Origin of the sequence: Endozoicomonas sp. ALB115 (assembly GCF_049310245.1) — a bacterium.
Classification (GTDB): domain Bacteria; phylum Pseudomonadota; class Gammaproteobacteria; order Pseudomonadales; family Endozoicomonadaceae; genus Endozoicomonas.
The window spans coordinates 1-57,671 of sequence record NZ_JBLYZG010000012.1; the positions used below are offsets into that span (position 1 = coordinate 1).

Sequence of the window (57,671 nt, forward strand, 5' to 3'; positions counted from 1 at the left end):
TGGATTCAGAAACACGGAAAGAATGGAATGAAGCCAGCGAGAAAAGGAGAAGAGACCCACTTGGGCTTGATGAAATAGTGGAATGGGATTTGGATTCATTGGCGACATTGGATTCATTGGCGACAGAGTCAAAACTGGTCAACAACGATGACTGGATGGAAGAGTTCCTACAAGGGCTATGTTGTGTTTAAGGGTTGAAAGTGATTAAAGGCAGTTCCTCAGCATGCCGGTTTAGCCGTATCTTCGCTTTCCAGGAACTCCTCGGCATCAGAACGCGGGTCAATCTGCGCAACAATGGGTGTTGTTCGGGGTACTGGAATAAAGTGCTGCTCTTCGCTGGTGTAGATCGCAGGACGGTAAGCCATCCGAATCAGGAAGAAAAGACCGGTAACGCCCATCACCGTGATGAAATACAGCATCAGGCCTTCAGGAATATGGCTCATAAACAGTGAAGCGAAGATCGGGCCGATACACGAACCAAGGCTGTAGGCCAGCAGAAGTCCCTGGGTGCCGGCAACAATATCATCCGGGTGCATATGATCACAGCCGTGGCTGATGGCCAGTGGATAGAGCGTGAAGGTAGCGCCGCCAAACAGAAACAGTGCTGGATAATACAGCCAGCTCTCGTGGGAACTGAGGATCAGGGCAAAGCAAATAGCACAGCCAGCCAGGGCAACCAGAACCAACATTTTACGCCGATCAATAATATCGGACAGGTAGCCTACTGGAAATTGCAGTGCCATGCCGCCAATCATGGTGATGGCCAGAAAGAGCGCTACGGTGTGATCATCACTGCCGCTGAGATCGGCCAGGTAGATGGGCAGCATTGAATACAAACCACCCAGTACCAGGCCACCGGCAAAACAGCCGAGTACTCCGGAGGGTGTCAGTTCAAACAGCTTTCTGAATCCCAGGGTAGAAGCCTCTTCAATTTCCGGTGTCGGGATTCGGGTCATGGCTGGTGGGAAGATCGATAATGACAGCAGAATCCCGATCAGGATAAACGGCATCAGACTACTGCTATCCAGGAAGCCGACAAATAGCTGTCCGATAGCGTTGGCACCATAGAGTGACACCATGTAGAAAGACAGCACTCTGCCCCGGTTGGCGCTGTCGCTTTCACAGAGCAGCCATGACTCAACCACAACAAATATGCCCGCCACCGCCATGCCATTAAGGAAGCGCAGTACCAGCCAGCTGGTGGTATTCTCCGACAGTGCCAGGCTCAGTACGGTGGCACAGAGCAACGCCATAAAGCAGGCAAACGAGCGAATATGACCTACCCGGCAAACAATACTTTCTGAGCGAAATGACCCGGCCAGTAATCCCAGATAGTAGGCGGTACCCATAAGGCCGGCCAGAAAGTCATTGCCATCTGTCGCATTGATTCTCAGGGGAATCAGAGTCGTCAGGTATCCGCTGGCCAAAGCGAAAATAAACATGCCTGACAGTGGCGCAACAAAACTTATCATAGTTTGTAGCCCGATAACGGTGTTAACCAAATGAGCGATCTATTCCGGGTTTTATCGGCCTGACAGGAAAGCGGAATAGAGCAGCTCGACGGGATTGCAGATGTTCTCAGAAACAAACGGGTTAAGATAATACTATGGTTCAGAATCCGTTATTTTGAGGAACTCTGCAACTGATCAAAGCACTGTACATGCCCACCCCGCTGGTGCATTCTCATGGGCGCCAGGCTTCAATATCTTCTTTGGCACCAGCATTGGCCATTCTTTCAGGCGGCCATTGTCGGTGAAGTAGGGGCGCTTCTCGCCGACCACGGTGATACCACGTTTCTTCAGTACTTTCCGGGCTTCCTCCGAAGCCAGCGTTTCCTGCGTCAAGGTGCCCGGATTCATCCGTATACCTTCACTCTTCAGCCGCTGCACCTCTTGCGCCAGTGCCTGTTGCGTTGCCGGGCTTAGCAGTGATGGGTCATGTTCGTACTGCATCTTTTCCAGCAGCGTCATTCCCGCCGGAATCGCCACCTGCCGCAGATCATACCAGCTGTTATGAATACCATAAGTGACCCCTTTGTGCTGATCAGCCTTGCAGGCCCGGTGGCTGGGGTCTGAACAGACAATAATGCCAGCCTCGCGGGCTATTTTGCGCCGAACATTGTCATTAATAATCTGGTTCATTCTCTGCATTGGCTCAGTTGTCAATTCAAAGTTTTCAGAGATCCCGGAGCCGCCATGGTCATTCAGACCATAGACTTTGGTGTAGTCTTTTTTGCGATGATCCTGAAGTCGCGTGGTTATCCGCGCCAGATCAGCCGCACCGTGCATGGCGGCTTCCAGGTGACGTTGGAACTCACTCTTGTTGTCAGGCCCGGAGCTAAACTCTTCAGTCAGCTTCGCTGGTAAATCAAGACGTGCAGCATCAAAGCCCGGGGGCTCAGTCACCGTGAATCCGGGAAAATCAGCCCCGACCCCAAAACAACGGATAATGTCCAGTCGATCCGCAAAGCGTAATATACGCAGATACCAGCGCACAGGGTCAGGCAGGTTCTGCTCGTCTTTACCCCTGGTATCGTTTTCCTTGCTGACCATCGCCTGGGCCATATTACCCAGCAGCGGTTCAGGGTAGTGCCCGGTCAGGTCCCGTATGAAATAGCCCGCAGACCTTGTTTCTTCCGCTGATTTGTCGACATCTTCGGCAGCGGCATCATGGTAGATAATCGCCAGTGCCAGAAGTTCTTTTTCTATTTTTTCCAGGCGACGCAGCTGAAATTTTTCCAGCAATTCCATATACCAGAGCCCATTATTCCTGGCCCGCAGAACATGACTGCAGCTGTGCAGCGGTTTCCACACGGTTGGCATGGTCTGTCTGCCAAGGCTCTTGATCACCCGTTCCGGTCCCGGGCGGCGGTAATAATGCTGCAACACCGTCAGGATGGTTTTTTCATTATCACCGACATGATCAGGCAGGACCGGCGGTTCGCTGAAAGCGTTCACCACAAACTGTAACGCTGTGGGTGTCTCAGCTGCCAATGATGTTGGCGATGCGCCGGAATTGTTCTGATGGAGCGATTGTTTCAGGCTTGCATTTTCACGCCGAGCCCTCTGGACATACGTTGGCCAATTCCGGTACAGAGGATATGTTTCCCGTTGCTCCCATAGATTATCAAGCCATTTGATAAAATCATTTGGAGAAAAATCATCAACAATCATGCTCTCTTCACGATACTGCCTCTGCATATTGGATGTTAAAGATTTCATGAAGTTTTTGTTCAGGGAAGCTCCTGAGTAAAACAGGGCCAGTAAGTGAGACCGGATGGTGTCGAGAGCCGGGAACCTGCAATCTCTCACATATTGTTGCACTGTTTTTTCCAGAGCGTCCTGCCGTTGCTGTTGACTAAGCCCCTGGCAAATGCGGTCAAATTCAACAACGGCACCCGGACAGAAGGTCAAAGGTATCTGTCTGAGATGGAGCAGAGTCAGGAAGTCAAATGGACTAAAGGCAGCCAGCATGCAATTCATTATGTCCAGAGGCATTGTGTTACTGTCAAAACGGTCCATCCAGTACATGAATGACACGCACCACTCTTTCGGCAGACTTGCCCCACTGTGCAAAAGCAGCTGAAACATCCGGTAAGCTTCTTCCTCCTGTTTCTTGATGTGCTTCTGCTTGGGATGTGAGTATCTGCACATTTCGGAATCCAGGAGCATTTCGAGCAAAGATTCAAAACTTCCTTTATGAAAAAAAGGCTGGTGGATTGGCAAACCACTCTGTTTTAATCCCAGAAGTTTCTCGTAACTGTAAACACGGGGATCACTCACCAGCTGGATGGCCTGTTGCAATTTGTGCTCAACATCTGGTGAGACGGTTAATTCCGAGCTCAGTGCCTGTGTCCGCAAAGACATTGGCAGCAGATTTAACATGGCTCTGAAATTTTCTGGGGGTATGCCCTGTGAAATCGCAAAATAATCCAGAGAATCCTCATTCGTGGCCAGGTGTTTACTGTCCAGCTCCCCATCAAAATAGACCTGAACAGAACCTGTTCGGTGGCAATAAACAACCAGAGGCAATGATTCAAGCTCCAATGCCTCCTCACACTGACGCTTGTGCCGCAGGGTATCGGCAATATTTATCTGTGCATCAAGGTATACAACGAAGCATTTGATGTCTTCTTTGCCGTATTTGGTGAGCACCAGTTCCGGGTAATCCAGTTCAGGGGTGTCATTGCCGGGTTTCAATTTTGGTAAACTGAACGTTCCATCTTTTTGCAGGTGTCCCGAGGTGAAACGATGAGGATAAGCTCTCCAGGTGACTTGTTCGCCATGCTCTCGACGTCTATGAAACATTGTTGGCAGATCAGGCAGTAGCTTTGCTCGCAGTTGTTCCGGAGTCAAGCCAGGCTCCAGCAGCAGACGTTGAGTAAAAGCATCACATTTATAGACATACAGGCATTGTGGATCAACAATGCCTACCATCCATTGGCAATACCTCTTTGGTATGGGCTTGGTGGGCATCATTCCCCCCGGCAGGACGAGGGAGAAGGGTCTTGGTGACCCCTTACCTGAAAAGTACTGTTTTTCTGTATTTAAATAAATTCGCCGAAACGCCAGACGCCCACTCCTGGCGGCCCACAGTAGCGCTTGTCGCTCAGGCTCCCTGGGATGAGGAGTTCGCCGCTTGCAGTTCGATTTGCTGGCACTCCATTGGCCAGAGGCTGTTACGGACTGGGTGTCAGACTTTGGTTGAGGGCACAGGCTTGCGTAAGTCCCTGTTCCGTAGTCAACATCCATGGCAATACTCCATTAAAACTTGTCCTTCATGAGAGTAATTGGTTGGTGAAAAGTTCCATCACGGCCCTAAGGATCCGGCTTCTCTATCTTTCCAACGGTGTCATAACCGATTGAATTGGCTGAACAGGCCAACGAGTTAAGGAATGGAGCGAGTGGTAATTATGCGACAACTTCTAACCACAGAATTGACAGCAAACAATCAGTCAGACATCCGTAGTTCAGTGATCTTCGCTGTGTTACCGCCATGGATGGTCAACACATGGCCATTGATGCTAAAGGTGGCTGATATGATTGCACTATGATGGGAAGTGGTGGCTTTTTCTTCCCATGATCCATCGCTGTTCAGACCATAAACTTTCACTGTTCCATCGAAACTGGCAGTGACCACATGGCGGCCATCGACGCTAAAGGTTGCTAATCTAATATCGTTACCATTGGAGATGACGGCTTTTTCTCTCCATGATCCATTGTTCGTCAGGCCATAGATTTTCACCGTGCGATCTATGCTGCAGGTGATGACATGACGGCTATCGGGGCTGAATGTGGCATAGTAGACACTTTTGTTATGGGTAATGATGTTTTTTTCTTCCCATGATCCATCGTCCTTCTTGCCATAGATTTTCGCTTTGCCATCCGAACTGGAGGTCACCACATGGCGGCTATCGGCGCTGAATTTGGCTGAGTAGACTGTCTTGTCATGGGAAATGATGGCTTTTGCTTTCCATGATCCGTCTTTATCCTGGCCAGAGATTATCACCTTGCCATCGTCACTGGAGGTCATTAAAAAACAGCGACTATCGGGGCTGAATGTGACTGAGTTAACCTTTCCATTGCGGGAAATGATGGCTTTTTTTTCCCATGATCCATCGGCATCCAGTCTATGGATTGTTGCACTGCCCTTTTTTCTGGTGATCACCACATGGCGACTATCAGAGCTGAAGGTGACCGAGACAAAATGGGAAATAATGGCTATTTCCAGCCATGACCCATCGTCCTTCCTGGCATGGATTTTCGCCTTGCTATCCATGCTGGCGGTCACCACATAGCGGCTATCGGGGCTGAAGCTGGCTGTGTAGAGAAGGTCATCATGTGGAATGATGGCTTCTTCTGCCCATGACCCATCGTCTGTCAGGCCATAGATTTTTGCCCTCTTATCCCAACTGATGGTTACTACATAGCGACTATCTTTGCTGAAGGTGGCAAAATCGACCGTATCATCATGGGAAATAGTGGCTTTTTCTTCCCATGATCGTTCGTCCTTCTTGCCATAGATTTTCGCTGTGCCGTCGTTACTGTAGGTCAACACATGGCGGCTATCGGGGCTGAAGGTGGCTGAGCGTACCCAGTGACTGTGGGAAATAGTGGCTTTTTCTTCCCATGTTTGTTCGTCCTTCTTGCCATAAATTTTCGCATTGCCATCCATACTTGCGGTCACTACATAGCGGCTATTGGCACTGAAGGTGATTGATCTGACTTGCTTATCATGGGAGATAGTGCTTTTTGCTACCCATGATTCATCGCTCTCCTGGCCATAGATTTTACAGGCTCCAGAGTCACAGGCGATCACCAGGTGGCGTCCATCGGCGCTGAAGGCAGCTAAGTCCTTTAAACTATGACAGGGGATGCTGGCTAAAGTCTCTAATTTAAATGCTTTACATTGACACATCAGTTTAGTGAGAGTGGAAAAGAACAGAGCAGGAAAATAAAAACACGCCTGGCGATCCATAATTGACTTGACTAATGCCTTATCCTTTGTAAAACGGCTCAACCAATTCTCGAGTTGACCTTTATTTTTTGCAGTGAGGATTGTTTCCGTAATGGCCAGGTGTGATGAGGCAATCTGGCGATACCACGCCCTTATCATTGATGCATCTTTTTTGAGCGTGTTGTAAATGCATGAATTCACCTGTGTTAAACGGGCAATATCACGAGTCTGCAAATAGGTATAAATTTTGGCTTGTATTTCAAAGGGTAAATCGAGCAATAACGAAAGCTCATCCTTGTCACGAACAATGGCGTCCCTACGCGTGCTGATACCACTTCGTGTCCCATATTGAGATTGAACTGGTGTTGATGAAAGTGCATGACCGGAACTACTTTTTATGCAATCCATAAATAGTCGACATTATTTGGCGGATGGTTTTCACGAAGATTTAGCGATAATAGCACAGTCCTCTTTCCCGTCCTGCGCATTGTTACTCTGGCCGTAAAAATTCACCAGTCTTTTTATCCGGTTGCGTCCCTGGGCCATTCGGTAGCGGTTGGTGTCTCTCAGGCTGTATACGCAACCGCAGTATTCTTGTTGATAGAACGCTTCCCGTTTGGACAGCTCAATCATTCTCTGGCTGCCCCCCTGTTTACGCCAGTTGTAAGTCCAGTAGGAAACACCGGGGTAGTGCCCGGCAGAGCGGATGCCGCAGTCATTGATCTGTTCCATGTTCTTCCAGCGTGAAATACCCAGTGTGCTGGAGATCACCGTAAAGTGGTGTTCATAAGCATAAAGGGCGGTTCGTTCAAAGCGCATATCAAAACAGACGGTGCAGCGTTTGCCCCGTTCCGGCTCATTTTCCAGGCCCCGGGTGCGGGCAAACCAGTTGTCGGTATCATAATCAGCATCAATAAACGGAATATTGAGTTTGTCACAGAACCGTTTGTTTTCATCCTTGCGAAGCCGGTACTCCTCAGCGGGGTGGATGTTCGGGTTGTAAAAGAATACGGTCTGCTCAATACCCGATGCCTGAATCGCTTCCATCACTTCACCGGCGCAGGGGGCACAGCAGGAATGCAGCAGGATTTTTTCAGCACCATCAGGAATATTCAGAACAGGACGTTGATAATTTTCCAGGGAGAGAGGGGTGTTTTTCATGGCAGCCATACCAGTCTGACAGGTAGAGTGTTTACACAACCGGTAAGCATAGCAAAATATTGTCGTAAACCTGCTATCCAGCAGCAGAACCGATGGTTTAATCGCTCCTATTGGTAAACAGCATTTGTAATGCCCCCTGATGAGCCTCAAATAATTGATGGTAGTTTTGACAAAAGGCGTCTTCATTCGGTTCCACCAGTACCTCAATGGAAGGCGCTATACCTTTTGCCCAACCGGGTAGGTAGTACCCTTTGGCAGCACACAGTGCATGAATGATCATTTCTACAGTACCACCGGGTCCTCTGGCCGTTGGTGCCAAGTGCACATACCACCAGTGAATGCGAGGGATTACCGAAAGGTCGCCAGCCATCGCCTGATCAATTAAACCCTGAACATGCTGTAACCCCGGATTCAGTTGATCAGGATCCGTATGGATAATTAAAGCAGAGCGCTTATTCTTGCCAACATAATGCAAATAACAGTCACCAAAAAAATATTCAATTCCATAATTCTTGATTCTGGGGCTGGTCACTATTTGGGTTAGATAAACCTTATTCTCTCCTGCATTACCCACAACCACGCCATAATGTATATGATCAATTTCAAGGGGGTTTAGTTTATATTTGTCAGAGATGTGCTTGATAAACCTTTCTCCTGCCTTGGTTATGTGATTGATAAAGGATTTATTATAGGTCAGTTCAACCGCACGTTGTTTAGCACAGGAATAAGTAGAGTCTAGTGGGGTGTGGGTACAAATGGGATAATTACTCACTAATTGCAGATTATTACGAAGAAGGCCAAATTCTTCAGCACAGTCATTATTTCTGGTAATCTCAATGTGTTTACGAGTATTAATTGCTTTCTTAATTAACTCTTCAGCAGTGATTGTTCTTTTAATAATACTGTCTTTTACCCGATCAACAAATAATCTGAATTCTGAGTTAAAAACATCTGGATCACCATATGGAAGCCAATTATCTCTTTTAACCAGATGATTGGAATTTTCCGGCGGAATCATCAAAGGTGACAGCAATTGTTCATTTTTTACTGGCAAAACCTCAGTTTCTGGCGTTTTTTCAGGGATCTTGCTGGACTGCAGAGGATGGTCCAGGGGATTTTCCAGCCTTTTATCAGCAGTTACTGCTATTTTCCTAAGTGCGCCATTATCGGCTTGAGTGCATTGTTCAGGGGAATTACCGGTGGCATGCTGGATATTGACCATTAAATTTCGATTCGATAACTGTTTTACCGGTATTTTCTGATGTTCAACCGATGATGGCTGAGGGGGCAATAAAGATGACTTTGTCTGACTTGCAATAGGGGGGGGATGATTAATTGTGTTCACAACTTTGAATCCTTTGTTTTAGTGGTTATAAAAAATTTTCTGGATTTCAAGTCATCTTCGGCTTAAAAAATTCTTTTAATGTAAGCTGTCAATCAATCAGTTTTAAATCACACGTATCCTCTGAAGACATTCAAACATTTTTTCTTTGTCGTCTTCGGACAGGTGCGTTGCATTTACTAACCTGACAAAGTCTTGCTGCATGTTATTATCAAACTTTCCTCCATTGTAAAGATATGCGCTGATTTGACTCACGATCTGTTTACCAAGCTCTATCAGCCTGGGCCTGACCTCAGAATCCAGGTCACGGTATTTTTTATTTGCTGGCCTGGCAGAAGACCATTGATCAATATACCCCTGTTGAATAGCCTTGGCCGCATTCATCTGTGCCTGAAAAAAATGTTTCATGGAATCCGGGTCTAAACCAGCATTTTCAGCATCACACATGGCCTTCTTAAGCACCATTTTTTCTCTGGTCAAATCTTCAACAGCCCGATTCTCCCTGACCTTGAATAAGGCTACATCTTTCATATAAGTCAGCCGCCGGTTGATTAACTCAAAGATTCCATGTAATTGCTGATTTTTGTCTGGCAAAACCTCGGTTACTGGTGTTGTTTCAGGGGGGGTATCGGGCTGTAGAGTAAAGCCTGTAGAATTTACCAGCCTGTTTTGTTCAGTTATTGCAACTTTTTGAAACGTGCCATCACTGGCTTGGGCACATTGTTTCGGAGAATGCTTGATATTTACCATTAAATCTGGATCTGTTAGCGGTTTTACCGGTTTTTTTTTATCTTCAACCGATGATGGCGGAGGATATTTGGAATTTGTCGGACTTATCGTAGTGGATGCTTGATTAACCGGGTTCACAGATTCGAGTCCTTTGTTTAAGGGATGTAATAATTTTCTTTGATTCAAACCATTTTCAGGCTATCAGCAATACAGCTTAACAGGAGCTATCAATCAACAAACTAACTATGTTGTCAGTAACTCTAACGGACTGTCATTTATGAGGCAGGTTTCGGCGCACATTCAGTGAGATAAGCAGAATGAGCAAGCAGCAGTGCACAAGGCAGGAAATGGCTGGATTTTCATCGGTGGGGCAGGAATATGGTATTCGAATCTATTGAGCAATTGGCCAGGCGGGTTCCTGTTCAGCCAGTGAATACCGGGTGGCTATATGAACTGGGCGTATCCCTGGATATTTTGCGCCTGGATCAACTTGACCCCGAGATCAGCGGTAACAAGTGGTACAAGCTGAAACACAATCTTATTGCCGCGCAGCAGGAGGGCAAATCGGCCATTCTCAGCTTTGGTGGTGCCTGGTCCAACCATATTCATGCACTGGCTGCGGCGGGTCATCGGTTTGGCATGCCAACCATTGGCGTTATCAGGGGGGAGCCGGGGGAATCTCTGTCAGCAACCTTGACCGATGCGGTTAACTGGGGAATGCAATTACACTACCTGTCCAGAAGTGATTATCGTCGAAAGAATGAAGCCGGCTTTGTTCACCATCTTTTGCATCAATCAGGTTTGTCAGCCCGGGATGTGCATGTTGTACCGGAAGGCGGGAGTAATGTGTCCGGTGTGCAGGGTTGCCGCGAAATTCTGGCAGCCGGGGGCATCACTGCGGGGAGCTATGATGAGATCTGGCTGGCTTGTGGCACGGGGGCCACGCTGTCAGGGGTGGCGCTGGCTGCGGCAACAGAGATGCCACAGACGCAGGTGACCGGTGTCGCCGTCCTTAAAGGAGGCGATTTTCTGCGCGGTGATATTCATCACTACACCGGGCAGGCATTGGCTAACTGGACACTGTTGACGGACTATCATCATGGCGGTTACGCTCGCACTACCGAGGCGTTGCTGTCGTTTATCAAATCCTTTGAGATGGAGACGGCAATCCCTCTGGATCCGGTATACACCGGCAAGGTCATGTTTGCCATTCGGCATTCACTGGCGGAAAACCTGAAGCAAGGCCTTCCCTGCCGGGGCAGACGGCTGTTAATGGTTCATACCGGAGGGCTTCAGGGGCGGCGCGGAATTGATATAAAAATATAAGAGCAATGGTGCAGTGATGAATACTTCAATAGCCCGACAGATTGCCAGAATTGTTCTTGAAGGGTTCAGTGACTATCGAACACGCTTTACTGACATCACCCTGGGTGCCCGGGACCGTTTTCTGAAGGCGGACTGGAGTGCTGCACAAAATGCTGCCTCAGACCGGATTAACCTTTACCATGTTGCCGTCACCGATGTGATGACAACCCTGGCATCCCGGATTGAAGCGTCCTATCTCAGCGACAGTAGCTGCTGGCAGGATGTGCATGACGCTTACCTGGATTTGATCTCTTACCGGACCGACCCGGAACTGGCGGAAACCTTTTATAACTCCATCTACCGCAAGTTGTTCAGGGGCGAAGCGGTGAACCCCCGTCACTGTTTTATTCAGTCGGAATTTGATGGTTTTAAGGTGCACAGCGCCAGGGGCATTTATCGATCCTATGCTTTTAATGATAAAAGTAATGACCAAAGCCAGCAGCAGGGGCTGGTCAGCCAGGTTGGCCAGATACTGGATGATTTTCAGTTTGAACTGCCCTGGGAGTACCGGCGCAGGGATATTCGCAATATTATCCATGCGTTGCAGAAAGCTCAGCCATCATGGGTTCGGCGCAGTAATGTTCGGGTGGATGTGCTGAAGTGGGTCTTTTATCGGAATAAAGCCGCTTACCTGGTGGGAAGGCTGGTGGCCGGTGACGACCTGCAACCGTTTGTGCTGGCGGTTCTGAATAATGAACAGGGTGCGCTCTACGTTGACGCCCTGCTCTGTGAAAACGACAGTGTTAGTGTGCTGTTCAGCTTTACCCGCTCTTATTTTCTGGTTGATGCCCGGATTCCCTCCGAGTGTATTGAGTTTTTGCACACGCTGGTGCCTGAAAAAAAACGTGCCGAGCTTTATAACTCCATCGGTTTCTTCAAGCATGGTAAAAGTGTCTTCTATCGGGATTTTCTCCAGCATTTGCACCATTCTGCTGATCAGTTTGTCATTGCACCGGGTGTCAAGGGCATGGTGATGTCGGTGTTTATGCTGCCTTCCCTGGATATGGTGTTTAAAGTCATAAAAGATCATTTCGCCCCGCCCAAAGATATCAGCAAGGCCATGGTTAAAGACCGGTACTATCTGGTAAAAACCCATGACCGTGTAGGGCGGATGGCCGATACTCAGGAGTACTCCAATCTGATATTGCCCCGTTCCCGGTTCAGTGATGAGTTGTTGCAGGAGTTGCGGCAGGTAGCGCCCTCTACCGTTCTTGTCTATGACGATAAGGTGCTGATTCGCCATCTATATACTGAGCGGCGAATGATGCCCATGAATATCTATGTTGAACAGTTGGTTGACCATGGCAACGAGCAGGCACTGGAAGCGGTGCTTGATGAGTATGGCCGGGCGATCAAGCAACTGGCCGCTGCTAATATCTTCCCGGGCGATATGCTGCTGAAAAATTTCGGGGTCACTCGCCATGGTCGTGTGGTTTTCTACGATTACGATGAAATTATCTATCTGACCGAGTGCAATTTTCGCGAGATACCGGAGGCGCTCTATCCAGAGCAGGAAATGTCCGCTGAGCCCTGGTATTCCGTTTCACCGGGGGATATTTTTCCGGAAGAGTTTCCGGTGTTTCTGTTTCCTGATCTGGCCATCCGCAAACGTTTTACCCGTCTTCATGGTGATCTTTTTACCGCCAGCTACTGGCGCAGTGTTCAGCAGCAGATTTCCCAGGGGCAGGTGATGGATGTATTGCCATACACGCCATCACTGCAACTGAAAAAACACCATGTTGACCGGGCTGCGTCCCGTCAAAAAACAGCGCCTGTGGTTTAACAGGCGCTACTTATGGTGTTCACGCTTTTTTCAGGTACTTGGTCAACAGAACAATTCGGACACCATTGACACGGCCTTCGATCTGTTCAGGATTACCGGTCAAAGAGATATTGCGTACAGCTGTGCCGCGCTTGGCAGTAAAGCCAGCACCTTTGACCGGCAGATCCTTGATCAGCGTGACTGTATCGCCCGCATTCAATACACTGCCGTTGCTATCCAGTGTGGGGGCTGCTGATTCTTCACTGCTTAATCCGGACTCTGCCCACTCACGGGTCTCATCATCCAGATACATCATATCCACCAGGTCCCGGGCCCAGCCTTCCGATGACAGACGGTTGAGCAGACGAAATGCCATGACCTGAACGGCGGGAACCTGGCTCCACATACTGTCATTCAGACAGCGCCAGTGATGAGTATCCATGGTATTTGACTGGTTGATCTGCCCAAGGCAGTTATCACAAACCAGAAGGCAGTGGTCCGGATGGGATGCATCGCTCTTTGGCGGCACAGGGTAAACGCTCAGGTCATTTTTTGAACTGCACAGTTCACATTGAGCGCCGCTGCGCTCCATCAGAGTTTGTTCGGTAGTCATAGAAGGGAATATTTGACCAAATGGAGGGAAGGCTAGTATGCCTGTAATTTCAGAAATCTCCAATCAGGGACTTATCAAGTACTGCTGTAGAAATTTGCAATTTTCCTTTGAGGTATGAGTAATAAATCAGGTCAGTTCGCCATTGATTGTCACTCATCGGTTTTAGCCACTTTCATCGCTCTCTCAGGCCAGTCATCAGGCACAATAAACAAATGCATCTGCTGTTGCAGCGCCTGATGGATTGCCCTGATATACACCGGTCGTTTTTGCGGTTGCAGCTGGCGTATCAGCGCATCCTGATCGAGCAACTCTGCAACAGGGTTCTGATTCAACCACTGCACTTTCTGAGGTATCTGGAAGCGGATATCCCTGCTGATGGACCGGGTACCCAGAAGGAAATGGCTTTGGGTTAACCAATAACCTTTCAGGTGATTCTGGTTGCAATACTCCGGTGGCGGGCATTGCGCTGTTATATGCTGTTCTGCCTGAGTTATCAGTTGGATGTCGTTCAGTTGCGGTATGGCTGTTTTATCTGTGCGGTACAGGGGATAAAAAAGCCTTCCCTGTATCAGGATCTCTTTAGCAACCGGCTGGACAATACCCAGCGTTAATAATGTTTCCTGCCCTTCATGGCTATCACTCAACAGGGCTTGATGATGGAGCAGGCGATCCATCTTGCGATCCAGCCGGTCCCTGAGTCCGGGACCGACCCAATGTTGCCATGAAGACCCCACGGCATTGTCAGCTTCACCAGGCATACCCAGATAAAATTTAACGGCCAGTTCCCGATGGATAAACCGGTTTTTCCGCTGGTAGATAAGGTCATATTCACCCAGTGTGGCAGGCTGACCATTTTTCTCGCCATTCACCTGCAGGTTAGCGACGATGGTCTGGCTATCAGGCAGCTGGCTCAGCAGGAATTGCCATAAGGTTTCGTTGAAAATGCCGAGCAGGGGATTGCCTTTTTGGTTAACCAGACTTTCCAAAAGGGCCAGTTGCTGTTGATCAAGAATCACCGGGGCTGTTCCGGCCGGTAAGGGGGAGTCCAGAAATAGAGGACTGGCCGTACTATTAAATAATGGCGGGCTGTTTTGTACCCATTCTACTGCCTGTTGTAGAGTGCGATGTATGCTTTGATGTGAAAATCTGTTCATACTGACGTTTATATACTATTACATGGTTTCAATGTAATTGATGGGTTCTTTTTATCAATGGCCTCCAAACTCTGTTCGTCCTGAGGAGCCGAAGGACGCTAAGAGTGAAAGGAGATTGTACACATCAAAATCATCGAAATAATGTACTATGGATAATATCAGTCAGAATCCACCTTGTTCATCTGCTGAAATACCTCAGAAGGATTCTCAATCTGTCAAGACAATCCTCACTGGATTTTCGCGAGCTGTTAAGTCTGTTGATCCAAAAAACATTCCCGGTGAAAAGAAAAGTAAGTCAGTAAATGTTCCCCAACATGTATCTCTGATTAGCCGTAAAGTCGAACAACTTAACCATCAGGGACGCACTTACCTGTTGCAGGTGGATAAGCCCCTGGATAGTGGCAATACAACCACAGAGTCTTCGGCCCTGCCTGTTAATACCTCCGGGATTTTGCAATACGTATCAAAGGGCGACATGAGAAGATTCAACGGCAGGGCGAACAGTCTCTTTGATCATAAACCGATTGCTTGCAGGCATTTGGCCTATGCGTTTGCTACAGGCAAGTTTGGCACGAAAGATGGTGGCAAATTCACGTCCATTGATCGGCTTGATAAAATTTCCCGTCACAGCGGTATTAAAATGGATCAGGCCCTGAATGACACCACGGCTCATGGATATAAAACTGCACAGGAAGGTTATTACTTTGACCGGGCTGGCTTAGGCCAGGCACTTTATGCGGCTTGTCAACAGCAGCTGGTCGATAGCGAACAAAATAAAACCTATCTGTTTTCGTCACCGAACCATTTGATGGCTCTAAAGATAAACTGGTCGCCTGAGCGACCGGAAATAAAACTGGCCTTTTATGATCCCAACGACACCCTGAGAGTCCGACGACTCATCGTCCCTGACCTGCAAACCCTTAAGGCAATTAAAATAGAGCACCTTTTCCCGGATTCTTATTCAATCAAATTATATTACCCCGAGCCTTCTTTGGGGGGATGTTTAACTACGACAACGGTTGAGAGCCGGGCCGGTAACTCGTTGGTCAGGATTCTGGCGGATATGAATTCGTCCATCCTGTTTTTAATGCTCAGGAATGGACATTTTTCTTCGAAAACGGTGGATCAATTCATGGGGCAACTGAACCGGCTTGATCCATATAATCAAAAGATTGCCCTGATGGCGAAATCCGACAGTGGTTTTTCCGGGCTCTACGTAGCACTGCAAAATGGCCATGGTGAGTGTGTGGTGAGTTACCTGGATCGGGTCCTGGCCAGCTCCCTGAGCGACGAGGTCAAACTGAATCTGCTGATGGCGAAGTCCCCCAAGGGTTTTTCCGGGTTCTGTGTGGCGTTGCAAAACGGCCATGGTGAGTGCGTCAGGATTTACTGGGATCGGGTGATGGCCAGCCCCTTCAGCGAGGAGGTCAAACAGGGCTTGCTGAGGGCGAAATCCGACTGGGGTTTCGCCGGGCTCTGCCTGGCATTGCAAAACGGCCACGGGGAGTGCGTGAGGAGTTACTGTGATCGGGTGATGGCCAGCCCATTCAGCGACGAGGTCAAACTGGATCTGCTGATGGCGAAATCCGACAGTGGTTTTTCCGGGCTCTACGTAGCACTGCAGAATGGCCATGGTGAGTGCGTCAGGATTTACTGGGATCGGGTGATGGCCAGCCCCTTCAGCGAGGAGGTCAAACAGGACCTGCTGATGGCGAAATCCGACAGGGGTTTTCCCGGGCTCTGCATAGCACTGCAAAACTGCCATGGTGAGTGCGTCAGGATTTACTGGGATCGGGTGATGGCCAGTCCCTTCAGTGACGAGGTCAAACTGGACCTGCTGATGGCGAAATCTGACAGGGGTTTCCCAGGGCTCTACGTAGCACTGGAAAAAGGCCATGGTGAGTGCGTCAGGATTTACTGGGATCGGGTGATGGCCAGCTCCTTTAGCGAGGAGGTCAAACAGGACCTGCTGATGGCGAAATCCGACTGTGGTTTTCCAGGGCTCTGCGTGGCACTTAAAACTGGCCACGGGGAGTGCGTGAAGAGTTACCTGGATCGAGTCCTGGCCAGCTCCTTCAGCGACGAAGTCAAACAGGGCTTGCTGCGGGCGAAATCCGGCAGTGGTTTTCCCGGGCTCTATGTAGCACTGGAAAGTGGCCATGGTGAGTGCGTCAGGATTTACTGGGATCGAGTGATGGCCAGCCCCTTCAGCGAGGAGTTCAAACAGGACTTGCTGAGGGCGAAATCCGACAGTGGTTTTCCCGGGCTCTCCATAGCACTGCAAAATGGCCATAGTGAGTGCGTCAGGATTTACTGGGATCGGCTGATGGCCAGCCCCTTTAGCGACGAGGTCAAACTGAATCTGCTGATAGGGAAATCCGACAAGGGTTTTCCGGGGTTGTTTAAGGCGCTGCTAAATGGCCATGAGGCGTGCGCCAGGGATTACCTGAGTCTGGTTATGGCCAGTCTCTTCAGCGATGAGGTCAAACAAAACCTGCTGATGGCGACCCGGGGCAATGGTATTTCCGGACTCTACGTGGTGTGGGAAAATGGCAAACGGGAATGCTTCAGGACCTATGTTACAGAGGTTATCTATAGCAGCTTCAGTAACCTTGTTCAGTCTTGATAATGGTTTCGAAGCTTTATTGTGGCTGTTCAGGATGAGTTCTGCACTGTAAATACTGCTTTATTGGCCTTAATGTCTACCCTGAGAGCCTATGTATAGTATCAGGCAGAATCCTCCTCGCTCATCTGCTGGAACACCACAGAAGGATTCTCAATCTGTCAATGAAGCGACAATCCTCAATGGATTTTCGCGAGCTATTAAGTCCGTTGATCCAAAAAACATTCCCGGTGAAAAGAAAAGCAAGTCTGCCAATGTTCCCCAACATGCATCTCTGATTAGCCGTAAAATTGAACAACTTAACCATCAGGGACGCACTTACCTGTTTCAGGTGGATAAGCCCCTGGATAGTGGCAATACACCCATAGAATCCTCGACAGAGGCCCTGGCTGTTAATCCCTCCGGGATTTTGCAATACCTGTCAAAGGGCGACCTGAGAAGGTTCAACGGCAGGGCGAACAATCTCTTTGATCATAAACCGATTACTTGCAGGCATTTGGCCTATGCGTTTGCTACAGGCAAGTTTGGCACGAAAGAGGTTGGCAAATTCACGTCCATTGATCGGCTTGATAAAATTTCCCGTCACAGCGGTATTAAAATGGATCAGGCCCTGAATGACACTGCGGCTGATGGCTATAAAACGGCACAGGAAGGTTATTACTTTGACCGGGCTGGCTTGGGCCAGGCACTTTATGCAGCTTGTCAACAGCAGCTGGTCGATAGCGAACAAAATAAAACCTATCTGTTTTCGTCAATGAACCATTTGATGGCTCTAAAGATAAACTGGTCGCCTGAGCGACCGGAAATAAAGCTGGCCTGTTATGATCCCAACGACACCCTGAGAGTCCAACGGCTTATCGTCCCTGACCTGCAAACCCTGAAGGCGATTAAAATAGAGCACCTGTTCCCGAATTCTCATTCAATCAAATTATATTTCCCCAAGCTTTCCTTTGGTGGATGTTTAACCACGACAACGGTTGAGAGCCGGGCCGGTAACTCGTTGGTCAGGATTCTGGCGGATATGAATTCGTCCATCCTGTTTTTAATGCTCAGGAATGGACATTTTTCGTCGCCAATGGTGGATCAATTCATGGGGCAACTGAACCGGCTTGATCCATATCATCAAAAAATTGTCCTGATGGCTAAAAATGACAATGGTGTGCCAGGGCTGAGCATGGCATCACACAGGGGGAATGTTGAGTGTGTCAGGAAATACCTGGATTGGGTCCTGGCCAGCGCCTTGAGCGACGAGGTCAAACAGGATCTGTTGATGGCGAAATCCGACAGTGGTTTTCCCTGGCTCTGCGTGGCAATGCAAAGTGGCCACGGGGAGTGTGTGAAGAGTTACCTGGATCGGGTGATGGCCAGCTCCCTGAGCAACGAGATCAAACAGAATCTGCTGATGGTGAAATCCCCCAAGGGTTATCCCGGGCTTTTCGGGGCGCTGCAAAACGGCCACGAAGAGTGTGTGAAGAGTTATCTGGATCGGGTGATGGCCAGCTCCCTGAGCGACGAGGTCAAACAGAATCTGCTGATGACGAAATCCCCCGGGGGGTATCCCGGGCTCTTCATGGCACTGGAAAATGGCCAGGCGGAGTGTGTGCAGAGTTACCTGGACCGGGTCCTGGCCAGCTCCTTAAGCGACGAGATCAAACAGAATCTGCTGATGGCGAAGTCTCCCAGGGGGTTTTCCGGGCTCTGTGTGGCGTTGCAAAACGGCCAGGGGGAGTGCGTCAGGATTTACTGGGATCGGGTGATGGCCAGCCCCTTCAGCGAGGAGGTCAAACAGAACCTGCTGATGGCGAAGTCCGACTGTGGTTTTCCCGGGCTCTACGTAGCACTGGCAAAAGGCCATAGTGAGTGCGTCCGGATTTACTGGGATCGGGTGATGGCCAGCCCCTTTAGCGAGGAGGTCAAGCAGAACCTGCTGATGGCGAAATCTGACTGTGGTTTTCCCGGGCTCTGCGCGGCACTTAAAAATGGCCACGGGGAGTGCGTGAAGAGTTACCTGGATCGAGTCCTGGCCAGCGCCTTCAGCAACGAGGTCAAACAGGACCTGCTGAGGGCGAAATCCGACAGTGGTTTTCCCGGGCTCTATGTAGCACTGGAAAATGGCCATGCTGAGTGCGTCAGGATTTACTGTGATCTGGTGATGGCCAGCCCCTTCAGCGAGGAGTTCAAACAGGACTTGCTGAGGGCGAAATCCGACAGTGGTTTTCCCGGGCTTTACATTGCACTGCAAAATGGCCATGGTGAGTGCGTCAGGATTTACCTGGATCGGGTGATGGCCAGCCCCTTCAGCGATGAGTTCAAACTGAATCTGCTAATGGCGACATCCGACACGGGATTTTCGGGGTTGTTCAAGGCGCTGAAAAATGGCCAGGAGGCGTGCGCCAGGGATTACCTGAGTCTGGTTATGGCCAGTCCCTTCTGCGATGAGGTCAAACAAAACCTGCTTATGGCGACCCTGGGCAACGGTATCTCCGGACTCTACGTGGTCTGGGAAAATGGCAAACGGGAATGCTTCAGGACCTATGTTACAGAGGTTATCTATAGCAGCTTCAGTAATGATTCAAAACAATCAATGATATCGTCGACTCAGGCTAACTGAATGACCTTGCCCCGGATTCTGATTGCTTCAAATTATATTATCCCGGGCCTTCTTTGGGTGGAGCACCACTCTACTTGTCTTTTGTAGAACCTGTTGAAGAGTATGATGTATGCTTTGATGTAAAAATCTGTTCATGACTAACGTATACTAACTCACATTCTAAGGCGACATCACTGAGTTTATGGAACACTTCAAAATTGTCGGAGTAACCGGCCGCCAGGGGCGTATTCAGGTGGAGGATACTCTGAGACATCTGGCAGACTTTCTGCAGCAGCGGGGGGTGACCGTAGTTCTGGATGAACAGCTGGACGGTCTTTTGCCAGGTCACTCCTTTTCCATGATCAGCCGTGAGCAAATGGGGCAGCAGTGTGACCTGGTGATCGTGGTGGGTGGTGATGGCAGTATGCTGGGCGCTGCCCGGACACTGGCGCTGTACGATATTCCCGTGATCGGTATCAACCGCGGGCGGTTGGGATTTTTGACCGATATCTCCCCGGATGAGCTGGATGACCAGCTGGCAGAAGTGCTTGAGGGACGCTACCTGGCCGAGAGTCGTTTTCTTCTTGAGGCCCGCGTTCGCCGCCAGGGCAAGGTGATCGGCCAGGGGGATGCGCTGAATGATGTAGTGCTGCACCCCGGTAAGTCGACCCGAATCATTGAGTTTGAACTGTATATCGATGGGCAGTTCGTCTATAAGCAGCGGGCTGATGGACTGATTATTGCCACGCCAACCGGTTCAACCGCCTACGCGCTGTCCGGCGGTGGTCCCATTATGCACCCGAGGCTGGATGCCATTGTTCTGGTGCCCATGTACCCCCACATGTTAACCAACCGTCCCCTGGTGGTGGATGGCGATAGCGAGCTGAAACTGGTGATTCGCCATGAAAACACCATATCCCCGCAGATCAGCTGTGATGGACAGATTCATATCACCTCGGCACCGGGGGATGAAATCACGATTCATAAGAAGTCTCAGCGTTTAAAGCTGCTGCACCCTCTGAACCATAATTTTTATGAGTCCTGTCGTTCCAAGTTGCGTTGGAACTACCAGGAAGAGCGTTGTTAATTCAAGGACTTTTTTCACATTATGCATAGGGCATTGGAACTCCCCGGAGACATCGACCTGAGCGACCTATCCTACTTTCTCTATGCCCGGGGGATTCCCCATAAGGTCACAGAAGAGTCAGGCAAACAGGTGATCTGGACTGAGAATGAGGAAAAGTCCCGTATTGTCACCAGCCTTTATCAGCAGTGGCAGTCCGGTGATTTACAAGTGCTGGCAGCGCCCCCCAGGGCCGGTGTGAATGTGGGTGCTTTGCTAAAGAGTATTCCCTGGCAGAGCGTACCGGTCACCTTGCTGTTTATGGTGGCCTGTATGGTGGTCGTGCTGATCACCCGGGCCGGTGCCAACTGGCAGGCAATAGCCTGGTTCTCCTTTATTCCCTTCGAGGTGGCTAATGGTTATCTCTACTTTGGCAGTTTTGGCATGGGGCTTGAGCGGGGGGAGTACTGGCGGTTGATCAGTCCGATCTTTCTTCATTTTGGCCTGAGCCATCTGGCGTTCAATATGCTGGCTCTGTATATTTTTGGCAGTCGGCTGGAGACTCGTCAGGGGGGCATTCATCTACTGGCCATCATCGTCTTTACTGCGGTGATTTCCAATGTTACCCAGTACTTCTGGGCTGGGGATGATACTATTTTTGGCGGCTTTTCCGGTGTGGTGTATGGCCTGATGGGGTATTGCATGACCCGGGAAAAGGTAGACCGGAACTGGCAGTTTGGACTCCCGCCGTTTTACTACGGCTTTATGCTGACCTGGCTGGTGGTGGGTTATACCGGCGTTCTGGGTACTATTGGTTTTGGTAATATGGCCAATGCCGCACATACCGGCGGCCTTGTGGCAGGTTGTCTGCTGGGTGCCATTGCCGGTTTGCTGTTTAAAGAAAGACGCTTTATAGAAAAGGATTGAAAAGGATTCGATACCATGCAGTTAGATGCTTTTCTGGAGAAGATGACGCCTGCTATCCATCAGGCATTGAAGCTGGCCCTGGAACTTGGTAAGTGGCCTGATGGACGGGCCATGACCGAAGAAGAACGGGATGTCAGCCTGCAGGCGGTGATTGTTTATGAACACGAACACCTGCCAGAGTCACAACGGGTCGGCTATATGCCCGGCAAGTGCAAATCCGGTGGTACATCTTCTAAAGAGGACAGCTCTGCTGAAGAGGCCACCATCCTTCGTTTCAGGAACTGAAGACTCTCTATTTATGTTGATGTCGCTCTGTTGGTTAATAACAGGGCCGTTCTTACCCTACACAAGAGTACAACTGTGTCCGAAAGTACCATCACCGGATCGCTCAGCAAAATGCATTCAGACCTGTTGACCGGGACTGACAACAGCAAGAGCCAGGTTACCTACCAACTGCCCGTTGGCGATCAATTGCTGCCATTGAATGAGCTGCTGGGACAAAAGTTGTCCATGCAGTACCAGGGGGAAATTCATTGCTGCCACTGTGGCCGGAAAACCAAAAAGAGTTTTAACCAGGGCTTCTGCTATCCCTGTTTTAAAAAGCTGCCCCAGTGTGACAGCTGCATTATGAGCCCGGAAAAGTGCCATTATCATCAGGGCACTTGCCGTGATCCCGCCTGGGGAGAAACATTCTGTATGACAGATCATGTCGTCTATCTGGCCAACTCATCCGGTTTGAAAGTTGGCATTACCCGGGCAACCCAGGTGCCAACCCGCTGGATTGACCAGGGTGCCACGCAGGCCATGCCATTTATTCGCGTGGCGACCCGTCAGCAATCGGGGCTGCTGGAAGTGATCTTCAAGGAATTTATCAATGACCGGACCAACTGGCGGGCTATGCTGAAGGGGCCCGCTGACCCTCTGGACCTGCAGGATACCGCCCGGGAACTGTTGGACATGAACCATAGTCGGATTACCGCATTGCAGGAGCAATTTGGCATTCAGGCGATACAACCTTTGGCAGGTGTCAAGTCAGTAGATATCGACTCTTCTGCCGTACTGAATATTGATTACCCGGTGATTGAATACCCCGCCAAAGTCACATCCCGATCCTTTGACAAGGAGCCGTTGATTGAAGGTACGCTATTGGGTATCAAGGGACAGTATCTGATTTTTGATAATGGTGTGGTCAATATTCGTAAACATGCCGCCTATGAGGTGAGCGTGGCTGTAAATTAATCACAGTCCCTGTGCAAACGCTTATGAAAAAGACAACAGGATGGACAAGATGAAAGACTCGCAACCAAAAGCGATTTACCTGAAAGATTATCAGGCACCTGACTACTGGATTGATCAGACCAACCTGACCTTTGATCTCTTTGAAGACCATGCGATGGTTACCTCAGTGCTGAGTATTCGTCGTAATCCTGATAATCCCTCAGCCAGCGCTGCAGAAAACGCTCGGGAGAACATGCTTCCTGAGCTGGTACTGGTGGGGGATGACCTTGAACTTCTTTCTCTTGAAATTGATGACCAGCCATTCACGGACTTCAGGGAAGAGGATGGTTTTCTCAGGATTGCCTCACCCACAGAAGCGTTCACTTTAAAAACCGTCTGCCGCATCAAGCCCCAGGAAAACACCTCCCTGGAAGGGCTCTATAAATCCAATGGTATGTTCTGTACCCAGTGTGAGGCAGAAGGTTTTCGCAAGATTACCTACTACCTGGACCGTCCTGATGTGATGTCCCGGTTTATCACCCGAATCACCGCCGACAAGGCAGCGTATCCGGTGCTTCTCTCCAATGGTAATGATATTGAACGTGGCGAACTGGACCATGGCAGGCACTTTGTCACCTGGGAAGACCCCTTCAAAAAACCAAGTTACCTGTTTGCTCTGGTCGCGGGTAATTTGCAGTATGTGGAAGATCACTTTACCACCATGAGTGGTCGTGAGGTGAAGCTGAGGCTGTTTACCGAAGCGCACAATATTGACCAGTGCGATCATGCCATGATCTCTCTGAAGAAATCCATGAAGTGGGATGAACAGGTCTATGGTCGTGAATACGATCTGGATATTTTCATGATCGTCGCCGTTGATCATTTCAATATGGGGGCCATGGAAAACAAAGGGCTGAATATCTTTAATTCAGCCTGTGTGCTGGCCAGCCCGGAAACGGCGACAGATGCCCGCTTTCAGCGGGTTGAAGCGATTGTTGCCCACGAGTATTTCCACAACTGGTCCGGTAACCGGGTGACCTGCCGGGATTGGTTTCAGCTGAGCCTGAAAGAAGGTTTTACCGTGTTCCGGGATTCGGAATTTTCCGCGGATATGAACTCCCGGGGGGTAAAACGCATTGAGGATGTCAATATTCTCCGTACCGCCCAGTTTGCCGAAGATGCCGGGCCAATGGCGCATCCGGTAAGACCTGAGTCGTTTATTGAGATTTCCAATTTCTACACCGTCACCGTTTATGAAAAAGGGGCGGAAGTCGTACGGATGATCCATGGTATTCTCGGGCCAGAGGATTTCCGCAAAGGGTCAGATCTTTACTTTGCCCGCCATGATGGTCAGGCCGTGACCTGCGAAGATTTTGTCAAAGCCATGGAAGATGCTTCTGGCCGCGACCTGGGGCAGTTCCGTCGCTGGTACAGCCAGGCAGGTACTCCAGTACTTAAGGTCAGTGATGAATACGATGAAGAGAACAGGCAGTACCGGCTGACCATTGAGCAATCCTGTCCCGCGACACCGGGGCAGAAGGAAAAGCTGCCGTTCCATATTCCGGTACGTATTGGCCTGCTGGACGGAGAAGGTGAGGATCTGCCGCTTAATAACGCCGGAGACACCGATCAGGTAGTGGATGTCAAACAGGAAAAGGAAACATTCACCTTTGAAAATATAGAAGAGCGCCCACTGCCTTCTATATTAAGAGGGTTCTCTGCGCCGGTGCGGGTCAGGTATGACTACTCCCGTGATGACCTGCTGTTCCTGATGGAAAACGACAGCGATCACTTTAACCGTTGGGATGCCAGCCAGCGTCTGGCCAGTGGTGTGATTGATGAAATGGTGGCGGCCCTGGAACAGGGCAGGGAGTGCAGCCCGGATGAAAGCCTGATCAAGGCGTTTGGGACGGTTATCACCGATGAGTCACTGGATCTGGCGGTAAAAGCTGAGATGTTGTCATTGCCATCGGAAGCGTCCCTGGCGGAACAGGCGATTGAGGTTTACCCGCAGTTTATCCATCAGGCACGCTTGACCGTCAAGAATGCGATTGCCTCTGCGCACCGTGAGTCGCTGGAAACTCTGTGGCGCTCTTTAAGCATCAATAAGCCTTACCGACCTGAAGCAGAAGATATTGCTGAACGCACGCTGAAAAATATCAGCCTGTCCTATCTGACCAGTCTGGATGATAAAGGCATGTTGGCGCTGGCGGAGCAACAGTATCACGGCGCGTCCAATATGACCGATCGTTTTGCGGCACTGGTCAGTATCGTTAATGCTGGCTGTCAGAATCGTGAGCTGATTGACGAAGTGCTGGCGGATTTCCTGGAACGTTATCAGGATGATACCAATGTTATGGACCAGTGGTTGTCGGTACAGGCCGCCAGCCCATCACTGGGAACCCTGGAACATATTCTGGCACTGATGCAGCATGAGATTTTTGATGCCACCAGTCCGAATAAACTGCGTTCTGTGCTGGGTGGTTTTGCCGGCAATATGAAGCAGTTTCACCGTGTGGATGGCCTGGGGTATGAGTTTCTGACGGATCAGCTGCTGGATCTTGATAAGAAAAACCCGCAGATTGCTGCACGGCTGATGACGCCTTTAACCCGCTGGCGTAAATTTGAGCCTGGCTGTCGTGAACGTATGCGTAAGGCATTGGAGAGAATTAAAGCAACGCCCGGCCTTTCTTCTGATGTTTATGAAGTAGTCACCAAGAGCCTCTGAGGTTTCGATTTAAGCCGGCTTCCTGAATAAGGTGCCGGCTTCCACAAGAATTCGCCCCATTCGTCCGGCGGCACAATAGCAGCGCTGGTTACATGACCCCAGCTTTTGGCATGTAAATCGATGGCAATGATTAAGCCGTGCGTTTCCACACCAGCTTATCGGCGAAGTCACCATCGGTGGCGCTGAGGGTTAGCAGGTCACCGTCAAACTCATACTTTCTTTCCAGAACAGTACCTGTCCACTGGGGTATCAGACTGTTTTTAATATGGTGTTGTACCATATCTCCGTTCACAGTAAATGGGCCACAATAGGCAACATAACCCATGCCGGAGCGGCAGAAGAGTTCTTTCAGTCGATCAAACTTCTGTTGTTTTTCAGCGGTCAATTCTGGTGCCTGGATACCTGCCGGGGGGGCGAGTTGCATACGAGCGGCAAACAGATGGCGACGATCCTGCGGTACGGGTGGACGATCTGTTTCCATCAGTGTGGCTGATACCCAACCGTTTTCAGTGTAGATAATATGGCCTTCGGAATTACCGTCAAATGGGTAGACAACATAGCCGGATGGTTTGTGGGTAACGGACCATTCCTCAAGAGCCCAGACGCCGACAAAGTCGTTAGTGTCAATCATTCTGTGTTCTCCTGCCAGGGGCTGTTGCCACCTTGGTGCCTTGATAGGACGAGCTGTTTATTATTCATGACAGGTGCCTTTTTTTATTGTTTTTTGCAAATATAAAACCGTTGGCTCGGCTAAAGCAGCCGTATACTAACACAAATTGCCGTTTATTATGCTCAACAGCCGCTGACAAAGCTGGTTGCTATCGGCAGCGATACCCTGCAATGAACACAACATGTTCAAGCGGGCAGATGGCTTTTTTTATCCACAATCGTTTTATTTTCACTATCTGCACCCGGATATACTTCGCTGTTCAATAATGTTTGTTTATACTCGTCTCACTAAAAAAATAATATAAAAAGAAGGGAAGTCGTATGCCTGTTGCCATTCTGTCTTTCGTATTACTGTCTGTTGCAATCTTGTCAGCCGAATCGGTGTATGCCTTACCTTCAAAGTCTCCTGTTGACCGCCCGGCGGTCCAGTCCATAAAGGCAGCCAACAGTCTTCTACTGGATGTGACCCGCACTGATGGTGGTGTAAGGCTGGTTTCTGTCGGTGAGCGTGGTCACATTGTCTACTCCGATGATCACGGGGTCAGCTGGCAGCAGGCCAGTGTGCCAACCATGCAAATGCTGACGGCGGTGCACTTTCCCTCAGAAACGATTGGCTATGCCGTCGGTCACGATGCCATAGTACTGAAGACAGAAGATGGTGGCGAAACCTGGCAACAGGTGTATGTTGATCGTGAGGCAACAGTACCACTGCTGGATGTATGGTTTAGCGACAGCCTTCACGGCTTTGCCGTGGGTGCGTACGGTTACATTATTGAAACGGTAGACGGCGGCAGGAGCTGGGAATTTATCGATGACCGTATCGCCAATGACGATGAGTTTCACTACAACGCTATTAACGACGATGGTCAGGGCAACCTGTTTCTGGCCGGTGAGGCCTGTATCCTCTTTCGCTCTTCTGACGCGGGCCATTCCTGGGTAACTTTGGAGAGCCCGTATGAAGGTTCCTGGTTTGGTGTAAGTGGCGGGCATGGTCGTGTTCTGGTTCATGGTTTGCGGGGGAATATTTATCAGAGTGCGGACCTCGGGGAGACCTGGCAACCACTCAGCTCCGGTACCGATCAAACCCTGTTTGGTTCCACCAAACTGACCGATGGCAGTATTGCGCTGGTTGGCAATTCCGGGGCGGTACTGACCGGGTCTGGCGCGGAGCTGGCTTCAGGTACCAACAGTGGTCTGTCGGTTTCACACCGGCCGGACCGGATGACACTGAGTGCACTGGCACCCAGCAGCGATGGGTTTATTGTGGTTGTTGGCCAGGGTGGTGCCTACCGGATGACCCTGGAAGGCAGGGTGTTGGAGTAAAAACAGCTTTAAACGGTTTTATATTGTACGACTGTGAACGTGTTTGAACCAGACCATAAAAATAATTAAAAAATCCGGGGCAGCCAGTTATGTCGTCTTTTCATCATTCATCCCAATCCTCTCTATCCAGAGAAGGCAGCGAACCAATAGTGGAACGGATGATTTTCAATAATCGTCTGCGGGTTTGCCTGTTGTTCCTGCTGGTATCACTGTTTCTCACCTGGCAGCTGGTGACCGGACTGCGGATGGATGCCAGTTTCCAGAAAATGGTGCCACTGGAACACCCTTTTATCCAGAATATGCTTCGTCACATGGAAGAGGGGGGCAACTCCGGAAATACCATTCGCATAGCGGTGGCTCCCCGGGATGGCGATATTTTTTCCGCTGAGTATATGGAGTTGCTCAAGCAGATTAATGATGAAGTGTTTTATCTTCCGGGGGTTGATCGAAGCAATCTGAAGTCCCTCTGGACGCCATCGGTTCGCTGGATTGAAGTAACGGAAGAAGGCTTTACCGGTGGGACGGTGATTCCTGACACCTATGACGGCAGTCGGGCCAGCCTGGACCAGCTTCGGGAAAATATTCTGAAATCCGGCCAGGTCGGAAGGATCATTGCCAACGATTTCCGCTCCAGTATCGTCAGTGCCCCGTTGTTTGAGAAACATCCGGAAACCGGCGAAAGCCTGGATTACCAGCACCTTTCTGCCCAGCTGGAAGTACTGCGCAGCAAATATGCGGCACAGGGTGTTGATCTGCATATTACCGGAATTGCCAAGATTTTTGGGGATCTGTTTGAGGGTGTGAAAGCCATTGTCTGGTTCTTTATTATCGCCCTTGGCGTTACCAGCCTCCTGTTATTCCTTTATTCCCGCTGTCTGAAAAGCACTTTTATTCCGCTGTTGACGTCCATCATAGCGGTGGTCTGGCAGATGGGTCTGTTGGCTACCCTTGGCTATGGTCTTGATCTTTACTCGGTCCTGGTGCCTTTTCTGGTGTTTGCCATTGGCGTGAGCCACGGTGTCCAGATCATTAACAGTATCAGTGCCGAAACGGCCCGGGGGGCAAACGCCCTGACCGCTGCCCGCCGGACATTCCGAACCCTGTATATTCCCGGTATGGTGGCACTGATTTCTGATGCCATCGGTTTCCTTACCCTGCTGGTGATTGATATTCAGGTGATTCAGGATCTGGCGATTACCGCCAGTATCGGGGTTGCGACCATCATTTTAACCAACCTGGTTCTGCTGCCTGTGCTGATGTCGTTTATCACAGTCAGCAAACGCTCCGTTGACCATGCCAGAAAGAGCCAGCAGAAGGAGTCCCGGGTCTGGCAAGTGGTCGCCAAACTGGCCAGCCCGAAGGTAATGCCGGTGTCTATCCTGATTGCCCTGCTGGGCTTTGCTGCGGGCGCTTACAAGGCAACTGACCTGAAAATTGGTGACCTTGACCCCGGTGCCCCGGAGTTTCATCCGGACTCCCGCTACAACCTGGATAACCTGTTTATTAATAGCCATTACGCCACCAGTGCCGATCTGTTCGTCACCTATCTGGAAACTCAGCCCGAAGGTTGTAGCCGTTATCCGGTGATGGATGCCATCGACCGATATATGTGGCATATGGAGAATGTGCCGGGGGTTCAGTCTGCGCTCTCGCTGGTCACCGTGTCCAAGCAGGTGATTAAAGGGCTGAATGAAGGAAGTTTGAAATGGCAAAGCCTCTCCCGTAATCCTTATGTGCTGAACAACTCGGTGGGGAATGCGGCTGCACTGTTTAATGCCGACTGTTCCAGTGCACCGATTATCCTGTTCCTGGATGATCACAAGGCCGAAACACTGGAGCGGGTGGTTCAGACAACTCAGGCGTTTGCTGCTATCAATAACACCGAAGAGTTCCAGTTTGTGATGGCCAGCGGTAATGCCGGAGTAGAAGCGGCCATCAATGAGATTATTGCCCAGGCGCAGAATAAAATGCTGTTCTGGGTGTATGCGGTGGTCAGTATTCTCTGCCTTATTACCTTCCGTTCTGTGAAAGCGGTGCTCTGCATTATTATTCCACTGGGGCTGACTTCGGTGCTCTGTCAGGCGCTGATGTCCTACCTTGGGATCGGTGTGAAAGTGGCGACCCTGCCGGTTATTGCCCTGGGTGTGGGGATTGGCGTGGATTACGGAATATATATCTACAGTCGTTTAGAGAGTTTTATGAGGCAGGGTATGTCTCTGGAAGAAGCCTATTACGCAACGCTGAAAATAACCGGTAAGGCTGTCACCTTTACCGGGGTGACACTGGCCATTGGGGTCGGTACCTGGATCTTCTCGTCGCTGAAGTTTCAGGCGGATATGGGGATTTTGCTGACCTTTATGTTTGCCTGGAATATGGTTGGGGCTATTTGGTTGTTGCCTGCTTTGGCCAGGTTGTTGCTGGTGCCTCGGGTTGGGGGAGGGGTTTTGGCTGAAACATAAAAAAGTTGGCAGTGGGCAGTTGGCAGTGGGCAGTGGGTAGGTTTTTGTTGGGTAGTTATTTGTTGGTGGTTCATTGCTTTTCAAATTGAAACAAATGTATTAGTATCCGATCACGAAAAGTCACACGACATTCGCACAATAATAAAAATGCACCTTAAGATGTGCCTGAAGGGAATTACTAATGAAAAAAATCAATCAATCCCTCTTTGCCCTGTCGACACTGACACTGGCCATGCAGGCTGGTGCTGCTGGTTTTGCTCTGAATGAATCATCAGCGGCTGCAGCAGGTACGGCTTATGCGGGGCGGAACTCCAATGCGCAAGATGCTTCTATTTTGGCGGCTAACCCTGCGGGAATTGCACTGCTGGAAGAGCGGCAGGTGACTGTGGGTGGCGGTGTGGTTGTGCCAAAAGGTGATTTTAAGGGTACAGGTACCACTCCTTTAGGACCTACTAGCAGTAGTAACGATGAGTTTTTGAATACTTCTGTTATCCCATTTGGCTATTTCTCAATGCCTGTGGATGATCAGCTCTCGTTTGGTTTCGGTATATATGCGCCATTTGGTTCGTCCACAGATTATGATGACGACTGGGCAGGGAAATATTTTGCCGATGAAACTCAAGTTACTATCGTTAATTTCCATCCAACAGTCGCCTATAAGTTTTCTGATCAGCTCTCTTTGGGTTTAGGTGTTTTCGCTACCTATGGAGAAGGAGAACTCAGCCGCTTTGTTAACCCTCTTTCACCCACTGATAATGTTGTGATCAAAGGTGATGATGTGGCTTATGGCTGGAATATTGGTGCGATTTGGCAGCCACAAGAGTCAACATCCATGGGTGTTAGCTATAGATCAAGTATTAAGCTGAAGCTAAAAGGAGATGCTACTGGAACTGGTTCTATCTGGAATGCTTTAGGAGGTAGTGCAACGGAGAAAGCCAAGCTAGACATAACCTTGCCAGAGACCCTGGAGTTCAGTGCTACCCACGAGCTGGATGATCGGTGGACAGTAATGGCCGGAGCAACATGGACTCGATGGAGCCGGTTTGACAAGCTGGTCATTAGTTCTGATCAAGGAACTGGCCCTGTTTCTGGAGGTGATCCTTCAGATGCAGCAGTAATAACATATGTACCTGAAAACTGGAAAAATGTGTGGGCGTTCGCTGTTGGCGGTAGCTATAAATATGATGATAATCTCACCTTAAAAGCAGGTTATGCATTTGATCAAAGTCCAGTTAAAGATGAGTTCAGAACAGCTCGGATTCCTGATAGTGATCGTAACTGGCTGACACTTGGTGCCAAGTATGAGTTGGGCAATGACTGGACGGTAGATGCTGCTTATGGATATATGTTCGGATCCAAAGTAGAGATTGATGAGAAAAACTATCGATCTAATGGAAGCCCCGCAGGAAACCTGAACCTCAAAGGCGAATACAACAACACCGCCCACGTATTCAGCGCATCGGTAACCAAACGCTTCTAAAACCAAAGGGGCTTGTCTGAGCCTGTAAAAGTGATTGTAAAAGAAAAGCCCGGCCGTCGCCGGGCATTATTTTTTCTGCGGGTGGTGAATTTGTTGACTACTTTGTTGATATGAATAAATTAACATAAGAAATCCCATGGGGGGGTATGAGTGCTAATGTATACACCTGCTTCACTTCAGCTCACCCTGGCGGCGCAGTCACTCCCTTCCGATAGTGAGATTGCCAGTGGCAAACAGGTATCTTCAAGGGCTGAAAAAAATGCTGGTACGTCTTTTTCAGGTCATATAATCAATGATTTCTCAGAGGCATGTTCAGGTACATCGACGTTAATGCCTGACTCAGATGGTGTTGCTGAAGCAAAGTTGGAAACCCCCAGTGACGAGCCAATAGTTTGCCGTTCTGTTACCTCTGCTGACGAGCTTTGCAGGAGAATCCGCCTGTTGACTCATTCAGCTTCCAGACCGTCCACCAGTGCAAATATTTCGCTTCCGGACATAAGAGAAGAGTGTGCTCATGATCCTCAGCCAGATATGGTACAGAAAAAGTATGTCCAGAATTTACATGGAAAATACGATTTCCAAACGCTGCGCATTAGCTTGATTCGGCAACATTTACACCAGGCACTGGAACCATTGCTATCTCTGTTGGCTGAGGACAAAAATGTAAACGGCGTCGTCAGGCATAAGGAGGATCCCCTTGTCGTATCCGTCGATATGGGGGCTTATAATCAGGGAAAGCTCCCTTCCTTAGGGCCCCATTTTGCTTCTCTGCTTATATACGAGGCTGATGATTCCCGCTACCCCTATGTATTCTGGGATACTGAAGGTTGCATTACGGTTAACAACTTGCTTCTGATCCGTTACAGTACGCCGGCTTTTTAATTGCCTGTTGCCGTTAAAAAACCTGTTCCCGTTAAAAAACCTTCTCGTTAAAAGAATAACGCCGCAAAACACCCGCAAACGGTCATTACCAGCAGTAGCTTTTTCAGTGTGTCTGGTTTGGCCTTAATGGCAAACTTTACGGAAAGATGTGCGCCAATGATATAGCCGATGGACAGAACCAATGCCGGAATCCAGGCCACCTGGTCACGGGCAATAAAGACGACCAGGGCCACTACCGTAAAAGCCAGGGTGCAGACCAGTTTCAGGGCATTGCCCCGCACCAGATCGTAACGGAGAACGCCACATACCGCCGCCAGCAAAATAAAGCCGACACCTGCCTGCACAAAGCCGCCATAGAATCCGGCTATGGCCAGGCCGACCCACGATTTCGGTGAGTCTGCCACTTTCAATGGCACAGTGCCTTCAGGTGGAACAATCATGGCTGGCCGCAGTACCATAATCAGGCTCATGGTGACCATGGCTCCCAGCAGCATGGGCTTTAATGCCCACTCCGGGCTGTAAGACGCGGTCACTGCCCCCGCCAGACCTCCCGCCAGGGTAGGGATCATCATGGGCAGAATCTCTCCAGTCTCCAGACGATTATGTTGCCTGAAGCCCAGGGCACCGGTCAGGCTCTGCAGGAAAATGCCAACCCGGTTGCTGGCATTGGCAATATCAGCGGGCATGCCCATGACCATCAGGGCTGGCAGCGTCAGGTTGGAACCTCCCCCTGCCAGTGTGTTGATGATGCCTGCCAGTATGCCCAGTGTAATCAGTATTGCGGATGATACTACCGTGACTTCCATAAATCGTTCCTGTTGTCGCCTTTTTGTTCGGGGAACCGAGGCTTTGTCAATTAAGTAAATCTATTAGGGGTATTCTTTTAATTAATTTTGATGTTCGATGGTTTGGCCGTAATCTTTATCACGTGAAAGACAAACGTTAAACCAGAAAACACTCTCCAAGAGAAGCGAAAAGGAAAATCAAATGACTCAATCTCTGATTAACACTGTGATCAAGCCATTCAAAGCCACTGCTTTCCACAAAGGCGAGTTTATCGATGTGACCGAACATAGCCTGCTGGGCAAGTGGTCAGTGGTCTTCTTTTACCCGGCTGACTTCACCTTTGTCTGCCCAACGGAACTGGGTGATCTGGCTGACCATTACGAGAAACTACAGTCCCTGGGCGTCGAAGTGTACTCCGTGTCAACGGATACCCACTTCACCCATAAGGCATGGCATGACAGCTCTGAAACCATCAAGAAAATCCAGTTCCCGATGATCGGCGATCCAACCGGCACCATCACCCGCAACTTCGGTGTGATGATTGAAGAAGACGGCCTGGCACTGCGTGGCACCTTTGTAATCAATCCTGAAGGTGAAATCAAGGCCATCGAAACCAACGACCTGGGCATCGGCCGCTCAGCCAAAGACCTGGTGCGTAAGGTACAGGCTGCCCAGTACGTCGCTGAGCATGACGGCGAAGTTTGCCCGGCCGCATGGCAGCCAGGTGAAGAGACTCTGGCACCGTCCCTGGACCTGGTTGGCAAGATCTAAGTAATAGATTACCGCTGATAGCCTGCCCGGACAGCCTGTTCGGGCAGGGCTCAAAGGCTGACCAGGAATACTGAATAAACCGTTGTTCAATATTCCTGGTCAGCTTTACAGAGGCTTGTCTGAGAAGCCCGGTCAGAACAAGCCTGATCGAAGCAAGTAAGACACCATTTTTATCATAAACAGGGGTGCGACCATGCTCGACACAAATATGAAAGTCCAGTTACAGAGTTACCTGCAAAACCTGAAAACAGCCGTTGAGCTGATGGTATTTCTGGACGACAGCGATAAGTCAGCGGAAATGGCCGCCTTGGCCAACGACATTGCCAGCCTGTCTGACAAGGTATCTGTCACCAAATCAGACAGCAGCAATGAGCGCAAACCCTCCATGCTGGTTCGCTCGGCGGCAACGGGCAGTGAAATCCGCTTTGCCGGCCTGCCCATGGGCCATGAGTTCACCTCCCTGGTACTGGCGCTGCTACACAGTGGAGGTCACCCCATTAAGGTGGATGATTCCGTGGCAGAGCAGGTAAAAGCACTGGAAGGTAACTACCGCTTTGAAACTTACGTTTCCCTCAGCTGTCAGAACTGCCCGGATGTGGTGCAGGCGCTGAATATCATGTCAGCCCTGAATCCCAACATCACCAATGTGATGATCGATGGTGCCTTGTTCCCGAACGAAGTGGACGAACGGAAAATCATGGCCGTACCCTCGGTTTACCTGAACGGTGAACTGTTTGCCCAGGGTCGTATCTCTCTGCAGGAAATCCTGAACAAGCTGGATACCGGGGTAGCAGCGCGTCAGGCCGAAGCCATTGCTGAAAAAGCACCGTTTGATGTGCTGGTGGTTGGCGGTGGCCCTGCCGGTGCCTCTGCTGCCATCTACAGTGCCCGAAAAGGCATTCGTACCGGTATTGTGGCGGACCGTTTCGGTGGTCAGGTGATGGATACCGTTGGTATTGAAAACTTTATCTCCGTTAAGGCGACGGAAGGCCCTAAACTGGCCGCAAGCCTGGAAGAACATGTCCGCGACTATGACGTGGATATCATGACTCAACAGCGTGCCAGCCGGATTGTGGCGGCGGAGCAGGTCGGTGATCTGATTCAGGTTGAGCTGGAAAGTGGGGCAACATTGCACAGTCGCTCACTGGTTATCGCTACCGGTGCCCGCTGGCGGGAAATGAACGTGCCCGGTGAGCAGGAATACCGGGGTAAAGGCGTCGCCTATTGCCCACACTGTGATGGCCCGCTGTTCAAAGGGAAAAAAGTCGCCGTCATTGGTGGTGGTAACTCCGGTATTGAAGCAGCAATCGATCTGGCAGGTATTGTTGAACATGTCACTGTTCTGGAGTTCGACAGCAAACTGAGAGCAGATGAAGTGCTGCAACGCAAGGCCCGCTCCATGGGTAATATCGATATCATTACCGAAGCACTGACCACTGAAGTGCTGGGCGATGGTGAGAAAGTGACCGGACTGCGTTACACCGACCGGGCAACGGATAACAGCAATACAATTGAGTTGTCGGGTATTTTTGTCCAGATTGGCCTGGTACCTAACGCCGAGTTCCTCAAGGGCACTCTGGAGTTAAGCCCACGTGGTGAGATTATCACCGGTGCCCAGGGGGAAACGTCTCTGCCCGGCGTGTTTGCGGCCGGTGATGTAACCACCGCACCTTACAAACAGATCATTATTGCAATGGGCGGTGGTGCAAATGCGGCGTTGGGTGCCTTTGATTACCTGATCCGGACGCCAGAGCCACAGCAGCAGAAAGCGGCTTGATTGTCGGTACTTTGGTATTTTGACATAAAACTTTTGAAGTTGTCATAAAGCTTTATTTTTGACCAAACAGACCTCGGTAACAATACTTCACGTGTTGTATAACCGAGGTCTTTTTTTATGTACTGCAGAAAACCCGGGAAATCCAGGGTTAACAATATTCATGTCGACGACAAATAAACAACCATATTTTGACTGGCCAACCTTGTTTCCCACGGTTATGTATTTCAGGGCTTTTTCACATCATCAAATTGTCTCGACACTGTCTAGACAATTGCACTGGAGCAATTTTCTGGAGCTGATCTACCTGAAAGAGCCGTTGGCACGAGACTTTTATGTGCAAATGTGCGGCATTGAGCGCTGGAGTGTTCGCACCCTGCGAAAACAGGTGGGAAGCTTGCTTTTTGAACGGACTATGGCTGCAAAACAGCCCGAAAAGTGCTTGAGGCGCGACTGAATGCCCTGCAAGAAACTGGCAGTATAGAGCCCGAGGTTTTGCTGAAAGACCCTTATTTACTGGATTTTCTCAATCTCAATGACCGCTACCTGGAAAAAGATCTTGAAGATGCCATTTTGTTGCGGGATATGGAGCAGTTTCTATTGGAGCTGGGCAAAAGCGGTATTCATGTGGCTGACTATCTGACCAGCCTGCCTCCCAGAGAATTACTGGAAGCCCGGTTCCAGCAAGCCATAAACAACGCTCGCCAGCGTCTGGCCAATAAAACCAGTGAGTCGTCTTCATGAGCATGGATGTCAGCAAAGAGATCGAGTTCCAAAATGACATTATCGCCCGAATGCAGGCCAATGGCTGGCAGCTGGGCAAGCCGGAACATTATGATCGGACGACAGCACTCTATACCGCCGATGTACTGTCGTTTGTTAAAGGCACCCAGCCCAAAGAGTGGCAGAAGTTCTGCAAGGTTTATCTACAGGATTCTGAGGCGCACTTTATCAGGCATCTGGAAGGCACAGGCAGTGTTCAAGTAGAGCTTCTGCAATTGCTGATGCTGTTTTGCGGCAGCTTAAGTAATAGGTTTTATCAAAACCGTCCAGCGTTAATACAGTGCGTGCTGTTTTGTCATGATTAGCAACTCAATATTTTCATGATTGATCAGTAATGGTCTATGTTTCTTTGGATTATAAAAAAATTATTCCAATTGCATGTAAAGGTTATATTGATATGAACACTGTAATAACCAAACAATCCGTTCCAACAAGTCAACCCGATACAACAAGTCAACCCGTTATAACAAGTCAACCCGTTCCAACAAGCCAACACATGCTGCAAAAAGTAAGTGAAAGCCGTGTCAAAAAGGCCGGTAACTGCTTGGCCAATACCGGCGGTGGAGTATTTTTTGGCTGGGTGTGTGCAATGTATTGGGGCGCTAGCTATCCTGCACCCATACTTACCGGGGTACTTGTCGGCTGCTTAGCTACCAGTGGCTCCGAAACAATAACAAAAATTTATAACAGAGTCATAACTTCAAAACCCCCGGCCGAGCAAGCACCTGAAACGGTTTGAACATTTGTTATGCGTTATTGCACCGGTTGACCGGTATGGAGTTCCAGACCGCCTGACACCGGCAGGTTAACGCCATTGCAGGAGCGGGAGGCATCGGAGGCGAGGAAGTACATGGCCTCGGCCACCTCTTGCGGGGTGCAGATGCGTCCTAGGTGGCTGACCGAGAATAGACTGCCCTACTGCGGTGGCAGCAAATTGGTCTAAAAATCCGCTTTTGTTCGGCAAATAGCCCCGCTATTCACCTCACAAAACCGAATTTTTATCCTCAATTTTCTGCCATTCTCGTTACGGGCGCTATTCTCGGTCAGCCTCCCAGGGGGTTAGCCTGGTTGAACTGATCGACGACATCGGTCGGGTTGGCCAGAAACATCGGCGTTGCACTGGCAGAAGGGCAGACATTATTCACCCGAATATTGTACTTGCCATAATCCAGGGCCATTGCCCTGGTCAGATTGACCACCGCTCCTTTTGCAGCATTATTAGCGGCCATGTTGTAGTCACCGTTCAGTTCGGACACCGAAGCGGTGTTGACGATAGTACCACCGCCGTTGGCAATCATGGATGGAACAAAGTATTTACTGGTCAGGAATATGGATTTCACATCCACAGCGAACAGCGTGTCCCAGTCCTTGTGAATGGATCTGAGTCAGCACAGTGTCACCTTAAATACAGAAAAAACTTTTACAGCTCATTAGATTTTTTGACGCACGCGTCTAGTATGGTTCTACCTACAACAAATTGGCTGATGTTATGGATCCAGCAGCGCTTTCTAAAAAATCACCTGACATGTTGTCTGATGTAGTTAGCTCATCCAGAACAGTTGATACTCGTCTAGCCAGTACACCAGAAGTTAGAAATACGGCAGTTTATGGCAGGTTTTCCATAGCACGAACTTCTGATGCGCAGCCAGTCCATGGCGTGGATAGTGTAATACCCATGGTACCACAGGTAAGGGAACTTTCCCCTCTTTACATGTTTGGTTACGGTGTTTCAAGTGTCGATAATATACCAAGGAATTTGTCCCTGTATAATCATTATGCCATGGCCCCGGCGCTTGACCATTATCACCTGGGAGTACAGGCAGGGTTTGATATGGGCTCTGTTTACCGGTCACCTTATCGGATTGCTACTTCTACCCAGGTAGTGGATGTGGGTGGGGAGCCTTGTTCGTCAGCTTCTGCTGATACGGTAAAGAGCAAAGCTGATACGGTAAAGAGCAAAGCTGATACGAGCGAAATGGATGCCCAGCCAGTAGAACCTGAGTTTCTGGCACGTAGATTGCGGACCACCTTTCAGGATTGGCAACTTCAGAAACTTAATAATGCTTTTAAACGCAACAAGTATTTAACAACGTTTCAAAAGTATTCATTGGCTTCAAAGTTGAAGGTAAAAGAATCACAGGTACAAATATGGTTTCAGAATAAAAGATCGGCCATGAAAAAGCAGGCCTCTTTAGCCAGAGAAAGCAAAAGTGCTCGGTCTGTCACGGCATCGAAAGCAGCTGCTTCCCGGGTCCGTTCGACGAAGCAGCCAATGCCTTCAGCATCACGGCAGGAAGTTGGTGCTCAGCAGAGATATGAATTACTGCGCGAGAGGAAAGTAATCAGCTCGGCTATGGCTCAATCACCAGATGAAGCGTTGCAGTTAATATCAGCGAATCTCAAAGATATTCCTCAGGCACAATCTCCCCTTTCACTTGCTGACTATAGTCAATCCGGCAGTTCCGGGCCCGGACTTCCTGCAACTGCTCCAAGGGTTGAATTAACTGATGCTGATGATGAGTCATATTCTTTCACCTCAACTGAAACATGAGCTGGCAACTAAACGTCAACAGGCTTTACAGAATAACTTCTACCTGTTGACTGGATTTTTTGATGCTTGTATCTATTACCTATAACTAACTGGCTGATTTCATGGACCCTGCAGTGCTTTCCCCCGACCAATCTGGCACATCGTTGCGTGGCGCAGTTAGCGCATCTGAAAATGCTGACCCTCGTTCAGCCTCTGGACCAAAACCTGAAAATGCGACTTTCTGCGGCAGGTTTGCTGCAGCCCATCCTGATACTGAGCCAGTTTATTCCGGGCAAGAACCAGTTTGTTCTGTGGATGGATTATTACCCTGGACGTCACAGGCAAGGGACTTTATTGCGCTGGATAGATTTGGTATGGGAGTTGCCAGTATTGGTAATGTGTCAAGGAATATTCCCCTGCTTGACCAGCCTGCCATGGCATCAGCGTTTCCTCCTTATCACAATAGGCATCAGGGACTGGCTGGGCCTGATATGAGTTCTAGTCCCTGGCCTTTTGACCGGGCCGTTACTTCCACCAGAACAGCGGATGATCCGGTAGGAAGTTGCCAATCAGTTCCTTCAGGGAAGATAACGAGCCAAGCTGATACGAGTGAATCATATCCCCGGCAGGCAAGCACGGAACCTGCAGTACTCAGAAAACGATCATATGTGCCTGAATGGAAAGCTAAACAACTTGATAAGGCATTTCAATGCAGGGCTTATGTAACAATCCAGGAACGAGCTTTTCTGGCTTCAGAGCTTGATATGACAGAAGAGGAGGTTAAATTATGGTTTCAAAATAAAAGAACGAATATTAAAAAACGGTGTTTGTTGGATAGTGTAAAAAACAGCGCTCAAAATATGATGCCATCAAGAGCGGTTTCACGGGCCTTGGGGGATCAACAGCAAAGTGCTTCATTGCCCTGGCGTGGGTTTGGTGTGAATCAGACATATACATTATCTTGTGAGAAGTATGTAATCAGCAGTACTGTGGCTAAATCACCAGTTGAAGCGTTGGAAGATATGTTAGTACACATCGAAAGGAGTCCCGCAGTACGATTTTCCCGTTCAGTCGCTAATTACTGCCAATCCAAGCTTGCTCAACCTGAATCCTCTGCAACGACTTCAAATACTGCTCCGGGGAACTGAATAAGGTTGGTAATAAGCCAACTGTCGGCTTATCCATGATGGGCGACTGCAAAGGGAACACCAGGTGGCTGATAGCCATCTGACCTTTCTCACTGAATCAAGGTAAGGTAGCACTATCTTCATTTTCCACAATCTTCACAATGGCATCAGGGCAAAAAGGATTTCTTTTAAGTCGGCAGAGTTCAGACCGGCGTAATCAGACGGAAATGGTCTTCTGGGTAGTGACTGATGGGCAACCGGTATGCCTGTGATAGATAACGAGCTGGCCATCTTTTTTCTGCCAAGTCTGCTTTTCAGCAGGCTGAAGCATTACTGCTCCATGCTCAGATAACCTTTACCTTCCTGCCGTTTGTTGATATGGATTTTGACAACATCATCACGTCACAAACCAGTCTGTTTTAAAGTGTCAGTTTGAGCTTTCACCGGTAGGTGTCTATGTTCTGGGGAGTCCATTTTATTTCCCCGGGGTGTTGGTTTCATGCCCAATCTTGCTGATTTCCTGTTCCGGAGCGCTGCTGTTTATCCCGATAAAACCGCCATTGTTGCGGGTGAACGGCGTATCAGTTATCAGGTATTAAAAGATACGGCAGCCACTATTGGTCAGGGGTTGCAGCAAACAGGTATCCGGCCCGGTGACCGGGTGGCGGTCAGTTGCCCGAATATTCCCCAATTCATGATGGTTTATTACGGTATTCTCAGTGCCGGTGCGGTTGTGGTGCCGTTGAATATTCTGCTGAAGCCAAAAGAGATCGCCTATCATCTTACCGACAGTCAGGCTGTCGCCTATCTGTGTTTTCAAGGTTCGGATGAACTGCCATTGGGGCAGTTTGGACTTGAAGCCTGTCAACGGGTGAGCAGCTGTGAACACTTTTTTGTTATTACCGTAGACCTCAGCCAGGATGAATGGCGAGGTGAGTCCACGCTATCCGCATTGCTATCCGGCGGCTCAATGGCCGACCCGCAGGACAGGGCCCCGGAAGATACTGCCGCCATTCTCTATACGTCCGGCACCACCGGACGGCCAAAAGGTGCTGAGCTGACTCACTATAACCTGTCGATGAATGCGCTTATCTGCTCGGCCTTATTGATGACCGGTGTCAATGATAGTCATCTGGTGGTTTTGCCGTTGTTCCATAGTTTTGCCCAGACGGCCCATATGCTCCATGCCGTGGCATCAGCATCCACCATGGTGTTGATGGTTCGTTTCGAGGCATTGACAACCCTGAAGCTGCTGGCGCAGGAGCAGATCAGCTATTTCGCTGGTGTACCCACCATGTATATTGCCCTGAATGGTGCGCAGGCGGAGTTGTCTGCCGGTGAACGACAGGCCATTACCGATAAGTTGCGGTTGTGTGTCAGTGGTGGAGGCCCTATGCCTGTAGATGTTTTGCAGGCATTTGAGGGCAATTTCAACGTCACCCTTCTTGAAGGTTATGGTCTCTCGGAGACGTCGCCGGTCGCCTGTTTCAATACTCTGGATCAGGCACGCATTCCCGGCTCCATTGGTCGGCCGATTCCCGGTGTAGCACTGAAAGTGGTTGACGATGAGGGAAATGCTCTGCCTTTTGGTCAGGATGGTGAGCTGGCCATTCGTGGTCATAACGTGATGAAAGGGTACTTTAACAAGCCGGAACAGACGGCAGCGGTGTTGCAAGATGGCTGGTTCCGAACCGGCGATATTGCCCGCTGTGATGAAGCGGGTAACTACTACATAGTAGACCGGAAGAAAGATCTGGTTATACGTGGCGGTTTTAATGTTTACCCCCGTGAGGTTGAGGAGGTGTTGCTCGCTCATCCCGATATTATGCAGGCGGCGGTCATTGGGGTACCTGATGATTATTACGTTGAAGAGATTATGGCCTGCCTGATCCTGCGTGAAGGTTGTGAGCTGTCGCCGGAATTGGTGAAGACCTGGGCACGGCAACAGCTTGGGGACTACAAATACCCGCGCTATGTACGGATTTTTCAGGAATTCCCGCTCAGTGCCACGGGTAAAGTATTAAAGAGAGCGTTGCGAGAGCAGGTGAAGGGAGAGCACTTACGGTAGACATTAAAAAGTAACCGGTTTTCTGACATGAATTCCTTAATGTCTACCCTGAGAGGGAGAGCATAAAGGGCTGTAGTCTTCGTTGTATTGACAGTTTTTTATGGCAATGGGCCGGTTTGTCTTATTAACCTTTCGCTATTTGGTGGTTGTTGATTTAAATACCGGGGTAGGACTGACGGGCGATTTCTGTGAAAATAGCCGGTTTTTCATCACAGCACCCAAGAATCCATGCCCACACCGAAAACCGCACCGGACCTTTTCTCCTATCCCAAGTACTGGGCTGAATGCTATGGCACGTCGCCCTGGTTGCCCATGTCCCGTAAAGAGATGGATGCGCTTGGCTGGGATTCCTGCGACATTATTATTGTGACCGGCGACGCCTATGTTGACCACCCCAGCTTTGGTATGGCGGTGATTGGCCGTTTCCTGGAATCCCAGGGTTTTCGGGTTGGGATTATTGCTCAGCCGGACTGGAGCAACCCGGAAGATTTCAAACGGCTGGGCAAGCCAAACCTGTTCTTCGGTGTGACTGGCGGCAACATGGACTCCATGATTAACCGCTACACTGCCGACCTGAAAGTGCGTAATGACGATGCCTATACACCGAACGCACAGCCGGGCAAGCGACCGGACCGGTCGGTGATCGTCTATAGCCAGCGCTGTAAGGAAGCATACAGTGATGTTCCGGTGGTGCTTGGTGGTATTGAAGCCAGTTTGCGTCGTATTGCCCAGTATGATTACTGGAGTGATGAAGTGCGTCGTTCCGTATTGATCGATGCCACCGCCGATATTCTGCTTTATGGTAATGCCGAGCGGGCGCTGGCCGAAGTGGCGGATCGATTGGCGAAAGGCATGACCATTCGGGAGATTGATGATATCCGGGGAACCGTGGTGATAAAACCGGCGCTGCCTTCCGGCTGGACTGAAATTGATTCATCACGGATTGACTGGCCCCGGGATATTCAGTCCCTGGAAGAAGCTTATGGCCTGAGCCCTTATGCTGAGGTAGAAGAGACGGTTTGTGATAGCAAAACCGGCAATCAGCCTGAGTCAGCGGGTGAGAATGACGTGCAGCCGGTGCGCATTATCCCCATGCCTCTGCATCGCAACCAGCAGCTGGACCCGGCCTCCACCTGCATACGGTTGCCATCATTTGACAAGGTGCGCAAAGACCCGGTGCTTTATGCCCATGCTTCCCGGGTACTGCACCAGGAATCCAACCCCCATAATGCCCGGGTGCTGGTACAGAAGCATGGCAACCGTGAACTCTGGGTGAACCCGCCACCCATCCCCCTGGCAACCCCTGAGATTGATGGTGTGTTTGGCCTGTTTTACCAGCGTCGTCCACACCCGTCTTATGGCAATGCCAATATTCCGGCCTACGAGATGATCAAAACCTCGGTCAATATCATGCGTGGCTGTTTTGGAGGGTGTTCTTTCTGTTCCATTACTGAGCATGAAGGTCGTATTATCCAGAGTCGCTCCCATGAATCGGTGATTGCCGAACTGGAAGATATTCGGGAAAAAGTACCGGGCTTTACCGGGCAGATATCCGACCTGGGTGGTCCAACCGCCAATATGTACTATCTCAATTGCAAGGATGACAAGATCCAGGCCAGTTGTCGTAGACTTTCCTGTGTCTTTCCGGGGATTTGTAAAAACCTGAAAACCTCCCACAAGAAGACCACAGAGCTGTATCGGAAAGCCCGTGCCCTGCCGGGTATCAGGAAAATTGCCATTGCCTCCGGCCTGCGCTATGACCTGGCGGTGGAAGACCCGGAATATGTGGAAGAGCTGGTGACGCACCATGTGGGTGGCTATTTAAAGATTGCCCCGGAACATACGGAAAAAGGCACCCTCGATCTGATGATGAAGCCGGGGATGGGCACCTATGACGCCTTTAAAAAGATGTTTGAACACTTCTCCCAAAAGGCAGGTAAAAAACAGTATCTGATTCCTTACTTTATTGCCGCTCACCCCGGCTGTGAAGATGAAGATATGTTGAACCTTTCTTTATGGCTGAAGAAAAACAAGTTCCGTGTGGATCAGGTGCAAACGTTTTATCCATCGCCCATGTCGCTGGCCACGGCCATGTATTATGCCCAGAAGAATCCGCTGAAGCGGATCAGCTACAAAAGCCCCCGTTTGTATACGCCAAGAACATTGGATCAGCGTCGTTTGCAAAAGGCCTTTCTCCGTTACCATGATGCGAAAAACTGGCCCTTCCTGCGCCAGGCCCTGCGGGATATGAATCGTTCCGACCTGATTGGTTCCGGTAAGCATCAATTGATTCCGGAAGAGGAAAACAAGGGGCAAAGAAGATCTGGCCAGCGGATACAATCGCAGGGTGATTTCCAGAAAGCCCGGGGCGGTCAGTGGGATAATCGCAATTCCAGAACATCAAAGAGTCCAACATCCCGGCAGAAAAAAGGTCGGGGCAGGTAAACTTAATGACCGTTTAAATATCTCCCGGGCATGGGAATGAACATTGTGTACATGGTTTCAATGAGTTTGACGAGCACAATCTCCGTTCACCCTGAGCGGAGTCGAAGGGTGCTTGGCACGATCTATCAGAGTCCGGAGTTTCCGCCTTTAGGCCCTATGGGTCCTTTGACAGGCTCAGGACGAACGAAGTGCGGAGGCACGACAACCCGTCAAACTCATTGACACCATGTGTCAGGCCAGTCCGGATGTCCGGACTGGCCTGTCTGTTAAAATAGCGCTGATTTTTCATTCTTAATGATATGCGCTTTATCTTCCTTGCATGTTCAGTAATCTATTCAGCAGATTGATTGCATAGTTGTGGGAAACAGCGCAGTTGACCGGATTACTCAACATGATGTCCCCTTTGTAATGGAACAGGTATTGTTCTGCGGGATTACTCTCGTCCGGAGTGTACTGGGGGTGAACAAACAGGCATGAATCTGCCGGATTCAGTTGTTCTGTTGCCAGGTACTGCTGATAGATGTCGGCCGCGTAATTGATCAATGTGTTCATTGTTTCAGGTTTTCCCAGCATAATTTCCAGAACACTGGTACGCTGTATGGGTGGGTACTGGGAAGGGCTGGCATTGGAATTTTCCCGTAAAGACACAGTTAGTCCCAATTCCTCTGCTTTTGCCTGCAATACATCGTATAACTCATCAAATCGGCCGTTATCCTTGTGCTGATGGTCGAGGTGCATGTGTATTGCATCCGGTTCCCGGGGGGTAAAACCGGAAATCAATTGGTTGATTTGATGATGGACCTGTTTGGCTTCGGCACTGTCCACTTTTGTCATGGATTCAGCTTCAACATGGGCGTAGTAGGCAAATAGCTGGGATTCAGATGGATAATACACTTGGCGTTCAATACCAAGCTTTGCCGCAAAGGATTCAGTTTCAGGGCTTTGTCCATGAAAGATTGGCTCTGATGCGAAACTGATACTGATCAGGGCAAAGGTACTTAGAAGGCCCAGGGCAAGAGATTTCATCTTGATATAATTCAACATATTAATGTTCCTTTTTGTTATCTATTTAATTATTTTTTCCAAGCTATTATATTTTTTGAGATTTTAAACTGACCTCCTGGTTAGTATTGCTAACAATCAATCCGTCAGTGGCAGTAACCGCTATAGGTATTGCCGGATCATAGTGTCCAAATCCTCAGCAGAAGATGGAATCCCGCGCCCGTGCATGGCGACAGCCATGTTGCATAACAGGAACAGGTTCAATGTGCCATTTTCCTGCAGTTGAGGGTGATCGAGGAGTTGTTCCAGTCCTCTTAATTGGGGTAACCCCTGTTTGTGCATCATGCCCGCAATGGCGCTGAAAAGGGTCATGTTCACTGCGCCATTTTCCTGCAGGTGAGGGTGATTGAAGAGTTGGTCCAGCTCCCTCAACTGGGGTAACCCCTGACTGTGCATCATGCCTGCAATAGCGCTGAAAAGAGGTATGTTTAATGCACCATTTTCCTGCAGGCGGGGGTGATTGAGGAGTGGCTCCAGCTCCCCCATGCGGGGTAACCCTTGATGGTGCATCATGCCTGCAATGGCGATGAAAAGGGGCATGTTTAATGCGCCATTTTCCTGCAGGCGAGGGTGTTTGACCAGTCGTTCCAACTCACGCAATCCAGGAAACCCGTGCCCATGCATCATGCCAGTAATGGCGTAGAATAGGGGCAGGTTATATGTGCCGTTTTCCTGCAGGCAGGGGTAATTAAGGAAGCGGTCCAGCGGACTCATTCGGGGCAACCCGTGATAGTTCCTCATGCCCGCAATGGCCCTGAAAAGGGGCAGGTTCAAGGTGCCATTTTCCTGCAGGCGAGGGTGATTGAGGAGTGCCTCCAGTTCCACCATTTGGGGTAGCCCACGACGTGGCATCAGTTCTGAAATGACTCTGAAAAGGCGCAGGTTCAATGCGCCATTTTCCTGCAGGCGGGGATGATTGAGGAGTTGCTCCAGCTGCCCCGTTCGAGGTAACCCGCGCCCGCCCATCATGCCTGCAATGGCTGTGAAAAGGGGTATGTTCACTGTGCCATTTTCCTGCAGGCGGGGATGATTGAGGAGTCGGTCCAGCTGCCCCATTGGGGGTAACCCACGCCTGTCCATCATGTCTGCAATGGCTGTGACAAGGGGCATGTTCAATGCGCCATTTTCCTGCAGCCGGGGGTGATTGAGGAAACGGCCCAGCTCACTTATTCGAGGTAACCCACGCTCGAACATCATTTTTCTAATGGTGCAGAAAAGTGACAGGTCCACTGCGCCATTTTCCTGCAGGCGGGGGTGATTGATGAATAGTTCCAGCGCCCTCATTTGGGGTAACCCTCGCCCTCGCATCATGCTTGCAATGATCATAAAAAGGGGTCGGTTCAATGCGCCGTTTTCCTGCAGGCAAGGGAGACTGAGGAGTTGGTTTACATGCGTCATCCGAAGAGAGCTGCGCCCGCTAGTCATGCTGGCCATGGCTCTCATAACGTCATGGTCCTGCAGGCTGGGGTGAGCGCCGGTTTGGCTCAACCAACTCATCAGGCCGGAGGGGAACCAGCGCCCGGGGCGGGCGGCAAATAACGAACGGGTGTTTGGATCTGGATAAGGGGTGTAGCGCTCGACGATAGGCCTTTGTTGGGCGCTCCTCTGGTTAAGAGTGGCTCTACATAGAGGACAGATATTTTCTTCCAGCCGCCAACGCCTCAGGCATTTTCTGTGAAACATGTGACGACAATCAGTCACCACGACTCTTTTTCCTGCAAACGGCGAAAGACAAACAGGGCAGTTGTCCAGCTCAGTTTGATAAGAAGTCGCTGGCTGGTTATTTTGGGCCGAGCCTGGTACTTGCATGTGCTTTATCTGACTTGAATCGGTTTGCGTTATCTTATTTGGTTCCCCGGGAGGCATTTTTCTGTGGCAACCAACGCTGAATGAATGCAATGCCAGTGTTAACCGGGTCCCGCTAATTTGTCGGCTGGTGTTCCAGATGTCAGGCCCCGAATACAATCAGGAGATCCATGCACCGTCTGTGGCCATGGATGGTCGCCAGGCTAAGAGCCGACATACCATCGTCAGTATGCTCATCGATCTGGATGCCCGGAGTGAACAGCATCGCTTCGATACACCTGAAGTGGCCGTGTGTTGCCGCCAGGTGGAGAGCCGTCCTGCCATTAACCTTTTTATTGACCTGGATACCGGGAGAGGCCAGTAACGCTTTGAGAGATCCTGTATTGCCGTGTTTAGCAGCGATCTGGAGAGCGGTCCAGCCCTTGTTGGTTTTCATATTGACCCGGATGTCTGGATTGGCCAGTAGTGTCTCGACGGACTTTGTATTATCGTATTTTGCAGCGATGTGGAGAGCGGTCAAGCCCTTGTAACTCCGCTTATTGACCCGGGAGCCGGGAGTGGCCAGCAACACCTTGAGGGACTCTGCACAGTTATTTATGGCCGCTAAGTGGATAGCCGTAAAACCATAAATATCCTGCCTGCTGACCTTGTCGCGTTGAACATGGGGCAGTAACAAATCGATGGCGTCTGGACAGTCGCTTAAGGCAGCGAAATGGAGAACTGTCCAGTTTATATTATCGGCGATATTGCTATCTGCTCCTGCGTCGAGCAGCAATTTCAGATGCTCGGATTTGCCCCATAATGCTGCGATCATCTGGGGCGTGACGCCATCGTAATTACTGGCATTGGTATTTACTTCGCTGTTAGCAAGCAGCTCTTTCAGGCATCCTGTGTCGTTTTCTTTTTTGCTGGTATACGGTTTGAGCATCCGGTAGCCAAAGAAGGCTTCATTGATATTTAAGCCCCTGGCAACGTATTGTTGACGGACCTCGGTGATGCCGATTTTGGTGGCAATATGCAGGGGCGTTTCGCAGAACTTATTGGTGGCATTGACACTTGCTCCATGGGTAACCAACCATTTCAGGCACTGGACGTTGCCATTCTCAGCCGCAATGTGCAGGGGCGTCCGACCCTCCTGATCAGCGGCTTTGACATCGGCCTGGTGGTTGATCAGTGCCTGGGCGCAATCGATATGGCCGGAATCAATGGCGATAGCTAACGGGTATACAGCCCAATCGGTGACCGCCGAGAGGTAAATCTGTGCTGCCAGACTGGCATCAAGGGCCAGAAGCTTGTTCAGTGTTGTCAGATCCCCGGTACGACAGACATGAAGCACCAGGGATTCACAATAAAATGAATCATTTTCCAGGATGCGGCTCCCGTTCACACGAACCAGCGGCAGTGCCGGTTGTTTGCAATCACAGCATTGGCGTTGATCGAGGCTTTTTCCCTTTTGCAGGTCACCGTCAAGCCATTCGGTGATGCATCCCAGGTGGAAAAAATGAGGTTTTGGTTGGCAGGAAGTTCGGACCGGTGTTTTGTGCCAGGCAGATTGCCCTGTGGTGACTTCGTTGCTACCAAGGCAGATAGAACAGGTAAATGAGGGATTTGTGTTGCTGCTGACGCTATTCATTTCTTTGGGCTGTTTTGATGCAGATAATGACTAGGACTGAAAACAGCAGGAAAAATTCCATAAAACAGCATTATGAACAAGGTGTTTCTGGATAAGCGTTTATAGTCGTATAAAAACAGCCACGGTAATTCAGAGCACGCTGAATAGATGGCGAACCTCTTCAATTCTGGCAAACCGTTTGACGCCGTGTTGGCGACTGTCAAAACGGATGGAGAAATTACGGTCATTAACCTCAATCACTTCTCCGCGACCAAAGATGGCATGATCAATAATGGCCTTGAGCTGCCATGGCGCGTCGGAGGGTATACTGGCTCCTGTGTTGGCAGAGCCCGTGGATTCGTCGTTTATCGCAATGTCGGGCACTGCTTTCAGTCGTTCGGCCAGTGTCGCCCGGGCTGAGCAGACGTAACGTCTTGATACTGGCGTAAGACCAATTTTATTGATGGCTTCAGCCAGGTCGTCATCGGCATCTTCATGGAGCAGGTTGCCCAGGGATAAGACATGGGGCAGGTTCATTTCCAGTAAAAAGGGGCTGATGCTGTCCTGGCGATCTTTTCCGGCCAGGGGTTGGTCATTAGCCGACCATAAACGCTTTGGGGAATCTTTTCTGGCGTCTTTTTTGGCGTCTTTTTTGGAAAAGCAGGTAAGCTCGCCCTGCGCGGTAAACAGGTGTAATTGCTGTCTGGCGCGGGTCATGGCGACATAGAGCAGGCGACGCTCAGACTCAATAGCATTACTGGTCCTGGCCGACAGGTTAGCCATTTCATCTTCCCTGAGGAACGGCCAGTATTGGCGGGTCAGTCCGGGGATTAACACAACCGGCCATTCCAACCCCTTGGAGCGATGGCAGGAGCTGAGCTTGATGCCGTGGTTCGATTGTTGTCTCTGATCTTTCTGTTGCTTCTGCTTCTCGATTAATTCAGCAATGTGCAGGCAACAGTGGGCGGTGTCTTCGTTCAGCTGTTTGAGGAAACGATGAAAACCTTTGATTGCCAGAATCTGTTCATCCGTTCTCTGTTCATTGAGGCTCATGGATTTGAGGCTGTCGTATATTTCGGATTGTTGAATATACCGGGCGATCAGCGTATGGGCCTTGTGTTTGTTGCCATTGTGCTCCAGCCATGAGAACAGTTCTGCCCTTTGTGTCAGTTTTCGCACCTGAAAGTCACTGATGTCTTTGATGTTGGCTGCCAGCTTGCCCAGGGTTTTACCCAATTGGTGGCTCTGGTCCTTCAGCTGCTGGCAAAGCCAGTCAATATACTGTTGTTTAAGGCCGATATGGGGCAGGGTCAGAAGTCTGGCCAACTTATGGGAACGAACCTCTGGCAGTAGCCCGGCAAAGCCACCACTGGCCAGGGTCATGGCATCGATCAGTGAGGCAATTTCCGGCCTTTGAAACAGCGAGGGGCCGTCACTGCTGTAGGGAAGGCCTATTTCCAGCAGGTTCAGCTCAATGGGCACGGCCTGGGCCCAGACCCGCACCAGAATGGCAATATCTTCCGGTGGTGTTCCGGATGCCAGATATTCGGTCAGCGCCTCAACCACAAAACGACTGTCGTCTGCACCCGGTTGGCTGATGCGAATCAGGGAGGGCGCGTTGTCCGGATGGGCAATGCAGAGCACATTTTTGCGGGACCGGTTCTGGCTGATTAAATGGCTGGCAGCCAGGGCAATACTGTGACCATAACGGAAGGTATGGGGCATGGTGAGTTCTTTAACGTCACCGGTAGTGCCATAGTCCTGCTGGAAATGGTTCAGAATGTTGTCGATATTGGCACCGGCGAATTCGTAGATCGTCTGGTCGGGATCGCCAACGGCAATCATTCGGGCGCGCTGTCCGGCAATCAGCCGGGTAAACTGATGCTGAAGGGTTGAGGTATCCTGGTATTCATCAACGATAATAAAGTCCATTTTATCAGCCACTTTAGGCACCAGTTCCGGATGTGCCCGGATCAGAGTCACCGGGTCGTACAGCATATCGGTGAAGGTGATTGATCGTTGTTGATGGCGCCACTGCTCAAACTGATGAAACAGTTTGATGAAAAAGCGATACTCATCGGTATAACCGGATTGCTCAAACCATAGCTCAGGGCTGGTTAAATGGGCTTTGACCGATTCAATAAAGCTGATGGCTGCTTCGATCAGACGGGCGGCATCCGAGCGCATCCGGTCCTTAATGGTTTCCGGTGCCAGTTTCAGGATCAGTGTCCTGACCTGTAGCTCAACGACTTTCTCCGATAACGGTTGTTTGTTGTAGGGGGTTCTGATTTGCCAGCCTTCCAGAGTTCTCAGCAGTTTCAGACCTGTGGCGTGGTAGGTTCTGATTTCCGGAAGCTGCCGCTGGTTTTCCGGCATGTCTGCCAACGAACCACTGGCCAGGGTGCGAAGCTTTCTGGAAAAGTCGATCTGGGCCGCTTTATTAAACATCATCACCATCAATCGACGCGGGTCAGTCTCTTTGCACAGCAGGTTGCTGACCAGTTGTGCCAGGGTTGAGGTTTTGCCCGAGCCAGCCACGGCAATACAGAGGGCATGGTCTTTATCGTGGTCGGCAACTGCTTGCTGGTGGGGCGTCAGTTTCATTCAGTCAGGTGCTGTTGATAGCGTTTGGAAAGTGCAAGGCTAGCAAAATTTGCGCGACTTCCATAGATAGCGCATGCGTCATCTTCCGAAGCCGGGGTACGGAAATTTCGGTGGAGATAAAGCGACAATGACGGAATAATGAGGCCATCAACACCAAGGATCACCGTGTAATGGCTTCACTTTATTTCTATTTTTCTTCCATGGATTCGGGCAAGAGTACCTATCTTCTGCAGTCAGCTCATAATTATGAGAGTGCCGGTAAACGGGTGTTGTTGCTGGCTCCGGTGATTGATGATCGTTTTGGTGTCGGCAGAATCACCTCAAGGATTGGCCTGCAAAGTGAAGCGGTGGCCATTTCCCAGAGTGATGACCTGAAGCAGCAAATCGCCAGAGAGCACAGTGAAGACTATATCGCCTGTGTTATGGTCGATGAAGCACAGTTCCTGACCCCGGAGCAGGTGTGGCAACTGTCGGATGTGGTGGATGTGCTGGGTATTCCGGTACTTTGCTTTGGCCTGCGCACCGATGCTTTTGGTAAGGCGTTTGCCGGCAGTGAAGTGTTGCTCAGTATTGCTGATGAACTTACCGAGCTGAAAAGCATCTGCAAGTGCTGTGAGAAAAAGGCCAATATGCAGCTGCGTCTTGACGGTGATGGTAAGCCGGTAAAAAGCGGCAGCCAGGTGCAGATAGGGGGCAATGACCGCTATCTTTCTGTTTGTCGAAAGCACTATAAGTCGATGATGGGGCTTGGGAGCTAAGGAAATAACTTCCCTATTTTCATTGCCTGACTCCGTTCGGACTGAGCTTGTCGAAGTTCGGTGGCACGACCCTTCGACAAGCTCAGGGTGAACGGAAATAAAAGACAATTCCTAAGCGCTTCCCGTTGCCCGCCTTCCGCATAAGCATAAGCAGGCTGTCTTTTTCGGGCGGCAGGCAGCTTATTGACCATTCCTAACTCATCCAGCGCTGAACCCCTAGGGCGGTCATCACCAGTTCTACCGACAGTGCGGCCAGTATCATGCCCATTACCCGGATGATAATGGCCGAGCCATTGTGGCCAATCACCCGAAAGATCCGGTCGGCAAACAGCATCAGGCCACAGGTGACCAGAAGCACCAGCGTCATGGCACCGGCGGTCATGGCCTGCTGGCTGAAGGTTTTGACGTGATTGTCGGTCAGTACAATCACCGCCATAATGGCCCCGGGGCTGGCAATGGAAGGGACCGCCAGAGGGAATACGGCCAGTTGATGACCGGGTTCCCTGGATCCGGAACTGTCTTCAGGGTCAGAAAAAATCATCTGCAAGCCGAACAGGAACAGGATGATTCCGCCTGCCAGCTGCAGGGAGATCAGCTGAATGTTCATCGCCTTTAGAATAATCTGACCAAGAACCAGTGCCGAAAGGAGAATAACAAAGGCGTAAATGGTCGCTTTCAGGGCGACTCGGCGTTTTTGCGTTTCTGACAATCGTGCCGTCAGTCCAGTGAACAGTGCCAGAGTGCCGACCGGGTCAATGGTGGACCAGAGCATGATAAAGTCTTTGAAGAAAAGCTCCATAATAGTACCTGCCCAGTTGGTTATGGGTGTTATAGGATGAAGCCGGGCAGCCATTCCTGGGAATAGCGGTCAAACTGCGCAAATACCTGACGACATCTGTTCGTTATTTCATGGTTCCTGTACACATCCAAAATCTGGAAAAATGGCAACCATGACTGAATAAAAATATTCCTTCTTCTTCAATTAAATAAGACAAACGTCAATTGTCCAGTGATTAGGTACACAGCAGGAAAAAAAGTGACCAGTACCTATGTTTTGGCTATCGCTAACTATATATAATTTATTCTTATTTTTTTATTCGAAAAAACAATATAACAGAGCCTGAGTTAATTTCTAAGGCTGGATGTCGTTGCATGGAACTGTCACTTCTGCACGTTGTTGCTGCCATGGGGGTTGTTGGCCTGGGGGCTATTGTCCAGGGAACCATCGGCTTTGGCATGGCGGTTGTTGCCGCACCTTTTCTCTATCACATAGATCCTGCCCTGATACCGGGACCGCTGATTTTTTCCGTGCAGTATTTCAGGTATAACCGCTATTCTGTCTGCCGTTTGAAGGTATCCGGAGGTGAGACCGGGAGAGTGAGAAAGTTGACAGAAATCACTATTTTGGATAGTTTGTCACGCCATGCGCTGATTTGACCTTGGCTTGCGAGCGCATTACAAATTCCGCTAAAAGAAGGGTTTCAATTAAGAATTCCTTATGAAACCACTCTGTTAGCATCAGGGTGGTTTTTTTATGCATATGATTGAATTGAATAACCTGACCAAGGTGTTTGCCGCCGGGGGTACCGAGGTCAAGGCCATTGACGGAGTAAATCTGTCGGTGCCTGAAGGTGCCATCTACGGTGTGATTGGCTCCAGTGGCGCAGGGAAAAGCACGCTGATTCGTTGCGTCAACTTACTGGAGAAACCAACTTCCGGCCAGGTGCTGGTGGATGGTCAGGACCTGACTCTGCTACCAGAGAAATTATTGCGTCAGGCCCGTCACAACATTGGAATGATTTTTCAGCATTTCAATCTGCTGTCCAGCCGCACTGTGTATGATAATGTCGCTCTTCCCCTGGAGTTGGCCGGTGCCAGCAAATCAGAAATAGAACAGGCCGTTCTGCCCCTGCTGGAACTGACCGGGCTGGACTCGAAAAGAAACAGTTATCCTGCCCAGCTGTCCGGCGGTCAGAAACAGCGGGTGGCCATTGCCCGGGCCCTGGCCAGTAAGCCGAAAGTGCTGTTGTGCGATGAAGCCACGTCCGCACTGGACCCGCAGACTACCCGGTCAATTCTTGCCCTGCTGAAAGACATCAACCGTCAGCTTAAAATTACCATTCTGATCATTACCCATGAGATGGATGTGGTGAAAACCATCTGTGATCGAGTGGCCATTATGAGCTTTGGCAAGATCATTGAAGAGAATGAGGTAGAGCAGTTCTTTCTTAACCCCCGGACGGATCTGGCCAAAGAGTTTGTGCGCAGTGCGATTCATGAAAAGCCGGTGGCAGAAATTGAAGCCCGGTTCCAGTCTGAGCCCTGTGAAGGTGCCAGGCCGGTGGTGCGCATTACCTTTGTCGGGCAGGGGGTTGTCCAGCCGTTGATTACCAGGGCGGCAAGACAGTTCAACACGGACTTTAATATCCTGCAGGCAGATATTGAAACGGTCAATGAAAAAGCCATGGGCTTTTTGATGGTGGAAATTATGGGTGAGCCGGAAGGCATTGAGCAGTCGCTGCAGTTTTTGCAGGGCTTGCATAACTCACCAGACAATACGGTCCAGGTAGAGGTGATTGGTTATGTCAGCTGATGCATGGTCACTGTTGTTCAAGGCGCTCTGGGAAACCCTCTATATGGTGGCCTTTTCCGGAGGCATCAGCTTTCTGCTCGGTATCCCGCTGGGAGTGCTGCTCTACGTGACCCGGGAAGGGCGTATTCTGGAAAACCGCATTGCCAACCTGGTTCTGGGCGGTATGGTCAACGCCGGGCGTTCCATTCCTTTTATTATTCTGATGGTGGCTATCATCCCGTTGACGCGACTGTTGACCGGTACTTCCATTGGTACCACCGCCGCGATTGTGCCACTGACCGTGGCGGCGATCCCGTTTGTTGCCCGCATTGCCGAAGGTGCCTTGAATGAAGTGCCTTCCGGATTGGTGGAGGCCGCCCAGTCCATGGGGGCCAGCCCGTTGCAGATTGTTACCCGGGTGTTGCTGCCGGAGGCCAGGCCCGGGCTGATTAATGGCATGACCATTACGCTGGTAACACTGGTGAGCTACTCGGCCATGGCCGGTGCCATTGGTGGCGGCGGTCTTGGTGACCTGGGCATCCGTTATGGCTACCAGCGGTTTGATGGAGTCATCATGCTGGCCACGGTGGTGGTGTTGATTGCCCTGGTGCAATTGCTGCAGATGGTGGGTGATCGCCTGCAGCACTATTATGATCGCAGTCACTAATAATTATTTGTAAGGTGGGAATCCATCAACGTCACTAATGTTGATGGCATGTTGTTAAAGTCCGGGAGTAATCAATGACTTTTAATATTCTAAAAACAGTAAAAATCCTGGCCAGTTCGGCGGTATTAGCGTCAGCAGCATTGCTGGCAGGCTGTGGTCAGTCGGATGATCCAGAAGGCCCGCTGAAGGTGGGGGTGATGGCGGGGCCTGAGGCCGATGTGATGAAAGTGGCGGTAGACATCGCCAGACAGGACCATAATGTGGCTGTGGAGCTGGTGGAGTTCTCTGATTATGTGTCGCCAAACGTAGCGCTGTCGGACGGCAGTATTGATGCCAATGCATTCCAGCATCGCCCTTACCTGGACAGTATGGTGCGTGACCGGGGCTTTAAGCTGGTTGCCGTTGGTAACACCTTTGTTTATCCCATTGCCGCTTACTCAAAGACGTTGAAAGACATCAGTGAGTTGCAGGATGGAGCCAAAATCGCTATTCCCAATGACCCAAGTAATGAAGGCCGTACACTGATTCTTCTGCATCAGCGTGGCTTTATTAAGCTGAACGATGTGAATAATCTGGAAGCAACACCGGCAGATATCATTGAAAATCCCCGTGACTTCCAGTTTATTGAACTGGATGCGGCTCAGCTGCCCCGCTCACTGGATGATGTGGATATGGCCTTTATCAACAACACCTATGCGGTACCGGCGGGTTACACCCCAACCCGTGATGCCCTGCTGGTGGAAGATAAGGACTCTCCCTATGTGAACATCATCGTCACCCGTGAAGATAATCAGGCAGACCCGCGTGTACTGGCCCTGGTTAAGTCGTATCAGACGGATGCGGTGGAAACCAGGGCTGCGGAGCTGTTTAAAGGGAGTTCTGTGGCTGGCTGGAAGTAAATGTTCTACATGCTGGAAGCGGTTTGCTTCCGGCATTATTTATGCTTTATGGCCTTGAGGCCGTTAATCATCGTTACCCCTTCGTGTAAAGTGACCATCATCTGCCTCTTCTGGGATACTGATACCACTGGCCGGTTGGTTTGCGTTTGCGTTTGCTTAAGACGCTCAAGGTTCTTTATGACTTGTTGAGAAAGATGGTTGACCTTTAGAATCGTTATTTCACTTTCACTTTCACTTTCACTTTCACTTTCACTTTCTTCTCTTGTTTCTTTTTCTATAGAATGGCTTTGTGCAGTTTGGCTGCCAGTGTTGTCACAAGTGACCTCATCCGTATCATCAACAGTTGATTCGTCGCTGTCGTAATCAGTTGATTCGTCGCTATCATAAACAGTTGATTGGTCGCTGTCGCAAACAGCTGAGTCGTCGGTATTACTGCATGATGGCACATAATCTTTGGCATTTATCTCTAAGAAGGTACTGTGGTTTTCTCGCAACTGCTCATTTCTGACGGGTAAAACCTCAGTTTCTGTCGTCAGTTTATTGATTTTACTGGGCTGTAGAGGATCGCATGTAGAATTTGTCAGTCTTTTTTGAGGCGTTACGTTTTCTCTACACGAAGAAGCATCCACCAAAGGTTCTTTATTGTTCTGGCTGGTTGGCTGTTCAATTCCGGCATCATGCTCAGCATCGGGCTGTGCTGAGGTTCTCTCCAAATCTGATGGTTTTTGTGTATCGGCCTTTTTCTGTTGATTATCTGGCAAACACTGATGATTGTTACCGGAACCTGAAAGCGTAATGTTTACGGCTGAGGGGGAGGCGTCGTTTTTTTCTTCAACTCTCAATTTTTTGCGCGGCCGTGGTAT

At 50.0% G+C, this 57,671-nt stretch carries 46 protein-coding genes and 1 pseudogene (1 of these 47 running past the window's edge); 29 read left to right on the plus strand and 18 right to left on the minus strand.

Annotation, left to right across the window (positions count from 1 at the left end):
- The coding region (locus ACO6VE_RS07700; RefSeq protein ID WP_422460681.1) for a hypothetical protein at nt 1-191 on the plus strand (191 nt) is incomplete at its 5' end.
- Nucleotides 192-218: 27 nt separating this feature from the next.
- On the opposite strand, the gene ACO6VE_RS07705 is transcribed toward ACO6VE_RS07700, so the two are convergent.
- The 6 genes from ACO6VE_RS07705 to aroQ form a co-directional block, all read right to left on the minus strand.
- The gene (locus ACO6VE_RS07705; protein ID WP_422460683.1) at nt 219-1,472 is read right to left on the minus strand and encodes an MFS transporter; all 1,254 of its coding nucleotides are present in this window, start codon (nt 1,470-1,472) and stop codon (nt 219-221) included.
- Between the two features lie 174 nt (nt 1,473-1,646).
- Nucleotides 1,647-4,751 carry a hypothetical protein gene (locus tag ACO6VE_RS07710; protein WP_422460685.1) on the minus strand — a complete coding sequence of 1,035 codons (3,105 nt, stop codon included), beginning with the start codon at nt 4,749-4,751 and terminating at the stop codon, nt 1,647-1,649.
- 199 nt (nt 4,752-4,950) lie between these two features.
- Nucleotides 4,951-6,864 carry a hypothetical protein gene (locus ACO6VE_RS07715; RefSeq protein ID WP_422460687.1) on the minus strand — a complete coding sequence of 638 codons (1,914 nt, stop codon included), beginning with the start codon at nt 6,862-6,864 and terminating at the stop codon, nt 4,951-4,953.
- A gap of 30 nt (nt 6,865-6,894) precedes the next feature.
- Nucleotides 6,895-7,617, minus strand: a complete 723-nt coding sequence (locus ACO6VE_RS07720) for an epoxyqueuosine reductase QueH (protein WP_422446100.1) — start codon at nt 7,615-7,617, stop codon at nt 6,895-6,897.
- A gap of 97 nt (nt 7,618-7,714) precedes the next feature.
- Nucleotides 7,715-8,962 (minus strand): hypothetical protein, encoded by a 1,248-nt coding sequence (locus ACO6VE_RS07725; RefSeq protein WP_422446098.1) that lies wholly within the window; start codon nt 8,960-8,962, stop codon nt 7,715-7,717.
- Nucleotides 8,963-9,064: 102 nt separating this feature from the next.
- Nucleotides 9,065-9,826: a gamma subclass chorismate mutase AroQ gene (gene aroQ, locus ACO6VE_RS07730; protein WP_422460689.1), complete on the minus strand. Its 762-nt coding sequence runs from the start codon at nt 9,824-9,826 to the stop codon at nt 9,065-9,067.
- 240 nt (nt 9,827-10,066) lie between these two features.
- Between aroQ and ACO6VE_RS07735 the strand changes: the two genes are divergently transcribed.
- Complete coding sequence (locus ACO6VE_RS07735; RefSeq protein WP_422460690.1) at nt 10,067-11,014, plus strand: 1-aminocyclopropane-1-carboxylate deaminase/D-cysteine desulfhydrase; 948 nt, start codon at nt 10,067-10,069, stop codon at nt 11,012-11,014.
- Nucleotides 11,015-11,030: 16 nt separating this feature from the next.
- Complete coding sequence (aceK, locus tag ACO6VE_RS07740; protein WP_422460692.1) at nt 11,031-12,836, plus strand: bifunctional isocitrate dehydrogenase kinase/phosphatase; 1,806 nt, start codon at nt 11,031-11,033, stop codon at nt 12,834-12,836.
- Nucleotides 12,837-12,855: 19 nt separating this feature from the next.
- Here the strand turns inward: aceK and ACO6VE_RS07745 are convergent, their stop codons facing one another.
- Together ACO6VE_RS07745 and ACO6VE_RS07750 are read right to left on the minus strand one after the other, a co-directional pair.
- Nucleotides 12,856-13,428 (minus strand): PhnA domain-containing protein, encoded by a 573-nt coding sequence (locus ACO6VE_RS07745; RefSeq protein ID WP_422446090.1) that lies wholly within the window; start codon nt 13,426-13,428, stop codon nt 12,856-12,858.
- Between the two features lie 149 nt (nt 13,429-13,577).
- Entirely contained in the window at nt 13,578-14,582 is a 1,005-nt protein-coding gene (locus tag ACO6VE_RS07750) for a DUF1853 family protein (protein ID WP_422460694.1), read from the minus strand.
- A 148-nt stretch (nt 14,583-14,730) separates the two neighbouring features.
- Here ACO6VE_RS07750 and ACO6VE_RS07755 point away from each other — a divergent pair, with 148 nt between their 5' ends.
- The 7 genes from ACO6VE_RS07755 (at nt 14,731) to pepN (ending at nt 25,731) form a co-directional block, all read left to right on the plus strand.
- Entirely contained in the window at nt 14,731-17,208 is a 2,478-nt protein-coding gene (locus ACO6VE_RS07755) for a ShET2/EspL2 family type III secretion system effector toxin (protein ID WP_422460696.1), read from the plus strand.
- A 91-nt stretch (nt 17,209-17,299) separates the two neighbouring features.
- On the plus strand, nt 17,300-19,816 hold the full coding sequence (locus ACO6VE_RS07760; RefSeq protein WP_422460698.1) for a ShET2/EspL2 family type III secretion system effector toxin: 2,517 nt from the start codon (nt 17,300-17,302) through the stop codon (nt 19,814-19,816).
- 181 nt (nt 19,817-19,997) lie between these two features.
- The gene (locus ACO6VE_RS07765; protein WP_101747476.1) at nt 19,998-20,882 is read left to right on the plus strand and encodes an NAD(+) kinase; all 885 of its coding nucleotides are present in this window, start codon (nt 19,998-20,000) and stop codon (nt 20,880-20,882) included.
- Between the two features lie 21 nt (nt 20,883-20,903).
- Entirely contained in the window at nt 20,904-21,785 is an 882-nt protein-coding gene (locus tag ACO6VE_RS07770; RefSeq protein WP_422460700.1) for a rhomboid family intramembrane serine protease, read from the plus strand.
- A 15-nt stretch (nt 21,786-21,800) separates the two neighbouring features.
- Nucleotides 21,801-22,070, plus strand: a complete 270-nt coding sequence (locus tag ACO6VE_RS07775; protein WP_101747473.1) for a YeaC family protein — start codon at nt 21,801-21,803, stop codon at nt 22,068-22,070.
- Between the two features lie 75 nt (nt 22,071-22,145).
- Nucleotides 22,146-23,024, plus strand: coding sequence for a DUF2797 domain-containing protein (locus ACO6VE_RS07780; RefSeq protein ID WP_422446079.1), 879 nt, complete (start codon nt 22,146-22,148; stop codon nt 23,022-23,024).
- A 49-nt stretch (nt 23,025-23,073) separates the two neighbouring features.
- Complete coding sequence (gene pepN, locus ACO6VE_RS07785) at nt 23,074-25,731, plus strand: aminopeptidase N (RefSeq protein ID WP_422460702.1); 2,658 nt, start codon at nt 23,074-23,076, stop codon at nt 25,729-25,731.
- Nucleotides 25,732-25,861: 130 nt separating this feature from the next.
- On the opposite strand, the gene ACO6VE_RS07790 is transcribed toward pepN, so the two are convergent.
- A complete protein-coding gene (locus ACO6VE_RS07790; protein WP_422446075.1) occupies nt 25,862-26,362 on the minus strand; it encodes a lipocalin-like domain-containing protein in 501 nt (166 codons plus the stop codon).
- Between the two features lie 359 nt (nt 26,363-26,721).
- On the opposite strand from ACO6VE_RS07790, the gene ACO6VE_RS07795 reads away from it, so the two are divergent.
- The 4 genes from ACO6VE_RS07795 (at nt 26,722) to ACO6VE_RS07810 (ending at nt 32,544) form a co-directional block, all read left to right on the plus strand.
- Nucleotides 26,722-27,723 carry a YCF48-related protein gene (locus ACO6VE_RS07795; RefSeq protein ID WP_422460704.1) on the plus strand — a complete coding sequence of 334 codons (1,002 nt, stop codon included), beginning with the start codon at nt 26,722-26,724 and terminating at the stop codon, nt 27,721-27,723.
- Nucleotides 27,724-27,812: 89 nt separating this feature from the next.
- Nucleotides 27,813-30,182 (plus strand): efflux RND transporter permease subunit, encoded by a 2,370-nt coding sequence (locus tag ACO6VE_RS07800; RefSeq protein ID WP_422460706.1) that lies wholly within the window; start codon nt 27,813-27,815, stop codon nt 30,180-30,182.
- Nucleotides 30,183-30,363: 181 nt separating this feature from the next.
- The gene (locus ACO6VE_RS07805) at nt 30,364-31,662 is read left to right on the plus strand and encodes an OmpP1/FadL family transporter (protein WP_422460708.1); all 1,299 of its coding nucleotides are present in this window, start codon (nt 30,364-30,366) and stop codon (nt 31,660-31,662) included.
- Between the two features lie 156 nt (nt 31,663-31,818).
- Entirely contained in the window at nt 31,819-32,544 is a 726-nt protein-coding gene (locus ACO6VE_RS07810; RefSeq protein ID WP_422446069.1) for a hypothetical protein, read from the plus strand.
- A 47-nt stretch (nt 32,545-32,591) separates the two neighbouring features.
- Here the strand turns inward: ACO6VE_RS07810 and ACO6VE_RS07815 are convergent, their stop codons facing one another.
- Complete coding sequence (locus ACO6VE_RS07815; protein ID WP_422446067.1) at nt 32,592-33,350, minus strand: sulfite exporter TauE/SafE family protein; 759 nt, start codon at nt 33,348-33,350, stop codon at nt 32,592-32,594.
- Between the two features lie 181 nt (nt 33,351-33,531).
- Here ACO6VE_RS07815 and ahpC point away from each other — a divergent pair, with 181 nt between their 5' ends.
- The 6 genes from ahpC to ACO6VE_RS07845 all read left to right on the plus strand — a co-directional run bounded on the left by ahpC (nt 33,532) and on the right by ACO6VE_RS07845 (nt 37,397).
- A complete protein-coding gene (gene ahpC, locus ACO6VE_RS07820; RefSeq protein ID WP_422446065.1) occupies nt 33,532-34,101 on the plus strand; it encodes an alkyl hydroperoxide reductase subunit C in 570 nt (189 codons plus the stop codon).
- Nucleotides 34,102-34,294: 193 nt separating this feature from the next.
- Entirely contained in the window at nt 34,295-35,878 is a 1,584-nt protein-coding gene (ahpF, locus tag ACO6VE_RS07825; RefSeq protein WP_422446063.1) for an alkyl hydroperoxide reductase subunit F, read from the plus strand.
- 160 nt (nt 35,879-36,038) lie between these two features.
- Complete coding sequence (locus ACO6VE_RS07830; protein WP_422446061.1) at nt 36,039-36,332, plus strand: DUF1016 N-terminal domain-containing protein; 294 nt, start codon at nt 36,039-36,041, stop codon at nt 36,330-36,332.
- A complete protein-coding gene (locus tag ACO6VE_RS07835) occupies nt 36,314-36,619 on the plus strand; it encodes a PDDEXK nuclease domain-containing protein (protein ID WP_422446059.1) in 306 nt (101 codons plus the stop codon). Before ACO6VE_RS07830 ends, ACO6VE_RS07835 begins: the two co-directional genes overlap by 19 nt.
- Nucleotides 36,616-36,963: a hypothetical protein gene (locus tag ACO6VE_RS07840; RefSeq protein ID WP_422446057.1), complete on the plus strand. Its 348-nt coding sequence runs from the start codon at nt 36,616-36,618 to the stop codon at nt 36,961-36,963. The genes ACO6VE_RS07835 and ACO6VE_RS07840 overlap by 4 nt, the downstream gene beginning before the upstream one ends.
- A 29-nt stretch (nt 36,964-36,992) precedes the next feature.
- Entirely contained in the window at nt 36,993-37,397 is a 405-nt protein-coding gene (locus ACO6VE_RS07845) for a hypothetical protein (RefSeq protein WP_422460710.1), read from the plus strand.
- Between the two features lie 14 nt (nt 37,398-37,411).
- On the opposite strand, the pseudogene ACO6VE_RS07850 reads toward ACO6VE_RS07845, so the two are convergent.
- Both ACO6VE_RS07850 and ACO6VE_RS07855 read right to left on the minus strand, forming a co-directional pair.
- Nucleotides 37,412-37,543, minus strand: a pseudogene (locus ACO6VE_RS07850) (SDR family oxidoreductase); the annotation flags it as partial.
- Nucleotides 37,544-37,701: 158 nt separating this feature from the next.
- Nucleotides 37,702-38,034, minus strand: a complete 333-nt coding sequence (locus tag ACO6VE_RS07855) for an SDR family NAD(P)-dependent oxidoreductase (protein ID WP_422446163.1) — start codon at nt 38,032-38,034, stop codon at nt 37,702-37,704.
- A 113-nt stretch (nt 38,035-38,147) separates the two neighbouring features.
- Here ACO6VE_RS07855 and ACO6VE_RS07860 point away from each other — a divergent pair, with 113 nt between their 5' ends.
- From ACO6VE_RS07860 to ACO6VE_RS07875, 4 genes are all read left to right on the plus strand, one after another.
- On the plus strand, nt 38,148-39,209 hold the full coding sequence (locus ACO6VE_RS07860; RefSeq protein ID WP_422446053.1) for a homeobox domain-containing protein: 1,062 nt from the start codon (nt 38,148-38,150) through the stop codon (nt 39,207-39,209).
- A 101-nt stretch (nt 39,210-39,310) separates the two neighbouring features.
- Entirely contained in the window at nt 39,311-40,336 is a 1,026-nt protein-coding gene (locus ACO6VE_RS07865; RefSeq protein ID WP_422460712.1) for a homeobox domain-containing protein, read from the plus strand.
- A gap of 478 nt (nt 40,337-40,814) precedes the next feature.
- Nucleotides 40,815-42,383, plus strand: a complete 1,569-nt coding sequence (locus ACO6VE_RS07870) for a long-chain-fatty-acid--CoA ligase (RefSeq protein WP_422460714.1) — start codon at nt 40,815-40,817, stop codon at nt 42,381-42,383.
- 228 nt (nt 42,384-42,611) lie between these two features.
- Nucleotides 42,612-44,828, plus strand: a complete 2,217-nt coding sequence (locus tag ACO6VE_RS07875) for a YgiQ family radical SAM protein (RefSeq protein WP_422446047.1) — start codon at nt 42,612-42,614, stop codon at nt 44,826-44,828.
- A 306-nt stretch (nt 44,829-45,134) separates the two neighbouring features.
- Here ACO6VE_RS07875 and ACO6VE_RS07880 read toward each other — a convergent pair whose 3' ends face one another.
- The 4 genes from ACO6VE_RS07880 to ACO6VE_RS07895 form a co-directional block, all read right to left on the minus strand.
- On the minus strand, nt 45,135-45,872 hold the full coding sequence (locus tag ACO6VE_RS07880) for a hypothetical protein (RefSeq protein WP_422446045.1): 738 nt from the start codon (nt 45,870-45,872) through the stop codon (nt 45,135-45,137).
- Between the two features lie 120 nt (nt 45,873-45,992).
- Nucleotides 45,993-47,699, minus strand: a complete 1,707-nt coding sequence (locus ACO6VE_RS07885; RefSeq protein WP_422446043.1) for an RING finger protein — start codon at nt 47,697-47,699, stop codon at nt 45,993-45,995.
- 139 nt (nt 47,700-47,838) lie between these two features.
- Nucleotides 47,839-49,329 (minus strand): ankyrin repeat domain-containing protein, encoded by a 1,491-nt coding sequence (locus ACO6VE_RS07890; RefSeq protein ID WP_422446041.1) that lies wholly within the window; start codon nt 49,327-49,329, stop codon nt 47,839-47,841.
- Between the two features lie 129 nt (nt 49,330-49,458).
- Nucleotides 49,459-51,912 carry an ATP-dependent helicase gene (locus ACO6VE_RS07895; RefSeq protein WP_422460716.1) on the minus strand — a complete coding sequence of 818 codons (2,454 nt, stop codon included), beginning with the start codon at nt 51,910-51,912 and terminating at the stop codon, nt 49,459-49,461.
- 170 nt (nt 51,913-52,082) lie between these two features.
- Between ACO6VE_RS07895 and ACO6VE_RS07900 the strand changes: the two genes are divergently transcribed.
- On the plus strand, nt 52,083-52,670 hold the full coding sequence (locus ACO6VE_RS07900) for a thymidine kinase (protein WP_422446037.1): 588 nt from the start codon (nt 52,083-52,085) through the stop codon (nt 52,668-52,670).
- A gap of 193 nt (nt 52,671-52,863) precedes the next feature.
- Here the strand turns inward: ACO6VE_RS07900 and ACO6VE_RS07905 are convergent, their stop codons facing one another.
- On the minus strand, nt 52,864-53,469 hold the full coding sequence (locus ACO6VE_RS07905) for a MarC family protein (RefSeq protein WP_269674865.1): 606 nt from the start codon (nt 53,467-53,469) through the stop codon (nt 52,864-52,866).
- Between the two features lie 353 nt (nt 53,470-53,822).
- On the opposite strand from ACO6VE_RS07905, the gene ACO6VE_RS07910 reads away from it, so the two are divergent.
- From ACO6VE_RS07910 to ACO6VE_RS07925, 4 genes are all read left to right on the plus strand, one after another.
- Nucleotides 53,823-54,107 (plus strand): hypothetical protein, encoded by a 285-nt coding sequence (locus ACO6VE_RS07910; protein WP_422446035.1) that lies wholly within the window; start codon nt 53,823-53,825, stop codon nt 54,105-54,107.
- Nucleotides 54,108-54,210: 103 nt separating this feature from the next.
- Nucleotides 54,211-55,263, plus strand: coding sequence for a methionine ABC transporter ATP-binding protein (locus ACO6VE_RS07915; RefSeq protein WP_422446161.1), 1,053 nt, complete (start codon nt 54,211-54,213; stop codon nt 55,261-55,263).
- On the plus strand, nt 55,253-55,909 hold the full coding sequence (locus tag ACO6VE_RS07920; protein ID WP_422446033.1) for a methionine ABC transporter permease: 657 nt from the start codon (nt 55,253-55,255) through the stop codon (nt 55,907-55,909). The genes ACO6VE_RS07915 and ACO6VE_RS07920 overlap by 11 nt, the downstream gene beginning before the upstream one ends.
- Nucleotides 55,910-55,983: 74 nt before the next feature.
- On the plus strand, nt 55,984-56,808 hold the full coding sequence (locus tag ACO6VE_RS07925) for a MetQ/NlpA family ABC transporter substrate-binding protein (RefSeq protein WP_422446031.1): 825 nt from the start codon (nt 55,984-55,986) through the stop codon (nt 56,806-56,808).
- Between the two features lie 35 nt (nt 56,809-56,843).
- On the opposite strand, the gene ACO6VE_RS07930 is transcribed toward ACO6VE_RS07925, so the two are convergent.
- A protein-coding gene (locus ACO6VE_RS07930) for a hypothetical protein (RefSeq protein ID WP_422446029.1) crosses the window boundary here: on the minus strand, nt 56,844-57,671 show its 3' portion. Its footprint extends 678 nt past the window's final position; 828 of the gene's 1,506 nt are visible here — the last part of the coding sequence; its start codon lies beyond the right edge, outside the window — the gene reads right to left on this strand; its stop codon occupies nt 56,844-56,846.

What these genes read in the sequence shown, in the direction of transcription:
- ACO6VE_RS07705 (WP_422460683.1), bottom strand. Translation starts at nt 1,472, where the DNA reads ATGATAAGTTTTGTTGCGCCACTGTCAGGCATGTTTATTTTCGCTTTG.
- ACO6VE_RS07710 (WP_422460685.1), bottom strand. Translation starts at nt 4,751, where the DNA reads ATGGATGTTGACTACGGAACAGGGACTTACGCAAGCCTGTGCCCTCAA.
- ACO6VE_RS07715 (WP_422460687.1), bottom strand. Translation starts at nt 6,864, where the DNA reads ATGGATTGCATAAAAAGTAGTTCCGGTCATGCACTTTCATCAACACCA.
- ACO6VE_RS07720 (WP_422446100.1), bottom strand. Translation starts at nt 7,617, where the DNA reads ATGAAAAACACCCCTCTCTCCCTGGAAAATTATCAACGTCCTGTTCTG.
- ACO6VE_RS07735 (WP_422460690.1), top strand. Translation starts at nt 10,067, where the DNA reads ATGGTATTCGAATCTATTGAGCAATTGGCCAGGCGGGTTCCTGTTCAG.
- aceK (WP_422460692.1), top strand. Translation starts at nt 11,031, where the DNA reads ATGAATACTTCAATAGCCCGACAGATTGCCAGAATTGTTCTTGAAGGG.
- ACO6VE_RS07745 (WP_422446090.1), bottom strand. Translation starts at nt 13,428, where the DNA reads ATGACTACCGAACAAACTCTGATGGAGCGCAGCGGCGCTCAATGTGAA.
- ACO6VE_RS07750 (WP_422460694.1), bottom strand. Translation starts at nt 14,582, where the DNA reads ATGAACAGATTTTCACATCAAAGCATACATCGCACTCTACAACAGGCA.
- ACO6VE_RS07755 (WP_422460696.1), top strand. Translation starts at nt 14,731, where the DNA reads ATGGATAATATCAGTCAGAATCCACCTTGTTCATCTGCTGAAATACCT.
- ACO6VE_RS07760 (WP_422460698.1), top strand. Translation starts at nt 17,300, where the DNA reads ATGTATAGTATCAGGCAGAATCCTCCTCGCTCATCTGCTGGAACACCA.
- ACO6VE_RS07765 (WP_101747476.1), top strand. Translation starts at nt 19,998, where the DNA reads ATGGAACACTTCAAAATTGTCGGAGTAACCGGCCGCCAGGGGCGTATT.
- ACO6VE_RS07770 (WP_422460700.1), top strand. Translation starts at nt 20,904, where the DNA reads ATGCATAGGGCATTGGAACTCCCCGGAGACATCGACCTGAGCGACCTA.
- ACO6VE_RS07775 (WP_101747473.1), top strand. Translation starts at nt 21,801, where the DNA reads ATGCAGTTAGATGCTTTTCTGGAGAAGATGACGCCTGCTATCCATCAG.
- pepN (WP_422460702.1), top strand. Translation starts at nt 23,074, where the DNA reads ATGAAAGACTCGCAACCAAAAGCGATTTACCTGAAAGATTATCAGGCA.
- ACO6VE_RS07790 (WP_422446075.1), bottom strand. Translation starts at nt 26,362, where the DNA reads ATGATTGACACTAACGACTTTGTCGGCGTCTGGGCTCTTGAGGAATGG.
- ACO6VE_RS07795 (WP_422460704.1), top strand. Translation starts at nt 26,722, where the DNA reads ATGCCTGTTGCCATTCTGTCTTTCGTATTACTGTCTGTTGCAATCTTG.
- ACO6VE_RS07800 (WP_422460706.1), top strand. Translation starts at nt 27,813, where the DNA reads ATGTCGTCTTTTCATCATTCATCCCAATCCTCTCTATCCAGAGAAGGC.
- ACO6VE_RS07805 (WP_422460708.1), top strand. Translation starts at nt 30,364, where the DNA reads ATGAAAAAAATCAATCAATCCCTCTTTGCCCTGTCGACACTGACACTG.
- ACO6VE_RS07810 (WP_422446069.1), top strand. Translation starts at nt 31,819, where the DNA reads ATGTATACACCTGCTTCACTTCAGCTCACCCTGGCGGCGCAGTCACTC.
- ACO6VE_RS07815 (WP_422446067.1), bottom strand. Translation starts at nt 33,350, where the DNA reads ATGGAAGTCACGGTAGTATCATCCGCAATACTGATTACACTGGGCATA.
- ahpC (WP_422446065.1), top strand. Translation starts at nt 33,532, where the DNA reads ATGACTCAATCTCTGATTAACACTGTGATCAAGCCATTCAAAGCCACT.
- ahpF (WP_422446063.1), top strand. Translation starts at nt 34,295, where the DNA reads ATGCTCGACACAAATATGAAAGTCCAGTTACAGAGTTACCTGCAAAAC.
- ACO6VE_RS07830 (WP_422446061.1), top strand. Translation starts at nt 36,039, where the DNA reads ATGTCGACGACAAATAAACAACCATATTTTGACTGGCCAACCTTGTTT.
- ACO6VE_RS07840 (WP_422446057.1), top strand. Translation starts at nt 36,616, where the DNA reads ATGAGCATGGATGTCAGCAAAGAGATCGAGTTCCAAAATGACATTATC.
- ACO6VE_RS07845 (WP_422460710.1), top strand. Translation starts at nt 36,993, where the DNA reads ATGGTCTATGTTTCTTTGGATTATAAAAAAATTATTCCAATTGCATGT.
- ACO6VE_RS07860 (WP_422446053.1), top strand. Translation starts at nt 38,148, where the DNA reads ATGGATCCAGCAGCGCTTTCTAAAAAATCACCTGACATGTTGTCTGAT.
- ACO6VE_RS07865 (WP_422460712.1), top strand. Translation starts at nt 39,311, where the DNA reads ATGGACCCTGCAGTGCTTTCCCCCGACCAATCTGGCACATCGTTGCGT.
- ACO6VE_RS07870 (WP_422460714.1), top strand. Translation starts at nt 40,815, where the DNA reads ATGCCCAATCTTGCTGATTTCCTGTTCCGGAGCGCTGCTGTTTATCCC.
- ACO6VE_RS07875 (WP_422446047.1), top strand. Translation starts at nt 42,612, where the DNA reads ATGCCCACACCGAAAACCGCACCGGACCTTTTCTCCTATCCCAAGTAC.
- ACO6VE_RS07880 (WP_422446045.1), bottom strand. Translation starts at nt 45,872, where the DNA reads ATGTTGAATTATATCAAGATGAAATCTCTTGCCCTGGGCCTTCTAAGT.
- ACO6VE_RS07885 (WP_422446043.1), bottom strand. Translation starts at nt 47,699, where the DNA reads ATGCAAGTACCAGGCTCGGCCCAAAATAACCAGCCAGCGACTTCTTAT.
- ACO6VE_RS07890 (WP_422446041.1), bottom strand. Translation starts at nt 49,329, where the DNA reads ATGAATAGCGTCAGCAGCAACACAAATCCCTCATTTACCTGTTCTATC.
- ACO6VE_RS07895 (WP_422460716.1), bottom strand. Translation starts at nt 51,912, where the DNA reads ATGAAACTGACGCCCCACCAGCAAGCAGTTGCCGACCACGATAAAGAC.
- ACO6VE_RS07900 (WP_422446037.1), top strand. Translation starts at nt 52,083, where the DNA reads ATGGCTTCACTTTATTTCTATTTTTCTTCCATGGATTCGGGCAAGAGT.
- ACO6VE_RS07905 (WP_269674865.1), bottom strand. Translation starts at nt 53,469, where the DNA reads ATGGAGCTTTTCTTCAAAGACTTTATCATGCTCTGGTCCACCATTGAC.
- ACO6VE_RS07910 (WP_422446035.1), top strand. Translation starts at nt 53,823, where the DNA reads ATGGAACTGTCACTTCTGCACGTTGTTGCTGCCATGGGGGTTGTTGGC.
- ACO6VE_RS07915 (WP_422446161.1), top strand. Translation starts at nt 54,211, where the DNA reads ATGATTGAATTGAATAACCTGACCAAGGTGTTTGCCGCCGGGGGTACC.
- ACO6VE_RS07920 (WP_422446033.1), top strand. Translation starts at nt 55,253, where the DNA reads ATGTCAGCTGATGCATGGTCACTGTTGTTCAAGGCGCTCTGGGAAACC.
- ACO6VE_RS07925 (WP_422446031.1), top strand. Translation starts at nt 55,984, where the DNA reads ATGACTTTTAATATTCTAAAAACAGTAAAAATCCTGGCCAGTTCGGCG.